At 67.7% G+C, this 55,118-nt stretch carries 61 protein-coding genes and 1 pseudogene (2 of these 62 only partly in view); 28 read left to right on the forward strand and 34 right to left on the reverse strand.

What is annotated here, in order from left to right:
* The 4 genes from RHA1_RS10060 to RHA1_RS10075 all read right to left on the reverse strand — a co-directional run.
* Positions 1-62: the 5' portion of a MerR family transcriptional regulator gene (locus RHA1_RS10060; protein WP_009474740.1), read on the reverse strand. It extends 574 nt beyond the left edge of the window; 62 of the gene's 636 nt are visible here — the first part of the coding sequence; it begins with the start codon at positions 60-62; its stop codon lies beyond the left edge, outside the window.
* Positions 63-170: 108 nt separating this feature from the next.
* Complete coding sequence (locus tag RHA1_RS10065; RefSeq protein ID WP_011594910.1) at positions 171-1,112, reverse strand: sugar phosphate isomerase/epimerase family protein; 942 nt, start codon at positions 1,110-1,112, stop codon at positions 171-173.
* A gap of 7 nt (positions 1,113-1,119) precedes the next feature.
* The gene (locus RHA1_RS10070) at positions 1,120-2,361 is read right to left on the reverse strand and encodes an Rv0497 family membrane protein (RefSeq protein ID WP_011594911.1); all 1,242 of its coding nucleotides are present in this window, start codon (positions 2,359-2,361) and stop codon (positions 1,120-1,122) included.
* Positions 2,358-3,311 (reverse strand): Ppx/GppA family phosphatase, encoded by a 954-nt coding sequence (locus RHA1_RS10075; RefSeq protein WP_009474743.1) that lies wholly within the window; start codon positions 3,309-3,311, stop codon positions 2,358-2,360. The genes RHA1_RS10070 and RHA1_RS10075 overlap by 4 nt, the downstream gene beginning before the upstream one ends.
* A gap of 66 nt (positions 3,312-3,377) precedes the next feature.
* Here RHA1_RS10075 and RHA1_RS10080 point away from each other — a divergent pair, with 66 nt between their 5' ends.
* Entirely contained in the window at positions 3,378-4,163 is a 786-nt protein-coding gene (locus tag RHA1_RS10080) for a DUF3109 family protein (RefSeq protein ID WP_009474744.1), read from the forward strand.
* Between the two features lie 69 nt (positions 4,164-4,232).
* On the forward strand, positions 4,233-4,568 hold the full coding sequence (locus RHA1_RS10085) for a hypothetical protein (RefSeq protein ID WP_011594912.1): 336 nt from the start codon (positions 4,233-4,235) through the stop codon (positions 4,566-4,568).
* 36 nt (positions 4,569-4,604) lie between these two features.
* Here the strand turns inward: RHA1_RS10085 and RHA1_RS10090 are convergent, their stop codons facing one another.
* The 8 genes from RHA1_RS10090 to RHA1_RS10125 form a co-directional block, all read right to left on the reverse strand.
* Positions 4,605-5,294, reverse strand: coding sequence for a winged helix-turn-helix domain-containing protein (locus RHA1_RS10090; protein ID WP_005251956.1), 690 nt, complete (start codon positions 5,292-5,294; stop codon positions 4,605-4,607).
* Positions 5,291-6,484 carry a sensor histidine kinase gene (locus RHA1_RS10095; RefSeq protein ID WP_009474746.1) on the reverse strand — a complete coding sequence of 398 codons (1,194 nt, stop codon included), beginning with the start codon at positions 6,482-6,484 and terminating at the stop codon, positions 5,291-5,293. The genes RHA1_RS10090 and RHA1_RS10095 overlap by 4 nt, the downstream gene beginning before the upstream one ends.
* 149 nt (positions 6,485-6,633) lie before the next feature.
* Positions 6,634-7,389, reverse strand: a complete 756-nt coding sequence (locus RHA1_RS10100; protein WP_009474747.1) for a phosphoglyceromutase — start codon at positions 7,387-7,389, stop codon at positions 6,634-6,636.
* A 43-nt stretch (positions 7,390-7,432) separates the two neighbouring features.
* On the reverse strand, positions 7,433-9,025 hold the full coding sequence (locus tag RHA1_RS10105) for an AMP-binding protein (protein ID WP_011594913.1): 1,593 nt from the start codon (positions 9,023-9,025) through the stop codon (positions 7,433-7,435).
* A gap of 150 nt (positions 9,026-9,175) precedes the next feature.
* Positions 9,176-9,667: a type III secretion system chaperone family protein gene (locus RHA1_RS10110; RefSeq protein ID WP_009474749.1), complete on the reverse strand. Its 492-nt coding sequence runs from the start codon at positions 9,665-9,667 to the stop codon at positions 9,176-9,178.
* Positions 9,664-11,022 carry a D-inositol-3-phosphate glycosyltransferase gene (mshA, locus tag RHA1_RS10115; protein ID WP_011594914.1) on the reverse strand — a complete coding sequence of 453 codons (1,359 nt, stop codon included), beginning with the start codon at positions 11,020-11,022 and terminating at the stop codon, positions 9,664-9,666. Before mshA ends, RHA1_RS10110 begins: the two co-directional genes overlap by 4 nt.
* A 12-nt stretch (positions 11,023-11,034) precedes the next feature.
* Positions 11,035-11,862, reverse strand: coding sequence for an alpha/beta fold hydrolase (locus RHA1_RS10120; protein WP_037197065.1), 828 nt, complete (start codon positions 11,860-11,862; stop codon positions 11,035-11,037).
* Positions 11,808-13,010: an MFS transporter gene (locus RHA1_RS10125; protein WP_011594916.1), complete on the reverse strand. Its 1,203-nt coding sequence runs from the start codon at positions 13,008-13,010 to the stop codon at positions 11,808-11,810. The genes RHA1_RS10120 and RHA1_RS10125 overlap by 55 nt, the downstream gene beginning before the upstream one ends.
* A gap of 56 nt (positions 13,011-13,066) precedes the next feature.
* Between RHA1_RS10125 and RHA1_RS10130 the strand changes: the two genes are divergently transcribed.
* Positions 13,067-13,840 carry a PIG-L family deacetylase gene (locus RHA1_RS10130; protein WP_011594917.1) on the forward strand — a complete coding sequence of 258 codons (774 nt, stop codon included), beginning with the start codon at positions 13,067-13,069 and terminating at the stop codon, positions 13,838-13,840.
* On the opposite strand, the gene RHA1_RS10135 is transcribed toward RHA1_RS10130, so the two are convergent.
* A complete protein-coding gene (locus RHA1_RS10135) occupies positions 13,777-14,421 on the reverse strand; it encodes a hypothetical protein (RefSeq protein ID WP_050787276.1) in 645 nt (214 codons plus the stop codon). The two genes, RHA1_RS10130 and RHA1_RS10135, sit on opposite strands and share 64 nt — an antisense overlap.
* A gap of 63 nt (positions 14,422-14,484) precedes the next feature.
* Between RHA1_RS10135 and RHA1_RS10140 the strand changes: the two genes are divergently transcribed.
* Together RHA1_RS10140 and RHA1_RS10145 are read left to right on the forward strand one after the other, a co-directional pair.
* Positions 14,485-14,889, forward strand: a complete 405-nt coding sequence (locus RHA1_RS10140; RefSeq protein WP_009474754.1) for a PaaI family thioesterase — start codon at positions 14,485-14,487, stop codon at positions 14,887-14,889.
* 3 nt (positions 14,890-14,892) lie between these two features.
* Positions 14,893-15,924 carry a tocopherol cyclase family protein gene (locus RHA1_RS10145; protein WP_011594919.1) on the forward strand — a complete coding sequence of 344 codons (1,032 nt, stop codon included), beginning with the start codon at positions 14,893-14,895 and terminating at the stop codon, positions 15,922-15,924.
* On the opposite strand, the gene RHA1_RS10150 is transcribed toward RHA1_RS10145, so the two are convergent.
* Positions 15,917-16,582, reverse strand: coding sequence for a cysteine hydrolase family protein (locus RHA1_RS10150; RefSeq protein WP_011594920.1), 666 nt, complete (start codon positions 16,580-16,582; stop codon positions 15,917-15,919). The genes RHA1_RS10145 and RHA1_RS10150 overlap by 8 nt on opposite strands.
* 120 nt (positions 16,583-16,702) lie before the next feature.
* On the opposite strand from RHA1_RS10150, the gene RHA1_RS10155 reads away from it, so the two are divergent.
* On the forward strand, positions 16,703-17,290 hold the full coding sequence (locus RHA1_RS10155; protein ID WP_011594921.1) for a DUF742 domain-containing protein: 588 nt from the start codon (positions 16,703-16,705) through the stop codon (positions 17,288-17,290).
* A gap of 91 nt (positions 17,291-17,381) precedes the next feature.
* On the opposite strand, the gene RHA1_RS10160 is transcribed toward RHA1_RS10155, so the two are convergent.
* Entirely contained in the window at positions 17,382-18,656 is a 1,275-nt protein-coding gene (locus RHA1_RS10160; protein WP_009474758.1) for an ROK family transcriptional regulator, read from the reverse strand.
* A 524-nt stretch (positions 18,657-19,180) separates the two neighbouring features.
* Between RHA1_RS10160 and RHA1_RS53965 the strand changes: the two are divergent.
* The 4 genes and pseudogenes from RHA1_RS53965 to RHA1_RS10175 all read left to right on the forward strand — a co-directional run.
* Positions 19,181-19,981 (forward strand): annotated as a pseudogene (locus RHA1_RS53965) (MFS transporter); the annotation flags it as partial.
* Positions 19,939-20,067 carry a hypothetical protein gene (locus RHA1_RS52875; RefSeq protein WP_272942754.1) on the forward strand — a complete coding sequence of 43 codons (129 nt, stop codon included), beginning with the start codon at positions 19,939-19,941 and terminating at the stop codon, positions 20,065-20,067. The pseudogene RHA1_RS53965 and the gene RHA1_RS52875, both read left to right, overlap by 43 nt.
* 80 nt (positions 20,068-20,147) lie before the next feature.
* Complete coding sequence (locus tag RHA1_RS10170) at positions 20,148-21,095, forward strand: TauD/TfdA dioxygenase family protein (RefSeq protein WP_009474761.1); 948 nt, start codon at positions 20,148-20,150, stop codon at positions 21,093-21,095.
* Positions 21,096-21,104: 9 nt separating this feature from the next.
* Complete coding sequence (locus RHA1_RS10175; RefSeq protein WP_009474762.1) at positions 21,105-21,851, forward strand: SDR family NAD(P)-dependent oxidoreductase; 747 nt, start codon at positions 21,105-21,107, stop codon at positions 21,849-21,851.
* 291 nt (positions 21,852-22,142) lie between these two features.
* Here RHA1_RS10175 and RHA1_RS10180 read toward each other — a convergent pair whose 3' ends face one another.
* Complete coding sequence (locus tag RHA1_RS10180; RefSeq protein ID WP_011594923.1) at positions 22,143-23,327, reverse strand: L,D-transpeptidase; 1,185 nt, start codon at positions 23,325-23,327, stop codon at positions 22,143-22,145.
* 32 nt (positions 23,328-23,359) lie between these two features.
* The gene (locus RHA1_RS10185; protein WP_041812365.1) at positions 23,360-24,451 is read right to left on the reverse strand and encodes a UDP-N-acetylmuramate dehydrogenase; all 1,092 of its coding nucleotides are present in this window, start codon (positions 24,449-24,451) and stop codon (positions 23,360-23,362) included.
* A gap of 25 nt (positions 24,452-24,476) precedes the next feature.
* Here RHA1_RS10185 and RHA1_RS10190 point away from each other — a divergent pair, with 25 nt between their 5' ends.
* The 4 genes from RHA1_RS10190 to RHA1_RS10205 all read left to right on the forward strand — a co-directional run bounded on the left by RHA1_RS10190 (position 24,477) and on the right by RHA1_RS10205 (position 28,230).
* The gene (locus RHA1_RS10190) at positions 24,477-24,974 is read left to right on the forward strand and encodes a DUF2505 domain-containing protein (RefSeq protein WP_009474766.1); all 498 of its coding nucleotides are present in this window, start codon (positions 24,477-24,479) and stop codon (positions 24,972-24,974) included.
* A 51-nt stretch (positions 24,975-25,025) separates the two neighbouring features.
* Positions 25,026-25,526, forward strand: coding sequence for a DUF2505 domain-containing protein (locus tag RHA1_RS10195; RefSeq protein ID WP_011594926.1), 501 nt, complete (start codon positions 25,026-25,028; stop codon positions 25,524-25,526).
* Positions 25,527-25,547: 21 nt separating this feature from the next.
* Positions 25,548-26,345 carry a hypothetical protein gene (locus RHA1_RS10200; RefSeq protein ID WP_009474768.1) on the forward strand — a complete coding sequence of 266 codons (798 nt, stop codon included), beginning with the start codon at positions 25,548-25,550 and terminating at the stop codon, positions 26,343-26,345.
* A gap of 337 nt (positions 26,346-26,682) precedes the next feature.
* On the forward strand, positions 26,683-28,230 hold the full coding sequence (locus tag RHA1_RS10205; protein WP_011594928.1) for a TROVE domain-containing protein: 1,548 nt from the start codon (positions 26,683-26,685) through the stop codon (positions 28,228-28,230).
* A gap of 18 nt (positions 28,231-28,248) precedes the next feature.
* Here RHA1_RS10205 and RHA1_RS10210 read toward each other — a convergent pair whose 3' ends face one another.
* Positions 28,249-28,866, reverse strand: coding sequence for a type IV toxin-antitoxin system AbiEi family antitoxin domain-containing protein (locus tag RHA1_RS10210; protein WP_016882744.1), 618 nt, complete (start codon positions 28,864-28,866; stop codon positions 28,249-28,251).
* A gap of 113 nt (positions 28,867-28,979) precedes the next feature.
* On the opposite strand from RHA1_RS10210, the gene RHA1_RS10215 reads away from it, so the two are divergent.
* Entirely contained in the window at positions 28,980-29,747 is a 768-nt protein-coding gene (locus tag RHA1_RS10215; protein ID WP_011594930.1) for an LmeA family phospholipid-binding protein, read from the forward strand.
* A 12-nt stretch (positions 29,748-29,759) separates the two neighbouring features.
* Here the strand turns inward: RHA1_RS10215 and deoC are convergent, their stop codons facing one another.
* Complete coding sequence (deoC, locus tag RHA1_RS10220; RefSeq protein WP_050787277.1) at positions 29,760-30,425, reverse strand: deoxyribose-phosphate aldolase; 666 nt, start codon at positions 30,423-30,425, stop codon at positions 29,760-29,762.
* 57 nt (positions 30,426-30,482) lie between these two features.
* Between deoC and RHA1_RS10225 the strand changes: the two genes are divergently transcribed.
* The gene (locus RHA1_RS10225; protein ID WP_009474773.1) at positions 30,483-31,316 is read left to right on the forward strand and encodes a class I SAM-dependent methyltransferase; all 834 of its coding nucleotides are present in this window, start codon (positions 30,483-30,485) and stop codon (positions 31,314-31,316) included.
* 13 nt (positions 31,317-31,329) lie between these two features.
* Complete coding sequence (gene purU, locus RHA1_RS10230) at positions 31,330-32,214, forward strand: formyltetrahydrofolate deformylase (protein WP_007301369.1); 885 nt, start codon at positions 31,330-31,332, stop codon at positions 32,212-32,214.
* Positions 32,215-32,227: 13 nt separating this feature from the next.
* On the opposite strand, the gene RHA1_RS10235 is transcribed toward purU, so the two are convergent.
* Positions 32,228-32,899, reverse strand: coding sequence for a GntR family transcriptional regulator (locus tag RHA1_RS10235; RefSeq protein WP_041812366.1), 672 nt, complete (start codon positions 32,897-32,899; stop codon positions 32,228-32,230).
* 193 nt (positions 32,900-33,092) lie between these two features.
* Here RHA1_RS10235 and RHA1_RS10240 point away from each other — a divergent pair, with 193 nt between their 5' ends.
* From RHA1_RS10240 to RHA1_RS10250, 3 genes are read left to right on the forward strand one after another with little or no spacing between them, the layout of a single operon-like run.
* The gene (locus RHA1_RS10240) at positions 33,093-33,845 is read left to right on the forward strand and encodes an HpcH/HpaI aldolase family protein (protein ID WP_009474776.1); all 753 of its coding nucleotides are present in this window, start codon (positions 33,093-33,095) and stop codon (positions 33,843-33,845) included.
* A complete protein-coding gene (locus tag RHA1_RS10245) occupies positions 33,842-35,194 on the forward strand; it encodes an MFS transporter (RefSeq protein WP_009474777.1) in 1,353 nt (450 codons plus the stop codon). The genes RHA1_RS10240 and RHA1_RS10245 overlap by 4 nt, the downstream gene beginning before the upstream one ends.
* 1 nt (position 35,195) lies before the next feature.
* Positions 35,196-35,996 (forward strand): carbon-nitrogen hydrolase family protein, encoded by an 801-nt coding sequence (locus RHA1_RS10250; protein ID WP_011594933.1) that lies wholly within the window; start codon positions 35,196-35,198, stop codon positions 35,994-35,996.
* Between the two features lie 135 nt (positions 35,997-36,131).
* Here the strand turns inward: RHA1_RS10250 and RHA1_RS10255 are convergent, their stop codons facing one another.
* The 6 genes from RHA1_RS10255 to RHA1_RS10280 all read right to left on the reverse strand — a co-directional run bounded on the left by RHA1_RS10255 (position 36,132) and on the right by RHA1_RS10280 (position 41,234).
* Positions 36,132-37,163: an alpha/beta fold hydrolase gene (locus RHA1_RS10255; protein WP_016882739.1), complete on the reverse strand. Its 1,032-nt coding sequence runs from the start codon at positions 37,161-37,163 to the stop codon at positions 36,132-36,134.
* A gap of 17 nt (positions 37,164-37,180) precedes the next feature.
* Entirely contained in the window at positions 37,181-37,951 is a 771-nt protein-coding gene (locus RHA1_RS10260; protein ID WP_009474780.1) for a MerR family transcriptional regulator, read from the reverse strand.
* 212 nt (positions 37,952-38,163) lie between these two features.
* A complete protein-coding gene (locus RHA1_RS10265; protein ID WP_005251878.1) occupies positions 38,164-38,457 on the reverse strand; it encodes a DUF2516 family protein in 294 nt (97 codons plus the stop codon).
* Positions 38,458-38,529: 72 nt separating this feature from the next.
* On the reverse strand, positions 38,530-39,360 hold the full coding sequence (gene tadA / locus RHA1_RS10270; protein ID WP_005261062.1) for a major lipid droplet protein TadA: 831 nt from the start codon (positions 39,358-39,360) through the stop codon (positions 38,530-38,532).
* Positions 39,353-39,859, reverse strand: a complete 507-nt coding sequence (locus tag RHA1_RS10275; protein WP_005261063.1) for a helix-turn-helix domain-containing protein — start codon at positions 39,857-39,859, stop codon at positions 39,353-39,355. The genes tadA and RHA1_RS10275 overlap by 8 nt, the downstream gene beginning before the upstream one ends.
* Positions 39,860-39,962: 103 nt before the next feature.
* Positions 39,963-41,234: a DUF445 domain-containing protein gene (locus RHA1_RS10280; protein WP_009474781.1), complete on the reverse strand. Its 1,272-nt coding sequence runs from the start codon at positions 41,232-41,234 to the stop codon at positions 39,963-39,965.
* A 190-nt stretch (positions 41,235-41,424) separates the two neighbouring features.
* On the opposite strand from RHA1_RS10280, the gene RHA1_RS10285 reads away from it, so the two are divergent.
* Both RHA1_RS10285 and RHA1_RS10290 read left to right on the forward strand, forming a co-directional pair.
* Entirely contained in the window at positions 41,425-42,120 is a 696-nt protein-coding gene (locus RHA1_RS10285; protein ID WP_011594936.1) for a TetR/AcrR family transcriptional regulator, read from the forward strand.
* A 48-nt stretch (positions 42,121-42,168) separates the two neighbouring features.
* Positions 42,169-42,474, forward strand: a complete 306-nt coding sequence (locus RHA1_RS10290; protein ID WP_009474783.1) for a DUF4873 domain-containing protein — start codon at positions 42,169-42,171, stop codon at positions 42,472-42,474.
* On the opposite strand, the gene RHA1_RS10295 is transcribed toward RHA1_RS10290, so the two are convergent.
* Positions 42,461-43,936: a flavin-containing monooxygenase gene (locus RHA1_RS10295; protein WP_011594937.1), complete on the reverse strand. Its 1,476-nt coding sequence runs from the start codon at positions 43,934-43,936 to the stop codon at positions 42,461-42,463. The two genes, RHA1_RS10290 and RHA1_RS10295, sit on opposite strands and share 14 nt — an antisense overlap.
* A gap of 35 nt (positions 43,937-43,971) precedes the next feature.
* Here RHA1_RS10295 and RHA1_RS10300 point away from each other — a divergent pair, with 35 nt between their 5' ends.
* The gene (locus RHA1_RS10300; protein WP_011594938.1) at positions 43,972-44,832 is read left to right on the forward strand and encodes a polyphosphate kinase 2 family protein; all 861 of its coding nucleotides are present in this window, start codon (positions 43,972-43,974) and stop codon (positions 44,830-44,832) included.
* A gap of 21 nt (positions 44,833-44,853) precedes the next feature.
* On the opposite strand, the gene RHA1_RS10305 is transcribed toward RHA1_RS10300, so the two are convergent.
* On the reverse strand, positions 44,854-45,084 hold the full coding sequence (locus tag RHA1_RS10305) for a hypothetical protein (protein WP_016882734.1): 231 nt from the start codon (positions 45,082-45,084) through the stop codon (positions 44,854-44,856).
* A 96-nt stretch (positions 45,085-45,180) separates the two neighbouring features.
* On the opposite strand from RHA1_RS10305, the gene RHA1_RS10310 reads away from it, so the two are divergent.
* The 3 genes from RHA1_RS10310 (at position 45,181) to RHA1_RS10315 (ending at position 47,299) form a co-directional block, all read left to right on the forward strand.
* Positions 45,181-45,738: a DUF2231 domain-containing protein gene (locus RHA1_RS10310; RefSeq protein ID WP_011594940.1), complete on the forward strand. Its 558-nt coding sequence runs from the start codon at positions 45,181-45,183 to the stop codon at positions 45,736-45,738.
* A gap of 16 nt (positions 45,739-45,754) precedes the next feature.
* The gene (locus RHA1_RS50395) at positions 45,755-45,910 is read left to right on the forward strand and encodes a DUF6131 family protein (RefSeq protein WP_005251863.1); all 156 of its coding nucleotides are present in this window, start codon (positions 45,755-45,757) and stop codon (positions 45,908-45,910) included.
* Positions 45,911-46,084: 174 nt separating this feature from the next.
* Entirely contained in the window at positions 46,085-47,299 is a 1,215-nt protein-coding gene (locus RHA1_RS10315) for a glycosyltransferase (RefSeq protein ID WP_043778824.1), read from the forward strand.
* Positions 47,300-47,321: 22 nt separating this feature from the next.
* Here RHA1_RS10315 and RHA1_RS10320 read toward each other — a convergent pair whose 3' ends face one another.
* Together RHA1_RS10320 and RHA1_RS10325 are read right to left on the reverse strand one after the other, a co-directional pair.
* A complete protein-coding gene (locus RHA1_RS10320) occupies positions 47,322-47,630 on the reverse strand; it encodes an STAS domain-containing protein (protein WP_005251861.1) in 309 nt (102 codons plus the stop codon).
* Between the two features lie 358 nt (positions 47,631-47,988).
* Positions 47,989-48,753 carry a GAF and ANTAR domain-containing protein gene (locus RHA1_RS10325; protein WP_009474790.1) on the reverse strand — a complete coding sequence of 255 codons (765 nt, stop codon included), beginning with the start codon at positions 48,751-48,753 and terminating at the stop codon, positions 47,989-47,991.
* A 221-nt stretch (positions 48,754-48,974) separates the two neighbouring features.
* On the opposite strand from RHA1_RS10325, the gene RHA1_RS10330 reads away from it, so the two are divergent.
* Positions 48,975-49,409: an ATP-binding protein gene (locus tag RHA1_RS10330; protein WP_011594942.1), complete on the forward strand. Its 435-nt coding sequence runs from the start codon at positions 48,975-48,977 to the stop codon at positions 49,407-49,409.
* Positions 49,406-50,203: an RNA polymerase sigma factor SigF gene (locus RHA1_RS10335; protein WP_005251853.1), complete on the forward strand. Its 798-nt coding sequence runs from the start codon at positions 49,406-49,408 to the stop codon at positions 50,201-50,203. Before RHA1_RS10330 ends, RHA1_RS10335 begins: the two co-directional genes overlap by 4 nt.
* 1 nt (position 50,204) lies before the next feature.
* Here the strand turns inward: RHA1_RS10335 and RHA1_RS10340 are convergent, their stop codons facing one another.
* From RHA1_RS10340 to aceA, 4 genes are all read right to left on the reverse strand, one after another.
* The gene (locus RHA1_RS10340) at positions 50,205-51,245 is read right to left on the reverse strand and encodes an NAD(P)-dependent alcohol dehydrogenase (RefSeq protein ID WP_009474794.1); all 1,041 of its coding nucleotides are present in this window, start codon (positions 51,243-51,245) and stop codon (positions 50,205-50,207) included.
* 82 nt (positions 51,246-51,327) lie between these two features.
* Positions 51,328-53,622: a 5-methyltetrahydropteroyltriglutamate--homocysteine S-methyltransferase gene (gene metE / locus RHA1_RS10345; protein ID WP_011594944.1), complete on the reverse strand. Its 2,295-nt coding sequence runs from the start codon at positions 53,620-53,622 to the stop codon at positions 51,328-51,330.
* A gap of 127 nt (positions 53,623-53,749) precedes the next feature.
* Positions 53,750-54,646, reverse strand: coding sequence for a 3-hydroxybutyryl-CoA dehydrogenase (locus RHA1_RS10350; protein ID WP_005261077.1), 897 nt, complete (start codon positions 54,644-54,646; stop codon positions 53,750-53,752).
* Between the two features lie 119 nt (positions 54,647-54,765).
* A protein-coding gene (gene aceA / locus RHA1_RS10355; protein ID WP_009474796.1) for an isocitrate lyase crosses the window boundary here: on the reverse strand, positions 54,766-55,118 show its final stretch. It continues 937 nt past the right edge of the window; 353 of the gene's 1,290 nt are visible here — the last part of the coding sequence; the start codon falls outside the window, past its right edge; it ends in the stop codon at positions 54,766-54,768.

The following is a 55,118-nucleotide window of genomic DNA, read 5'->3' on the forward strand; positions in this document are numbered from 1 at the left end:
AGGTAGTACTTCACCGTCGCGAGCGGAACGCCGGTACGGGCGACCAACTCGGAAACGCGCACGGCCCCTCCTTCGGCTCATCGACTCTCGACCTCGGATACCCCAGCACTAGATACTAAGACTATCCAATATGGCGACGAGCTTACCGCAGCAGGAAGGCGGCAGAGTTGTCAGGTGTCGTCGTGATCGCCACCGGAATGGCTGCGGGGCGACCCCGAGGCAGCGCGGCCCGGCTCGAGGTGCTCACGGGCGAAGGCCAGCGCCTGCGCCAGCATCGACGACCGTTCCCGCTGCGTCCGGGCGTTCTGAGTGTTGATCTCGATCACCGCCTGCCCGTCGAATCCGGTGTCGACGAGATGACGGCACAACTGCGCGCAGGGCTGGGCACCGTGACCGGGGATGAGGTGCTCGTCCATCGACGCGCCCCGGCCGTCGGCGAGGTGGAGATGCGCGAGGCCCTCCCCCATGCGCTCCGCCAGCTTCATGGCATCCATGCCGGCCGTGGCCGTGTGCGACAGATCGAGGGTGTAGTGGGCGTGTCCCGAATCGGTGGGGTCGTAGGACGGGCTGAACGCCGACAGCGCCGCCCCCGGTCCGCCCCGCCTCCGGAGCCGCTGTGCGGATCGCTCCTTGCTGCCGAAGAAGCCGTCCGCGCGCATGGGAAACATGTTCTCCACCGCGACGATCACGTCGCTGCGCTGCTCCAGGTCGGCCACCTGATCGGCGAAACCCTCCGCGTACCGGCGCTGCCAGCGGAACGGGGGATGCACCACGACACTCGTCGCCCCGAGCGACTCGGCGGTGCGGACGGAACGCTCCAGCTTCGCGACCGGATCGGCGCCCCACACCCGCTGCGAGATGAGCAGGCACGGCGCGTGGATCGCCTGAACCGGAATCGCGTACCTGCGCACCAGCCCGGCCACGGCCCCGACGTCCTGGCTGACCGATTCGGCCCACACCATCAGTTCGACGCCGTCGTATCCCAGATCGGCTGCGTACCGGAACGCCGCCTCCGTGTTCTCCGGGTACACCGAGGCCGTCGACAGGCCCACCAGTACCTTCCGCCCGCGCGGTGACCGTCGAACCTGCCCGTGCCCACTGTCCCCGACCATGAGCAACTCAGCCCGACGCAAGCATGAAGGCTAACGGCCCCAGAGTGACGATCATCCCGACCACGACGGCGATCACGAAACTGGTGATGTCGTCGGTGCGACGAAGGACGCGGACCATCGCGACCAGGCCCACGATGACGAGCAGGGCCAGGATCAGCGCGACCCACGGAAATACGTCCCACAGCTTCTCGAAGCCCTTGAAGAGCAGGGCCCCGGCGATGACGGCTACGACGCCCTGACCGATGAGGACGGCCCACTCCCGGGTGGAGTTCTCGCCTGCCTCGTCCTTCTTGCCTGCCTTCTCCGCTTTCGCGGCCTCGGCCTTCTCGGCCTTCGCCTCCTTGCGGGAACGGCGAGGGCTCTCGGGCTTCTGCGTGTCGCCCTCGTGCTTCTCCGTGTCCCCGGCGTCGGTGGCGGCCTCGATGAGTTCCGTCTCCTCGCCCGCGTTCGCCGCGTCTGCGTCCCGGGACTGCCGCATCAGGTCGCCGGCCAGCGTCGAGCCGGACAGCAGTGCGGGTTCCGGCTTCGCCGTGGCGGGAGCGCCGGGCTTCGGCGTCTTCACGAACGTCGACGCGGCGTTCGTCGGCGCGGCGGGACCCGCCTTCGCGGGGGTTCCGGTTTTCGCCGGTGCCTCGGTTTTCGCCGGTGCCTCGGTTTTCGCCGGTGCCTCGGGCTTGGCGGGCGCGTCGGACTTCGCCGCCGGTTCGGCCTTGGCCGGGGTGTCGGGCTTCGGCGCCGGCTTCACGCGGGGAACGGCGACGGTCGGGGCGGGCTCCGGCTTCTTCACGACCGGGGCGGCCACGGTGGGCGCCGGTGCGGGCGCGGCGGCCTCGGGCGCCTGCCGTTCCTTCTGGACGGATCGGCTGACCCAGGTTCCCTGGTGATCACGCGACGTCCCACCCGACACCACTCCGCGGCCGCGGCCGGCGGGGCGACTGGCGATGGGCTCGTCGTCATCGTCGTCGTCGACGGGAGCCTTGAACGCTGCGGTGCGCTCGTCGGCGCGCGCGGACGGCGCCGCCGGTGCGGACGCGCGGGGCGGCTCGGGCGCGGCAGGTTCCGGTTCGGGTTCGGGTTCGAGTGCCCGCGAATCGGATGGATCCCGGACCACCGGAATTTCACCGGTCAACTCGGCAACGGAGATTCCCCCCTTGACGCCGCGACGACGCCGCCCGCCCCGGGACTCCACCTGCTGCCCGTTGCGTTTGAGCAGCTCTGACACAGAGATCTGCTGACTGTCCTCGGTCATCGAGCACCCACCATCAATTCACCGCCCATTTCCGTATCGAGCTTGCGGAGGATCAAACCCTCACGCAGAGCCCAGGGGCAGATTTCCAGTTCCTCCACGCCCAGTGCTCTCATGCTGGCCTCCGCAACGAGTGCTCCGGCCACGATCTGCTGCGACCTGTCGGAGCTCACCCCTTCCAATTCTGCACGGTCCGAGGCCGTCATCCGCGAAATGAAAGCTATGAGTTGCCTGAGACCGCTGGCGGTGAGGGTGCGCTTGACCCGCGGGCCGGCGCCGGACGGCGCCGCGCCCGTCAGCCGGGCCAGCGAGCGGAAAGTCTTGGACGTGCCGACGGCCCGATCCCACTGCCCCGCCGCGCGCAGTTCCTTCGACGGGACGGTCAGTTCGGCGTCCAGCCAATCCCTCAGCACCGCCACGCGGCGCTTGCCCGGCGGGTCGGCCTCGAGCCAGTCCCGGGTGAGCCGTCCCGCGCCGAGTTGCAGCGACAGCGCCACGTCCGGGTCCTCGTCGCCGCCCGTCGTCAGCTCGAGGGATCCGCCGCCGATGTCGAGGTTCAGGATGCGGCCCGCGCTCCACCCGAACCAGCGGCGCACGGCGAGGAAAGTCAGCCGGGCCTCGTCGACACCCGACAGAACCTCGAGCGTCACCCCGGTCTCGGCGTGTACCCGCTCGAGCACGGCGTCCGAATTGTTGGCGTCGCGCACGGCGGACGTGGCGAAGGCCATCAGCTCACCGCACCCCGACGTCTTCGCGATGCTGGCGAAGTCTGCCACCGTCGAGACCAGGCGATCCGCACCCTGGGAGGTGATGTCGCCCCGGTCGTCGGTGTTCTCCGCCAACCGCAGAGTCGACTTGGTCGAACTCATCGGTGTGGGGTGGCCGCCCCTGTGGGCGTCCACTACGAGAAGATGGACGGTGTTGCTTCCGACGTCGAGTACCCCTAGTCGCACATTGACACGGTACTGGGTCTACCGTCGGGCTTTGTGACAGCACGTAAAGCAGGGCGTTCACACAAGATGACACCCAGCCCGGAAGTACCCCTCGACTTCGCTCGCGAATGGGTCGAATTTCCCGATCCCGACAACAGCGAGCACATCATCGCCGCGGACATGACATGGTTGCTCTCCCACTGGACCTGCGTGTTCGGCACCCCCGCCTGCCAGGGCATCATCGGCGACCGGCCGGACGACGGCTGCTGCTCCCACGGCGCGTTCCTCTCCGACGAGGAGGACCTGGAGAAGCTGAACACGTCAGTGAAGATGCTCACACCCGAGGACTGGCAGTTCATGGAGAAGGGTCTCGGCAAGAAGGGTTACGTCGAGGAGGACGACCTCGAGGACGAGCCCGCGCTGCGCACCCGCCGCTACCACGGCGCCTGCATCTTCCTGAACCGTCCCGGCTTCGAGGGCGGCGTCGGGTGTGCGCTCCACTCGATGGCCCTCAAACGCGGGATCGAGCCTCTCGAGGTCAAGCCCGACGTGTGCTGGCAGCTCCCGATCCGCCGCACCCAGGAGTGGGTGGAACGCCCGGACGGCGAGCAGATCCTCAAGACCACCATCAGCGAGTACGACCGGCGCGGCTGGGGCGAGGGCGGCTCCGACCTGGACTGGTACTGCTCCGGCTCCCCCGACGCCCACGTCGGCGTCAAGGCCGTCTGGCAGTCGTACGCACCCGAGCTGACGGAACTGCTCGGCAAGGCGGCGTACTCGGAGTTGGCGAAGATGTGCAAGCGCAGGGCCGGTCTCGGCCTCGTCGCCGTGCACCCCGCCACCGCGGCCGCTCAGCGGAAGGCCGCCGAGTAACGCACCAGACCCATCGGTCGATTTACCCGTCACGGCCCCATTCCGGGCACAGCCATGACGGGAGAGATCATGTTCGCTCGAATTCTGACAGGTGCCCTGTTGACCGCCGCCGCGACGCTCGCCCTCGCGCCGGCCGCGTCCGCCCAGCCGACCCCGGATTGGAACACCTTCTACGACAAGACGGCGAACTTCGTCGCACCGTTCGATCCGGGTGCCTTTGGTGACAAGGGTGACCGGGCGCTCGTGCTGAGCCCGTACGGCACCGGCCGGGTCATCGAGTGCAAGGGCGACGGACACTATGTCGCGGTCTACTGCAGGCAGTTCGACGACCAGGGTCGCGAGCACGCCCTCACGCAGGTGATCTCGGCGCCGTTCCGCGGTGTGTACGTGTACAACCCGTTCTGACGAATTCGTCTGCAACTGTGGCGGATCGGCGTCCGCTCACGCCTCCAGTTTGTAGCCGAGGCCGCGGACGGTGACGAGGTGTTCCGGCTTGGCGGGGTCGGTCTCGATCTTCGAGCGCAGACGCTTGACGTGCACGTCGAGGGTCTTGGTGTCGCCGACGTAGTCCGCCCCCCACACCCGGTCGATCAGCTGCCCGCGGGTGAGCACCCGTCCCGAGTTCCGAAGCAGGTACTCGAGGAGGTCGAACTCCTTGAGCGGCAGCGTGACGGCCTCGCCGTTCACCTGGACCACGTGCCGTTCGACGTCCATCCGGACCGGTCCCGCCTCGAGGACGGCCGAGTCCTGCGCGACGTCGAGTTCGCTGTCGACGCCGCGGCGCAGCACCGCGCGGATGCGGGCGATCAGTTCCCGCGCCGAGTACGGCTTGGTCACGTAGTCGTCGGCGCCGAGTTCGAGTCCCACCACCTTGTCGATCTCGCTGTCCCGTGCCGTCACCATGATGACGGGGACACCGGAGCGGCTGCGGAGTTGCTTGCAGACGTCCGTGCCGCTCATGCCGGGCAGCATGAGGTCGAGGAGGACGATGTCGGCACCGGCCCGGTCGAACTCGGCGAGCGCGGACGGTCCGTCGCCGACGATCGTCGTCTCGAACCCTTCCTTACGTAACAGGAATGCCAATGGGTCGGCCAGTGACTCCTCGTCTTCCACGATCAGCACACTTGTCATCGCTTGGCCTCCATACCGGTTTCTCTCTTCCCGACGTTTCCGCTCTCGGCGTCCACTGTCTCGATGTGTGCAGGAATCTGCAGGGTAAACGTCGAACCTGTTCCGGGCTTGCTCCACAGGTCGATGGATCCGTTGTGGTTGGCGGCCACGTGTTTGACGATCGCGAGACCGAGTCCCGTTCCGCCGGTCGCGCGGGCGCGCGCCTTGTCGACGCGGAAGAAACGTTCGAACACGCGCTCCTGGTCGGCCTTGGCGATGCCTTCGCCGCGGTCGGTCACCGAGATCGCCACGTTGTCGCCGCGGATCGACCGGCTCACCGACACCGGGGCGCCCTTCGGGGAATAGGCGATCGCATTCTGGACCAGATTGGACAGGGCGGTGACGAGCAGGGCGCGGTCGCCGAGCACCTCGTAGCCGCTGCTGTGGTCCGTGGTGACGGCGATCCCGGCGGCTTCCGCGGAGATCTTGCAGCGCTGCAGCGCCTCGTCCACCACCTCGTCGACGGAGACGGCCTCGAGGTCGGGCAGTTTCTCGGCGCCCTGCAGCCGCGACAGGGCGATCAGTTCGGTGACCATCTTGCCGAGCCGGACGGATTCACTGAGCACGCGTTCGCCGAAGTGCCGGACCGACTCGGGGTCGTCCGCCGATTCGAGGAGCGCCTCCGCCAGCAGACCCATCGCGCCGACCGGGGTCTTGAGTTCGTGGCTGACGTTGGCGACGAAGTCGCGGCGGGTCGCCTCCATCCGCACCTGCTCGGAGTCGTCGTCGGCGAACAGGACCACGAAGTTGTGGTCTTCCTTGCTGAGCAGACGTGCGGTGCCGCGCACCGCGATCCGATCCCGTCCCCGCTGCGGGTTCTTGGTACTCAGGTCGACCTCGACGGGTTCGCCGGTTTCGAGGACCCGGAGTGCCGCCACCCACGCACGGTCGTCGACGAGCCGGTTCCGCACCAGGCCCAGCTCCTCCGCCCGGGGGTTGAACAGGACGACGTCGTGGAACTGGTCGACCACGGCGATGCCGCTCTCGGATGCCAGGACGATCAGGTCGAGCACCTGCGACATCGTGAGCCCGGACTTCTCTTCCATCCGCTGCGCCTGCCGGGTGGACAGCATGGGGATCAGCACGCCACCGACGAGGTAACCGACGAAGCCGCCCACGATGGCAAGCAAGACGGCTTGAACAACACTCACGCCTGAATCGTACGTTCGCGCGGCGGTCCGGTTACGCAGGGTCCAGGCATTTCCGCGCACGTCACACGCGGGAACCGGAGTCTTCGTCCGCAGTTAACCTGCCGTTGGCCGGACGTCCCGCGAACGGGACGTCCGGCCGGACGCACGAGTTACTTCCCGCCCTGGTTCGCGACCGCGGCGGCACCCGCGGCGGCGGCCTCGGGGTCGAGGTACGTGCCACCGGGGTTGAGCGGCTTCAGGTTCTCGTCCAGGTCGTAGCGCAGCGGGATGCCCGTCGGGATGTTCAGGCCCGCGATGTCCTCGTCGGAGATTCCGTCGAGGTGCTTGACGAGGGCGCGCAACGAGTTGCCGTGCGCGGTGATCAGCACGGTCTTGCCGGCCTTCAGGTCGGCGGAGATCGTGTCCTCCCAGTACGGGATCAGGCGGACGACGACGTCCTTCAGGCACTCCGTCAGCGGGACCTTGTCGAGGTTCGCGTAGCGGGGATCGGTGTCCTGGCTGTATTCGCTGCCTGCCTCGATCGGCGGCGGCGGGGTGTCGTAGCTGCGGCGCCACAGCATGAACTGCTCGTCGCCGTACTTCTCCTTGACCTGCGCCTTGTTGCGCCCCTGCAGGGCGCCGTAGTGACGCTCGTTGAGACGCCAGTCGCGGATGACGGGAATCCAGTGCCGGTCGGCGGTGTCGAGCGCGATGTTGGCGGTGCTGATCGCGCGGCGCAGCAGCGACGTGTACAGCACGTCGGGGAGCAGATTGTGCTCGAGCAGCAATTCGCCGGCGCGCTTGCCCTCGGCGATGCCCTTATCGGTCAGGTGGACGTCCACCCAGCCGGTGAACAAGTTGAGCGCATTCCATTCGCTCTCGCCGTGGCGGAGCAGCACAAGGGTTCCGGTACTCATGCCGTTCATCCTGGCATGCCTCCCGGAACCCTCGCGCCGTGAACCCCTGCCGTCAGCTTCGGCCGGCCTCGCTGGCCCGCAGATCCTTGCGGAGGATCTTGCCCGCGGCGGACTTCGGCACCAGGTCGATGAACTCGACCTTGCGGACCTTCTTGTGCGGCGACACCCGCTCGGCGACGAACGCGATGACCGCGGCCTCGTCCAAATCGGCACCGGGCTGGCGGACGACGAACGCCTTCGGCACCTCCTCACCCTCGTCGTCGAGAACCCCGATGACGGCGGCGTCGGCGATCTGCGGGTGCGTCAACAACAATGCCTCCAGCTCGGCGGGCGGCACCTGGTAGCCCTTGTACTTGATCAGCTCCTTCATCCGGTCCACGATCGTCACCACCCCCTCGGAGTCGACGGTCGCGATGTCGCCGGTGTGCAGGTACCCGTCCGCATCCAGGGTCTCTGCGGTGGCCTCGTCGTTGCCGAGGTACCCGGCCATGATGTTCGGGCCCTTGCACCACAACTCACCCGGTGCGCTGACCCCGTCGGCCGGGTAGGCGACCTCCTCGCCGGTGCCCGGGTCGACCAGCTTGCATTCCATGTTCGCGATCGACGGACCCACCGAGTCCAGGGCGATGTCGTCACGGTCGAACGGAATCGCGTGCGAGACCGGGCTCATCTCCGACATCCCGTAGCCCTGCCGCACCCGGCAACCCAGCCGGTTCGCGACGGCCTTGCCCAGCTCCTGATCCAGCGGGGCGGCGCCGGAGAAGATCGAATGCACGCTCGACAGGTCGTACTCGTCGACCAGCGGGTGCTTGGCCAACGCCACCGCGACCGGCGGGGCGATGAACACATACGTGCACTTCTGGCCGGAGACGATCGACAGGAATTCGACCAGGTCGAACTTCGGCATCGTCACCAAACTCGCCCGGTTGAACAGGGCCGCATTGAGCAGCACCGTCATCCCGTAGATGTGGAAGAACGGCAGCACCGCCAGCAGTTTGTCGTCGGCACCGATGCCCATCCGCGGGTTGATCTGACACACATTCGCCACCAGGTTGCGGTGCGTGAGCATCACCCCCTTCGGCCGGCCGGTGGTCCCGGATGAATACGGCAGCACCGCCAGCTGGGTGGCCGGATCGAACGACACCTCCGGGGCGGGGGCGCCCTCGGCCAGCAGATCTTTCAGCGACGGGTGCCCGTCGGCGCCGTCGAGGACGATCACGTTCGCTACCGGAATCCCGACCTTCGCGGCCGCATCCTTGGCCTGCGGCAGCAGCGGGGAGACGGTGAACAGGAACTTCGCCTTCGAGTCGGTGAGCTGCTTGGCGATGTCCTCCGCGGTGTAGAGGGCGTTGATGGTGGTCGCGACACCACCGGCCCGCAGGATCCCGTGGAACACCGACGCGAACGCGGGAACGTTCGGCGAGTGCAGACCCACCACCTCGCCGACGGCGAGACCGCGCGCGGCCAGCGCCCCTGCCACCCCGTCGATCTGGGCGACCAGCGACTGGTAGGTGGTGACCGCGCCGGAGGCACCGTCGATCAGCGCAGGCCGGTCCAGGTCGGCCGGGTCGACCTGGCCGAAGAGGAAATCGTAGACACTGAGGTTCGGAATCTCGACGTCCGGAAACGGGCTCTTGAAGCTCACTGGGGCCTCTCCCTCGAAGTGTTGCAGCAGCAGTTGTCGGTACAAGTTTCTGTGAACATCAGACACATGTACCTAACCTGTGACAACAGTCACAAGCTCGCCGCAACTCTACCCGCGCGTATTTCCCGTCCGCGGGCGGTCGACCAGCAGTCAGGGCTGCGAGTCCTCAATGAGATGCTCGAACGGTTTCAGGTTCGCCAGCGACTCCCCGCGTGAGACGCGCCACTCCCACTCACGCTTGATGGACTCGGCGAATCCGAGCTCGAGGAGGGTGTTGAAGTCGCCGTCGGCCGCCTCGAGCACCTGCCCGAGAATCCGGTCCAGTTCGTCCGCGGTCACCGCGTGCTCGGCGATCTGACCGACCAGGTAGATGTCGCCGATCTTGTCGATCGTGTACGCCACCGAGTACAGCCGGCGATTGCGCCGCAGCAGGTACTTGTAGACGCCTTCGAAGTTCTCGTCGGGTTTGCGGCAGACGAACGCCTCGACGCGCAGACCGTGCTTGCCGACGGTCAGGAGCGTGGTGGTCTTGAGCTTGCGCTCGCCGGGCAACTCCACGATGAAATGCGTCGAGTCCTTCCTGGTGAAGTCCATCTCACGTTCGGTCAGGGCGGACTCGATCACGTCGGCCAGCTCGCTCATGCGCGCACTCCCCCGGCCCTGCGCAGCTTCCACAATCCGCCTGCACGTCGCGGGGCGAATTCGCTGGGGCCGTGTCCGTAGTTGTAGTTGACGGTCGCCATCCGATAGCTCTCGAGGAGACCGTCGGCGGTGTGTTCCCAGGAGAAATTCTCGGCATGACGCGGAGCCTCGGCGGCCAGCGCGGCGAGCCTGCCGGGCTCGGACACCAGCGACTGCAGCGCCGTCGCCCAGTCCTCGGTGCGGTGCCCGTCCACGAGAAGCCCGGTTTCGCCGTTCCGGACGGCGACACCGAGACCCCCCACGTTCGCGGCGATCACCGGCGTGCCGCAGGCTTGCGCCTCGATGGCCACCAGCCCGAACGACTCCGAATAACTCGGCACCGCAACGAGATCTGAAGCCCGGTACACGTCGACGAGCCGGTCGGGCGCCTGCGGCGGGAGGAACGTCACCCGCGCGGCGATGCCGAGCGAGGACGCGAGTTCGATCAAGGCGTCCGGCCGGGCCAGCCCGGAGCCGGACGGGCCGCCGACCACGAGCACCCGCAGTGTCGATTCGGGATCTCGGGCGATCAGTTCGGCGGCGGCGCGGAGCAGGACGTCGGGCGCCTTGAGCGGCTGGATTCGTCCGACGAACGTCACGACGGTCTCGCGCGGGTCGAGCCCCAGCTTCGCCCGGGCGGCGGCCCGGTCGCCCGGCCGGTACCGCGTCAGATCGGCGCCCGGCGCCACCACGTCGATCCGGTTCGGGTCGGCGCCGTAGTGGCGGACCAGCTGATCGGATTCCTCGGTGGTGTTGGCCACGAGCCGGTCGGACTCGGCCACCACCTGCTGCTCGCCGATCTGGCGGGCGGCCGGTTCGGGAGTGTCACCGTCGGCCAGCGACAGATTCTTGACCGCAGCGAGCGTGTGCGCGGTGTGCACGAGCGGCACACCCCAGCGGTCGCGGGCGAGCCAGCCGACCTGCCCCGACAACCAGTAGTGCGAGTGCACCAGGTTGTAGTAACCCGGTTCGTGGCGGGCCTCCTCGCGGAGCACCCCCGCGACGAACGCACAGAGCTGCGTGGGCAGATCCTGCTTGTCCAGCCCCTCGAACGGGCCGGCCACCACGTTGCGGACGAGGACCCCCGGCGCCGCTTCCTGGACCGGTGCGTCGGCGGACGACGTGGCCCGGGTGAAGATTTCCACCTCGACGCCGCGCCGCGCCATCTGGATGGCGGACTGCAGCACGTAGACGTTCATGCCGCCCGCATCGCCGGTACCGGGCTGCGCCAGCGGTGAGGTGTGGACCGAGAGGACGGCCACCCTGCGGGGGCGCGAGTTGTGCATGGGCGTCACCACTCCATAGTGCTCCCTCACCGATCGGCCCCTTTAACCGAGGTTGTCGACGAACTCGCCGACCTCCTTCACGAACCTGTCGGGATCCTCCACGAACGGCCCGTGATCGCAGCCTTCCCAGAACGACGCCCGCGCCTGCGGGATCAGTTCTGCAGCGTGCCTACCAGCCGAGACGTCGACGACGGAGTCCTCGGTGCCGTGCAGGACGAGCACCGGCACGTCGAGCGACCGGAGCAGGTCGTCGTGACTCGCGGAGCGGTTGAAGAGGGCGGCCCGCACCCGGGGCGGGGTGGCGAGGCTGGCTCCGAACAGCGCCTGCGACTGTGCGCCCTTGCCTTCCGGCGGTCCGGTGAGCGCGTTGCCGAAGGCGCCCAGCGCGCGGATCGCCTCGCGCGGCTCCTCGGACATCGCGCCGGGGATCGCCGCGCGCATCGCCGCGCCGACCTTGCCGCCTGCCTCCCCGCGACCGATGCTGGTGATGGCTCCCACGAGGACAACGCCGTCGACGGCGGACGTGCCGTGCGACGCCAGGTAGTCGCAGATCACGAGGCCGCCGTAGGACCAGCCGAGAAGCACGGCGCCGGACGTGACGCCTTCGGCCGTGAGCACCGCGTCGACGTCCCCGGCCCAGATCGCGGAATCGTCGTAGCCGGCGTCGGGCGCACCCGAGTAGCCGTGTCCGCGCAGGTCGACGGCGATGACGCGGTGGCGGGCCGCGAGTTCGTCGAGTACCCCGGGGCCCCAGCACTTCGAGGATTGCGCCCAACCGTGCAGGAGGACCAGGGTCCGCGCGTCGGGGGCACCGGTCACCGAGTAGACGAGGGGCGTTCCGTCGACGCCGACTGTTTCACGAATAGCCATGGGGTCACCATAGAGGCCAGCAGCGCGGCGACCGCCGCCACCGCGTAACCCGCGGTCGTGCCGAATTCGTCGATCATCCGGCCCGCGAGCGCCGACCCCACCGCGACGCCGACACCCAGCCCGGTGACGATCCAGGTGATGCCCTCGGTCAGCGCGGCCGCGGGCACGATCTGCTCGACGAGACCGGTCGTGACGATCATGATCGGCGCCACCGTCATCCCCGCCACCGCGTAGGCGACGGCGAGCGCCGGAATGCTGTCGGCGAGAAGCAGCGGAACCGTCAGAACCGCCACCGCGAGGACTGCGACCATCAGCTGTTTCCGGAGCGACGCCGACACCCGGATCGCGCCGAACACGATGCCCGCCACCGCGGAACCGGCCGCGAACAGGGCCAGCACCACGGTCGCGGAGGCGGGTGCGTCGTGGCTTCGGGTGAAGGCGATGGCACCGACGTCGATGACGCCGAAGATCGTGCCCATCGACACCATGACCGCCACGAGGATCCACACGGCGGGCGTCCGGACGACGGACGGGCGTCCGTCGTGCGTTGCCGAATGCACGGGCGGTTCGGTGCCGCGCTGCGCCACGAGCGCGAGGGTGCCGACCACCAGCAGGACGAGGCCCGCGAGCGGTCCCGCCTCGGGGAACACCGTGACGGACAATCCGACGGAGACCACGGGTCCCGCGATGAAGCACAGTTCGTCCACCACCGCCTCGAACGCGAACGCCGTCCGCAGCAGTGGCGTGCCGCGGTACAGCTCGGTCCAGCGGGCGCGCACCATCGCACCGATCGTGGGCATGCAGCCGGCGGGGACGGCCCACACGAACAGCACCCAGTCGGGCGTCCCGAACCGGACACACAGCAGCATCGCAGCGATGGACGTCGCGCTGATCCCCGACGCTACGGGAAGGACTCGCGACTGCCCGTACCGGTCGACCGCCCGGGACACGACCGGGGTGATGAACGCGTAGGTCAGCGCGAACACCGCGGCGAGGGCACCGGCGAGTGCGTAGTCGCCGCGCAGTTCGGACAGCATCGTGACGATGCCGATGCCGACCATGGCGATCGGTACGCGCGCAACGAATCCTGCGGCCGAGAACGCTGCGGAGCCGGGGGCGGCGAAGATCTGACGATAGGTACCGAGCACGCGTCGAGCCTCACAGATCGTGGCCGCGACTTCCAGCACGTGCAAGTATTGCGCTCATGAGTGTCCTGGTGTGTTTCCACGCCCATCCCGACGACGAAGTGTTCACGACGGGCGGCGTGATGCGTCAGGCCGCCGACGCCGGTCATCGCGTCGTCGTGGTCACCGCGACGGACGGGGCGCTCGGCGAGGCCCCCGACGGGATCCTGACCGACGGCGAATCACTCGCCGAGCGCCGGCGCCGCGAGCTGGAGGAGTCGACGTCGCTGCTCGGCGCCCAGCGTGTGGTGTTGCTGCACTACGCGGATTCCGGGATGGCGGGAACGCCGGAGAACGAGAACCCTGCGGCGTTCTGCAACGTCGACGTCGAGGAGGCCGCCGCCAGGCTGGCCGCGATCCTCGTCGAGGAATCCGCCGACGTGATCACCATCTACGACCCCAACGGTGGCTACGGCCATCCCGATCATGTGCAGGTCCACCACGTGGGCATCCGGGCCGCCGAACTGGCCGGTGTGCCGCACGTCTACGAGGCCGCCGTCAGCCGCGACCACATCCGGCGACTCATGGCCGCGAATCCGGAGTGGTCCGAGAACACCAAGCCACCGGACCTCGACACGTTCGGTCTGCCGGACTCCGAGATCACCACGGTCGTGGACGTCACGTCGGCCATGGACGCCAAGCGCGCCGCGATGCACGCGCACGCCACCCAGATCGGGGACTTCGGCCCGTTCCTGCAGATGCCCGAGGAGCAGTTGCGCGCGGCGTTCGGTCAGGAATGGTTCCGCCGTCGCGGGGCACCGGCCGGGCTTGCGGAGTCTTCGCTGCCCCTCTGATCGACCGGCCCGGGTGTCCTCCTGCCGGAGAACCTCTTCCCCGCCAAGGTGAGGACGGCTGCGGCGAGGAGGCATCCGCCCGCCCCGATCCCGGTCACCGTGCCGGGTGCCACGGTGGTCGTCAGACCCACGACGAGCCCGGCCGCGGCGACCACGACGAGCAGCGCACCGAGCACGGTCAGCGACGACTCGCCGAGTACGCCGGCCAACGGCACGAAGTGGACGCCGACGGTGAAGCACACCCAGACCGGTATCCACGCCGACAGACTCGTGTTTCCGAGAACGGCGGCGCCCGCCCAGATCACCGCGAACTCGACCACCACCACGAGGGTGTACCGCCGCCGGACCGCCCGGTCCGCCAACGCGGAACTCTCGGCGGGACTACGCACGGCGAGTACCGCTCCCAGCATGGCGACGACGAGCGCCACCACGATGGCGGCGTCGAGGAGCACGGTGAGGGGGCGGGGAAGGTTGACGGCCATGGCCCAGCCGAACCAGGCTGCGGCGAAGAATCCGACCACTGCGGCGGCGCTCCCCCGCGCCCGGCCCGACCGGCGGGCAGCTTCCGACAGACTGGACATCCCGCCAATCCAGCCCCGCGAACCGCCTGCGCGGGTTTGGTTCCGCGCCTAGCATCCACGGGTATGAATCCCCCTGATCTCGTCGCGACCATGCCGTTCGCCGTGCACACCGGGGTTCGCCTCACCAAGGCCGCGCCCGAGGAGGTCGTCGGGCACCTCGAGTGGGAACAGCACCGCACGACCGCGGGAAACGGCATGCACGGCGGGGCGCTGATGACGCTTGCCGACAGCGTCGGAGCCGTCTGCGCGTTTCTCAATCTCCCGGCGGGAGCGTCCACCTCGACCACGAGTTCGAGCACGGTGTTCACCCGCGGCGTCCGCAAGGGCACCGTCACCGCGACCGCGCGTCCGCTGCACGCCGGACGAACCACGGTCGCCGTCGTCACCGAACTGCGGGACGACGAGGACCATCTCGTGGCGCAGGTGACGCAGTCGCAGGCGGTGCTGCACCCCCAGCCGGGAAGCTGACCGATGTCGCGACTGCTGCGGACGTACCGCGCCACGGGAGCGGATCTGCCGTTCGGCAACCTCCTCGCCGCGCACGACGTCGCGATGGAAGGCTATTTCTGGCGGTTCACCCAGCCCGCGACGGGACAGGTCGTCATCGCGCTGGCGGGTATCAACCGGGCCGCGGACGGGCACTGGGCGACGCTCGGTCTCGCCGGTCATCCCACCCGGTTCCTGCGGACCGCCGCGCATCCGGAGGGCTACGCCAACCCGGCCGGACTCGGCGCGTTCGCAGGCGACGCGTTCCGCGGGTCCGTCGACCGCGTGTGGGTGGATCTCGGGCGGGACGCCCGCCTCGACGTCCGGGTCGGCGCCCAGGTTCCGTGGCTGCGGCGCAGGCTCGGCGGGTCGAGTGTGTTCCAGACCGTGCCCGCACTGAACCAGTACTGGCACCCGTGGCTACTCGGCGGCCGGGCCGAGGGAACGGCCGTGCTGGGCGGCACCGAGATCGACCTCGACGGTGCCCAGGTCTACGGCGAAAAGAATTGGGGCAAGGGCGGATTCCCCGAATCCTGGTGGTGGGGCCAGGCTCAGGGTTTCGCCGACCGGCAGGCATGTGTCGCGTTCGCGGGCGGCGAGATCACCGCGGGCGGGCTGCACACCGAGGTCACGGCCGTCGTCGTCGCGCTGCCCGACGGCACCGTGTTCCGCCTCGGCAACCCGGTCACCTCCCCCGTCCGGGCGCACGTCACGGACGATCGGTGGTCGCTGCGGGGCCGCAATCGCACGTGGAGCGTCGAAATCGAGGGCGGTTCCCCGCTGAGCTCGGCACACGTGCTGCCGGTTCCACTTCCCGCCGAGCGTCGCAACATCCCCGGCGCCCTCGAGCACCTCGCCGGCTCGATGAGTGTGACGGTCCGCCGTCGCGGTGAGCTCGTCTGGGCCGACGAATCACCACTCGCCGCGTTGGAACACGGCGGTATCGAGCGGGCCCGCGCGGAGCTGCGCAGGCGGGGTGCGCCACCGGATGCGACATCGGCGCCGCCGCTCAGCTGATCACCTCGAGCTCGGGTGGCTGCAATGCCTCGACGATCTCGTCGGTCTCCGCGTGGAGAACCCCTATTCGCCCAGCCTCCTCCAGGTGACGCGCGTCGACGCCCGAGATCGCATCGGCGGCGACGAGCACCTTGTAGTCGCGTTCGCTGGCGTCGAAGATCGTGGCGCGCGGGCAGTTGGGATAGTTGCATCCCGCGATCACCACGGTGTCGACCCGCCACTGGCGCAGGCGGTCGTCGAGTTCAGTGCGGTAGAACGAACTCCACCGGGGTTTGAACAGGATGTGCTCGGTGGGCGATACGGTCTGGAGCCTGCCGCCGAGGAGCGACTCGGGGTCGAGCGGTGGCACCCCCAGCTCCGGCGCCACCTGGGAGCCCGCGGTGCCCGGTCTGGCGATGACGAGTCCGGCCGCGATCACGCGGCGCCGGCACAGGTCCACGTCGTCGCCCTCGTACAACCGGACGACGTGCACGATCGGGGCCGAGGCCTCCCGGTAGGCGTCCACGAGACGCGCGATCGCGGGCAACACCGCCGACGTGCCGGGAATCGGCGCCGTCCCGCCGTCCACGAAGTCCACCTGCGTGTCGACGACGAGCAGCGCGGACCGGCCGAGATCGGGAGCGAGGAACGGATCCGAGTTCTGCCGCCAGTGGGTCACGCAGCAAATCTAACGCTCGCGCACACCCTGTAGCGGGAATCACAGGGACCGGTTCGTTCACACGAAACGCGAGTTTGGGACCATGGAGTGGGTGGGGTAGTGCGAGAAGGGTCCCAACCGATGACTGTGAGCGATGAGAACTGGCCGTTGATCGGCGCGACAGGGGCGCGCTTCGGATCAGCCGGCCGGCGCCGCAGCGCCAGGAAAGAGCAGGACCCGAGCCCGCCGCAGTCGGCCGAATGGGTGGAACCCGCCCCGGCCGAGGACGCTCCCGAGCAGGTCGGACCCGTGTCCGAACCCGCGGATCGGACTCCCGAGGTGGCCGACAGTCCTGCTGTCGAGTCCACCGAGTGGGTGGCGCCCGAGGGCACCGTCTCCATCGTCCGGCCGTTCATTCTCACGGGCGGGCGGACCGAGTCCGGGGTCGATCTGCCACTGGAGGCGGTCATCGTCGCCCGCGCGGACGGCGACACCGTGGTGGACGGAATGCTTGCACCGGACGAACTGCGCCGCGTCTTCGCGCTGTGCGCCGAACCGCGGTCGGTGGCCGAGATCGCGTCGCTCGCGTCGATCCCGCTCGGGGTCGCGCGCGTACTTGTCGGCGACCTCGCAGCGGTCGGGGCGGTCACCGTGAACGAGACGGCCCGGTCCACCGGCCCGGACCGGAAACTGATGGAACGCGTCCTCGACGGGCTGCGCAAACTCTGAGACCTGCCGGGGAGCGAGCACCCGGACGGACGCACACGAATTCGTCAGCCGCACAGGCTATTACCTGTGCGGCTGACGAAGTGCTGTGACGCTAGATCGACGTCCGGCGCATCGCTCCGACCGGATCGGAGTAGATGGTGCTCAGCGACACCACCGTCGAGGCGTACTCCTGCACCCGGTTGCCGAATCCGGAAATGCGAATGTCCCTGCGCTCCAGCGACGATGCCTGCGCGAAGGCCTCGGCGACGTGCGGGATACCGGCCGGGTACTCGGTGAACGCCTGGCCTCCGAGGATCACCCGGTCCGGGTTGAACAGGTCCCGCAGCATGGCGACCGTCTTCCCGAGCACCTGAGCACGTTCCACCAGAAGTTCGTGCGCGGGAACGGAACCCGACGACGCCGCCTTGTAGAGCGCACTCATCGTCGGCCGCTGGTTCGACTCAGCCAGGATGCCCGCATCGAGGGCGGCGGAGATGACCGCGCGATCGCTGATCGTCGCCTCGAGGCACCCGCGTGAACCGCACGAGCACTGCGCCGACGAGCCCGTCGGCAAGTGCGCGATCGATCCGGGACCGCTCGACGGAGTGTGAACGCGGCCGTCGATGGTGATCGCGATGCCTGCCGTCTCGCGGGCGTAGAAGTACAGGCCCGTTTCGCCTTGCGCGACACCGTCTTCGCTGTCCGGGCTCAGCAGCAGTTCGGATGCGGCCATCGCCTCGACGTGCGCCGCGACGGAGACGGGCAACCCGAGTCCGGTTGCGATGATGGCGCCGACCTGGGCGGACTTCCATCCCAGCCGGGGATGGTCGACGACACCGGTCTGCGGATCGACGCGACCGCCGAGTGCGACACCCGCCCACAGCGGGCGACGCCGATGCCAGCGGGAGGCGAAGGCCCGCGCGCTGCGTGCGATGCCGGCGAGTGCGTCGGCGGACGCTCCCTGCGGGGTGGGTACCTCGACCGCGCCGAGGACCTTCCCGCGCAGGTCACTGGCGATGATGCTGGTCACGACCGCGCCGATGTGGATGCCCACTGTCAGGTAGGGCTCGTGGTTGACCTCGAACGGAACCCGCGGACGACCGATGGCGCCGGACGGCGTGAGGTCGCCACGTTCGCGCAGCAGCCCGAGGTCGAGGAGCGCCGACACCTGACGGTTGACGGTGGCGATGCTCAGGCCGGTCGCTTTCGCGGCGACGTCCCTGGACAGCGGCCCGCGAGACCGGGCCACCCGCAGAACACCGGCGGCCGGGCCGTCGCTGATCCGCAGCTCAGGGGGAACGATGTGGAGACGGGGACGGGACACGGGCCGCTGGAATCGAGATGCGGAGCCGGTCCGGGTGGGGCTGGAAAGAGTGGGGGTAGACACGTGGCAGTCCTTGCAAGCGGAGGCGGTGCGCACCTTCGTCCGAACGCTGCATCCGTCCCGGGCCGAGAGTGGGACGACCGAGGACGATCGATCAGGAGAAGACTGCGCGAATTAGCTGCAGATGCTGAGACAGCGACAACACAGTTCCCGCGCCAAGGGCAGCCGCGAGCCCAGCGCGGACGTCACATAGGTGACCCGCGGAGCGGTCGACTGGCCTGAAGACATGACACGAAACTAGCAGCTTCGGTCGGTTTCACCAATCGGAGGGCGCGTCGGCGTGTGGCTCCGCGCCGCGCCACTTCCGCAGTTCCCGCCATTGCGAGGCGCCGCCTGCGGCGCACATCGGAGAGCATCACCACTCTTGATGGCAACAGTGTTTCACGACACAATACGCCGAGATACCAACCGAACGTACGGTTATAGGAGCGGGATGCCGATGTGGTCGGCTCCGCGATGACGCTGATCAGACGGCAGAGACCGCCATCCTGACCGAACAGTCGTTCGCACCATCGGAGGAAATCGACATGACCTCCACCCAGATCTCCGTGACACCCCGGGCCACCGTCCGGCCACTGAAGGTGGCCGGCGCCAGCCTCATCGGGACCGCCTTCGAGTGGTACGACTACTTCATCTACGGCATGGCCGCGGCAATCGTGTTCGGCCCGTTGTTCTTCCCGTCCTTCTCCTCCATCGCCGGGACGCTGGCCGCGTTCGCGACGTTCTCCGTCGGCTTCATCGCACGGCCGATCGGCGGCGTCGTGGTGGGCCACTTCGGTGACCGCATCGGACGCAAATCCATGCTCGTGCTGTCCCTGATGCTGATGGGCGGCGCGGTACTGATGGCCGTCGAGCACGCCCCCGCCGACAAGAAAGGCTTCTACGGGAGCTTCCCGCAGATGGGCGTGCCCGGCGGCCTGATCCTGGCCAACCTCGTGTTCCTGGGGGTCTCGACGAGCCTCAGCGAGGACGCATTCCTCTCCTGGGGCTGGCGGGTCCCGTTCCTGGCCAGCGCCGCGATGGTGCTGATGGGGCTCGTCATCCGGTTCACCGTCACCGAGAGCCCCCACTTCGAGAAGGTCAAGAGCACCCACCGCGATCAACGACTGCCGATCGTCACCGTCCTGCGGGAGAACCTGCGCGAAGTGCTGCTCGCCGCGGGCGCGTTCATCGGCATCAACACCGTCGGATACATCTTCATGGCGTACCTGCTGTCCTACTCGACGAAGGTCCTGGGCATGAGCAAGACACTCGTGCTCGTCTTCACCCTGATCGCCTCGTTCGTATGGCTGATCGTCATCCCCGTCGCGTCGATGCTGTCGGACCGGTCTACCTCACCGCGGTCACACTGCTCAGCCTGCTCTGCGTCGTCGCGATCACGCGGAAGGTCCGCGGCCCGTTGCGATCAGGGTGACGCAAAGCCTTCCGGCGACACACCGCCCGATGGTTCGGTTACGGGACTCCACACCGTCTCCGGTATCCGAAAGGCTCACCATGTCCATCGATTTCGCGCCCGAGCACGTGACAGACGCCGAGGGTTCCCCGAACGCGGCGAGCGTCGTCAAGCTCGGTGCCCACATCGGCGCCCGGATCGACGGCGTCCGGCTCGGCGGCAACCTCGACCCCGCCACCGTGTCGCTCATCCGCCAGGCCCTGCTCGAGCACAAGGTGATCTTCTTCCGTGGCCAGGAACATCTGACCGACGACTCGCAGTACGAGTTCGCGGAGCTTCTGGGTTCCCCCACCACGGCGCATCCGACCGTCACGTCGCGCGGCACCAAGGTGCTGCCCATCGACTCCGACTACGGCAAGGCCAACAGCTGGCACACCGACGTCACGTTCGTCGATCGCATCCCGAAGGCGTCGATCCTGCGCGCCGTGCAACTCCCCACGTACGGCGGATCCACCACCTGGGCGTCGGGTGTCGCCGCCTACAACGCGCTGCCCGAGCCGCTGAAGGTCCTCGCCGACAACCTGTGGGCGACGCACACCAACGTCTACGACTACGCGGCGACCAGCGCGGAACGCACGCAGGACGAGAAGTCGAAGGAGTACCGCGCCGAGTTCCAGTCCACGTACTTCGAGACGGAGCATCCGGTGGTGCGGGTGCACCCCGAGACCGGCGAGCGCACGCTGCTGCTCGGTCACTTCGTCAAGAGCCTGGTCGGTCTGAGCAGCACCCAGTCGCAGGCGCTCTTCCGGGTTCTGCAGGATCACGCGATCTCGCTCGAGTTCACGACCCGGTGGAACTGGCAGTCGGGCGACGTGGCGATCTGGGACAACCGTGCCACTCAGCACTACGCCGTCGCCGACTACGACGATCAGTACCGGCGACTCAACCGCATCACCCTGGCCGGCGACGTCCCCGTCAACATCCGGGGCGAGCGCAGCCGCAGCGTCGCCGGCGACGCAAGTGGCTACTCCGTCATCGACGAGCCCTAACATGTCGGCATGACCTTTTCACCTGACACCCGCATCGCCGTCGTCACCGGGGCGAGCTCCGGAATCGGAGAAGCCACCGCCCGCACCCTGGCCGCGCAGGGATTTCATGTGGTCATCGGGGCCCGGCGACTGGATCGTCTGGAGAAGATCGCCGAAGACATCGGCGGTACCGCGCTCGAACTCGACGTCACGGACCAGGATTCCGTGGACGCGTTCAGCGCGGTACTGCCGAGGGTCGACGTGCTCGTGAACAATGCGGGCGGCGCCAAGGGACTGGCCACCGTCGCCGAGGCCGATCTCGACGACTGGCGGTGGATGTGGGAGACCAATGTCCTGGGCACCCTTCGGATCACCAAGGCGCTGCTGCCGAAGTTGATCGAGTCGGGTGACGGTCTGATCGTCACCATCACGTCGCTGGCCGCGCTCGAGGCGTACGACAACGGTTCCGGATACACGACCGCCAAGCACGCGGAGGCCGTCCTGCACCGCACGCTGCGCGGAGAACTGCTCGGCAAGCCGGTCCGTCTCACCGAAATTGCGCCGGGCGCAGTGGAAACCGAATTCTCGCTGGTGCGTTTCGAAGGCGACCAGGAGCGTGCCGACAAGGTCTACGAGGGCATCACCCCGCTCGTCGCCGCGGATGTCGCGGACGTCGTCGGGTTCGTCGCGTCGCGGCCCTCCCACGTGAATATCGACCAGATCGTCGTCAAGCCACGAGATCAGGCTTCGTCCGGGCGTTTTCACCGCACGACGTAGGCGCGTTCGCGGCGGTCCGCCGGTCCTGGTGCTCGAGCACCAGGACCACGGTCCACAGCCCCGCCACGATCGTCACGACCCCCAGCAACATCCATCCCATCCCACAGCCCCCCTGCCGATCAGCGACTTTCGATCGAAACGGACTGTCGGGGTCGTCCGTCGACCCCTCGACAGCGGACGACTCCCCACAGTTGTGTGAACCGAGAACACGGCGCCGTCGACGCGTCCTCATTCAGGTAGACGCAGCGGCCCCGGTTTCGGTTCCACCGGCTGTGAAGAAAGTTCGCTCGCCTATGCGAGGGCCGACATGGACTGCCATTCGGGCCAGCTGAGGGCCCAGTCGTAGATGTCGCCGTCAGCGGCCGAGAGGTCGATGGACGTTCCGGTCACCTCGACGGGATCGCCGTACATCGCGGTGCCGAAGTACTGCTGGGCGTCCCCGAGGGACAGGTTGATGCAGCCGTTGGTGACGTTCGACGAACCCTGGACGCCGATGGTCTCGGGATTCGCGTGGATGAACTCGCCGTTGTTGGAGATGCGGACCGCCCAGCGCTCGCGCACGTTCTCGTAGAACGGCGGGTTGGACATGAGGAAGTCCTCGTGCTTCTCGGTCACCATATGGATGCCGCTGCGAGTGACGTTGCGGGCCTCGTTGCCTTCGCCGTAGCTGACGGGGATGTCCATGATGGTCTCGCCGCCGCGCACCACCTGCATGCGGTGGCTGGGCGCGTTCGCGATGACGATCTGGCTGCGACCGACGGTGAAGTTCAGCGACAGATCCTCCGCGCCGTACGCGCCGCCGCCGAAGTCCAGTCCGTACAGCCGGGCGTCCAGGCTCACGGTGGTGCCGGGTGCCCAGTAGTTCTGCGGACGCCAGTGCGCGCGCGACCCGTTGTCGTCGGGCAGCCACGCCCACGAGCCGGGTGTTGGCGGGTTGGTCGTGACGGTCATCGCCTTCTCGACCGCCGCCTTGTCCTCGACGGACTCGTGGAACTGGACGATGATCGGGGCGGCGATGCCGACTTCCTGACCGTCGGCGATGTTGAGTGTGGCGCCGATCGTCTCGTCGGGCTCGACCGTGGTGAAGCTGCCGTCGACGGCGACGGACTTGCCGTCCGTGCCGAGCGCCGTGCCCTTCCACGTGTACGTGGCGCCGTAGCCCAGCGCCTCCCCGACGGTGAACGTGGTCCGGTCGGGTGACAGCACACCCTGCACGGCACGCCCCTCGGCGTTGACGAGGGAGATGTCGGTGAACGTGCCCTGCGACGCGGTCGCGGAGATCGGCGCCACCGGATTGACGTCCTCGGTGCCCGACGCCGGATTCTGGGTGACCTCGACTGCCGGTTCGGGCGGCGCGGTGGCGGTTCCCGACTCGGAGCCGACCGTGCATCCGGTCAGCACAACGAGAAACGCGATCAGCGCCGTCGCGATCAACGCGACGCGCGACCGACTTGTCCGAGAACCCAGTTCATGCACAGCTAACAGGTTACCTGCGCTACGGACCTGTCTCAGATCGCGCAGCCCACCGTCACCGGTTCGGGTTCGAGCCGGACACCGAACGCCGACTGGACGCCGTCCCGTACATCGCGAGCCAATGCCAGCAGGTCCTCGCTCTTCGCAGCACCTCGATTGGTCAACGCAAGGGTGTGCTTGGTCGACAGCCGCGCGACAGCGTTCTCGCCGGGGTACCCCTTCGAGAAGCCGGCCCGCTCGATCAGCCACCCCGCAGACAACTTGGTTCCGCCGTCGGCCGGGTACCGGGGAACGGCGACGTCGCCGAGGCGGGTCTCGATTGCTGCGAGAACATTCACCAACTCGCCGTCGGGCACGACGGGGTTGGTGAAGAAGGAGCCCGCGCTCCAGGTGTCGTGATCGTCGGGATCCAGGACCATGCCCTTGCCCCGCCGCAGGTCCAGCACGGCGTCGCGGACCTGCGTCGACGGCAACCTGTCGCCCTCGGCACTATCGAGCGCGGAGACCAGTTCGCGGTAGCGCAGCGGCTCGCCGAGTCCGTCGGGGTGCACGGTCAGTTCCACGGCCAGCACCAGGGCGGCGTCGGAGTGCTTGAGGACGCTCGTGCGGTAACCGAGACCGAGGGCGTCGGGTTCGACCCAGCGCGCCTCACCGGTGCGTCGATCGAGGAGGTGGACCCGCCGCAGCATCGACCCCACCTCGACGCCGTACGCGCCCACGTTCTGCACCGGGGTGGCACCGGTCGACCCGGGAATCCCCGACAGGCATTCGAGCCCGCCCAGCTCGGCGGCGACGGTCTGCGCGACCACCCGATCCCACTCGGCGCCCGCCTCGGCAGTGACGAATCCCTCCTCCAGTCCGACGGTGGTGTTGCACACACGCACGACCACACCGTCGAATCCGTCGTCCCCGACCACCAGATTGGAGCCGCCGGCGAGGATCAGTGTCGGGATGTGCGCGGCGTCGAGGAGACGCACCACGTCGACGAGGACCTGCGTGGTCGGGCACTCCGCCACGATCCGCGCCGGCCCGCCCACGCGCAGCGTGGTCATCCCCGACAGTTCGAGGTTCTCGGTCGCGTGTGCGCCCGAATCGACGAGTTGACTGACAATGCTCACGTCCCACACAACCGCAAACGGTAGCCTGCGGATCGTGAGTCGCCGCATCGAGCATTCGTCGTCCTATGCGTTTCCCGTCGCCCAGGTCCATGCGGGCCTGATCACCGCGCAGTACTGGCGCGACCGTCTCGACCGGGTGGGAGGACCGGGGGCAACCCTGGACGAGGTCACGACCGGCCCCGGCACCATCTCGGTGGCCATGTCGCAGTCGATCCCCGCCGAGCACCTGCCCAGCATCGTCTCGAAAGTCCGTTCCGGCGATCTCGTGATCAAGCGCACGGAGACGTGGGGCACGCTCGACGGCGATCACGCCGAGGGCACGTTCACGGCCGAGGTCGTGGGTGCGCCTGCGACGATCTCCGGGACCCAGACGCTGACAGAGGACGGTTCCCGGTCGAAAGTGCAGGTCGAAGGCAAGGCCGACGTCAGGATCCCCCTGATCGGCGGCAAGATCGAGAGCGCGATCGCGGACGAGGTCCTCCGGCTGATCGCGAAGGAGCAGGAGTTCACGGAGCAGTGGCTCCAGGGCTGACCTGGGGCGGGTGTCCATTGCGTTCCGTCACAGCCGGTAACCTTGGCGATCATGGCTCGCCGCATCGACTACTCAGCCCGCTACAAGCACACCCCGAAAGAGGTGTACAACGCGTTCACCAACCGTGACTACTGGGATGCGCGCATCGAGGAGATGCGGAAGTACTCCGAGAATCACATCGAGCACTTCGAGGTGAACGACGACGGGATCGACATCGTCCTGCACCACATCCTGCCGCGGTCGGAACTTCCCGAGATCGCGCAGACCGTGATGAAGAAGGACATGGTCATCACGCGCAAGGAGTCGTACACGCCCTTCGGTGAGCCGACCACGGGCACGTACGAGGCGTCGATCCCCGCAGGCCCGGGCAGCCTCACGGGCACCATGAAACTGTTCGCCACCGAGACGGGCTGCACGTTCCGCACCTCGTCCGAGGCCAAGGTGTATCTGCCGTTCATCGGCGGGAAGCTCGAACAGCTGATGCTCGTCAACCTGATCGACCTCTTCCGCGCCGAGGCCGAGATCACCGAAACGTGGTTGTCGCAGCACTAGCAACCACCGCACGGATTTCCCATGACTTCAGCGACGCTGAAGCGGCCTCACGGTGTCATCACCCGGGGTACGACAGGCATCAATCGGCTGCGACGCAGCGACCGCTGGCTCGTCCACGACGCGCTGGTGCGCCGCACGCTGCACGCGTCCGCCGACCCGCTCGTCGTCGACCTCGGGTACGGCGCACGGCCGCACACCACGTTCGAGCTCGCCGACCGGTTGACCGCCGTGCGCGGCGACCGCCGGGTGGTCGGGCTCGAGATCGATCCCGAGCGTGTGGTCGAGAGCAGGAACGGAGTGAGTTTCGCCCGCGGCGGGTTCGAGCTCTCCGGACTGCGACCCGTCCTGGTCCGCGCGTTCAACGTGCTGCGGCAGTATCCCGAGGATGCGGTCGGGCCTGCCTGGGCGCGGATGCAGTCCGGGCTCGCACCGGGCGGGCTGATCGTCGACGGCACATGTGACGAGTTGGGCCGCCGCTGCGCGTGGGTGCTGCTCGACGCCACCCGCCCGCTGTCGCTGACGCTGGCGTGGGATCCGTTCGCCGTGGAGAAGCCGTCGGACATCGCCGAACGGCTACCCAAGGCGCTGATCCATCGCAACGTCCCGGGTGAACCGGTCCACGCCCTCCTCGCGGCAGCGGATCGTGCGTGGGCCACCGCGGCGCCGCACGGCTCGTTCGGACCGCGGGTGCGGTGGCGGGCCGCCCTCGAACTGCTGCGCGCGCAGGGACTTCCCGTGCAACCCCAGCGCCGCCGGCTCCGCGACAACATCCTCACCGTTCCGTGGCACCTGGTGGCGCCCGGTTCCGGCACGAATTAATTCACGCGACATCCCCCACAGCGCGCCGTAGAGTCACGTCACGAAACATGTTGTGCCGGTGCGCAGGCGAGGGCTACTTCGACTATGGATCGCGTGGTCGCCGGTTCGAATCCGGTCAGGGACGCAGGTCCCTGTAGCTCAGTGGTAGAGCGCGTCCGTGCCTCCGCCGACTCCGAACTCGGCACGACATGCGTGCGCGCCACCCGGTGCGTAGACGACGGATACTTCTCTGGCGAAGTGCGCAAGCACGCGGTTCGACTCCGCACCCCGTCGTCGCCTCGATCTCGGGTGGCGCGCACTCCACGAGCACCGACACCTCCCGGAAGGAGGAACACTCATGAGCAAGTTCAACCTGAAGACGCTGCGCCGCACCAAGGTACAGAGCCCCGTCACGTCGGAAACGCAACCGGCCGGCCGCACGTTCGAGGGCGGCAGCGGCTACGCCCGCGACGCGAAGAGCGAGCTGTTCCTCCTCGCCGTCACCAACATGGTGGGTGAGCACACGTTCTACGAGTCGGCTCCGGACCGCGACGGCCGGTTCGTCCAGCTCGTCCACGAGGTCACGCTGTCGGACCCGGAGTGGACCGCCCGACTGATCGGGTGGCTGCGCCGCGACGCACATCTGCGTTCGGCGTCGCTGGTGGCCGCGGCCGAGTTCGTCCGGGCCCGGCTGGGCGCCGGTCTGCACGGCGGCAACCGCGCCGTGATCTCGTCGGCGCTGGAGCGGGCCGACGAGCCGGGTGAGATCCTCGCCTACTGGATTGCGCACCACGGTCGTTCGATCCCGAAGCCGGTCAAGCGCGGTGTCGCCGACGCCGCTGTCCGCCTCTACTCGGAACGCTCACTGCTGAAGTGGGATTCCGACTCGAGGGACGTCCGCTTCGGCGACGTCCTCGAGCTCACCCACGCGTCGCCGTCGGCGACGTGGCAGGGCGAGCTGTTCCGGCACGCGATCGACCGCCGGCAGGGACGCGAGAACACGATCCCCACCGGCTTGCGGATGCTCACGGAACGGGCGGCGCTGGCGGCACTCCCGCCGGAGGACCGGCGTGCCGTCCTCCGGACTCCGGAGCGGCTGTCCGCGGCCGGCATGACGTGGGAGTCGCTCGCCGGCTGGCTGCAGGGACCGATGGATGCGGCGGCGTGGCAGGCGGTGATCCCGTCCATGGGATACATGGCGCTTCTTCGCAACCTGAGGAACTTCGACGAGGCCGGAATCCCCGACCACGTCGCGGAACAGGTAGCGGCCCGGATCGCTGATCCGGGGGAAGTCGCGAAGTCGCGGCAGCTCCCGATGCGGTTCCTCGCGGCCTACCGGAACTCGCCGAGCCTGCGGTGGGGACATGCACTCGAGCGTGCACTCGGGGCTTCGCTGTCGGCGGTCCCCTCGTTGCCCGGCCGCACCCTGATGCTCGTCGACCGGTCCGGATCGATGTTCTACAGCCGCGTCTCGGCGCGGTCGGAACTGACGCGGGCGGACGCGGCCGCGGTGTTCGGCACCGTACTGGCGGCGCGCGCCGAGCGGGCCAACCTGGTCGAGTTCGGCTCGGACAGCCGGTTCGTGCCGTTCAAGCACCAGCCGGTGCTGCGGGTCGTCGACAGTTTCGGGGATCTGGGCGGCACGGACACGGCGTCGGCGGTGCGCAAGCACTACCGCGACCACGATCGCGTCGTCATCGTCACCGACGAGCAGGCGGCGTGGGGCGATCCGACGCGGCACGTCCCGGCCGACGTCCCCGTGTACACGTGGAACGTGGCGGGCTACCGCCACGGACACGGGCCGACGGGGTCCGCGAACCGCCACACGTTCGGCGGACTGTCGGACGCGGGATTCTCGATGATCCCGCTCCTGGAGGGCACCCGGAACGGCGAGTGGCCATTCTGATCCCGGAGCGGTGATCCGTCAGGTGCAGGTGGCCAGTGCGTGTTCGACGCGCTGCGCCACCTGCGCCGGCAGGGATCCGCACTCCCCGTGCAATGCGCGCGCATTCAGCCGCCCGATCGCAACGCCGTCGGCGACCACCTCGTCGAGCAGTTCCTGCGAGATGCCGCTCGCCGCGAGGTCGAGTGCCGTGCACAGCGGCGTGGTGATGCGCAGGGGGCCGACCTGCTCGCAGTCCTCCGGGCGGAGCGAACGCCGGTGCAGCGCCAGCTGCTGCGTCGGCGAAGGCGGTGACAGCACCGTCGAGAGGTGGATGAACCGCGGGTACAGGTGCCCGAGGCCGTGAAGTTCGGCGGCACTCTGGTGGGAGACCGCGGCGGCGGCACCGAACCAGGTGCACCACTTCGCGAACTCCTCGAGATCGGAGTGCGGGCAATCGTTCAAGCGGAACAGATCTCGCTCGACCTTGACCCACGAGCCGTCGGCGACGCGCTCATCGATCTCGTCGGAGGCGAAACCGAGGCGCAGCACTTGCGCAGTGGTGAAGAAACCCGCCTGAGCCGTCGCGACGCGTGTCAGCTCTTCACCGACACCTTCGCGCTCCGGGTCACCGGGACGTGGAGCCAACCATCCGGACATTCCCCTAGATTACTGGGCGTTTGTGGCACGCATCACAATTTCTGCGGATCTCGGCGACCCGCCGCGGGCGCATTCACAGAATTTGTTCAGAGTTGTCGGGAAGAATCGCTGCAATGGCAGCCCGAACGAACTCCGCACCCCGAAGTAACCGTGTGCTCGTCATCTCTCTTGTCGTCATCGCCGCGCTCGTGGCCGTCCTCGTCGGCGGCGAACTCTACGTGCGCAACAGAGTGAAGACCTGCATGGCAGACCAGTTCGAGAGCCAACTCGGCTCGCAGGTGGACGTGGGCCTGAGCTGGAAGCCGGTCCTGCTCCAGTCGGTCGACAAGAACGTCCCGTACATCACCATCGACAGCGACGACACCAAGTTCGGCCCCGCCCAGGGAATGCAGGTCCACGCTCAGGTCAACGACATCCGGATCGAGAACACCGCGGACAGCAGCGGCACCATCGGCAGTTCCGACGCGGACATCACCTGGTCCACCGCGGGAATCCTCGCGACGCTGCAGCAGCAGGCGTTCGGCTCGCTCATCAGCGGTGTCACCGCCGATTCGAGCGCGGGAACCTTGAGGTTCTCCGTCGGCCCGGCCGGGCTCGCGGACCTGACCGTCAAACCGGGGGTCGTGAACGGGACCGTGAAGGTGGAGACGGTGGGTGCGGAGATCCTCGGTTTCGGTCTTCCCACCGACCTGGTGGACGGGGTCGTCCAGACCCTGACCTCGAGCCTGCAGACCTACCCGCTGGGCATGCAGCCGACGTCGCTGAAGGTCACCGACGACGCCATCGAGATCACCCTCGAGGGTGGCGCCTATACGATGCCTGCCGCCGGCAGCCAGCAACAGCAGCAGGAACAGCAGAGCAGCTGCGGCCTCCTGGTCTGATCGACCGTCGGGTCAGTCGGGCAGCCCGTCCAGGACGGCACGGGTACCCGACAGTCCCAGCCGCGTCGCACCGGCCGCGATCATGTCGAGCGCGGCCTGTGCGGTGCGGATCCCGCCGCTCGCCTTCACGCCGATCCGCCCGCCGACGGTGTGCGCCATCAGCCGCACCGCCTCCACGGTCGCTCCGCCGGCAGGATGGAATCCGGTGGACGTCTTCACGAAGTTCGCCCCGGCCCGCTCGGCGGCCCGGCACGCTTCCACGATCGCCTCGTCGCTGAGCGCGGCGGTCTCGAGGATCACCTTCAGGACCGTGTGGTCGCCGACTGCCTCGCGGACGGTGAGGACGTCGGCCAGCACCGCGTTGAAGTCGCCGGCCACGGCGGCCCCGATGTCGATCACCATGTCGATCTCCTGCGCGCCCTGGTCCACGGCGAGCCGGGCCTCGGCCCCCTTGACCAGCGAGTGGTGCTTGCCCGACGGGAACCCGACCACCGCCGCAGTCACCAGACCCGGCGCCTTGACCGGCAGCATCGACGGCGACACGCAGACGGCGAGCACACCGAGCGAGCGCGCCTCGGCAATCAGCGCCGTCACGTCGTCGGTGGTGGCCTCGGGCTTGAGGAGCGTGTGGTCGACGAGGTCGGCCACCTGGGAGCGGGTCAGTGCAACGTCGGACATACCTGTGAGCTTCGCACAATGGCTTCCAGGGCTTGCGGCACGGCCTAGCATCGCCGTATGAGTGATCCGGGATCGATCTTCGACGAGGCGCGGCTGGAGTTCGACCGGCTGACGACGGCCGTGTGGACACCGGCCGGGCAGTCACTCGCCTTCCAGCTCGGGCTGCGTCCCGGCGACGCCGTCCTCGACGTGTGCTGCGGCGCAGGGTCTTCGGCGCTCCCCGCAGCCACCGCCGTGGGTCCGTCGGGCCTCGTCCACGGCGTCGACCTGGCCGACGAACTGCTCGAGCAGGGGCGGGTGAAGGCGTCGGAGCGCGGATTGCAGAACATCGAGTTCGTCTGCGCGGACGCCACCACCTGGGAGCCGCCGAGCACCGTCCCGGAGGCGGGTTACGACGCGCTCGCCTGCTCGTACGGCGTGTTCTTCCTGCCCCACATGGATGCCGCGTTCACCCGGCTCGCCGGCCTCGTCCGGCCGGGCGGCAAGGTCGGGATCACGGTGTGGCGGCGGGGCGCGTTGCGCGACTTCGCGAGCGCGTTCCAGGACGCCGTGGCCCGGCACCGGGAACCCGAGCCCGAACCGGCCGGGTCGCCGTTCGATCCACTCGAACGCATCGACACCCCGGACGCGCTCCACCAGTGGCTGGGCGAGCTGGGCGCGCACTCGACCGAGGTCCGGGAGCTGTCCAACATCATTCCCGCCACCCCCGAGTTCGCCTGGGACCTCGTCCTGGGTGGGAACTTCCGTCGCGCGCTCGCCCCGTTCGATGCCGGGACGGTCGAGCAGATTCGTCTCGATCTCCTGCAGCTGCTCACCGAACGCGCGATTCACGACATCGACGCCGGCACCCTCGTCGGCACCGCCGTGGTGAACGGCCGGAGCCCGACCTGAAAGACTGTTGCCCATGAGCGCTGCTTCGACCGAGGACCACCGGTACGTTCTTTCTCTCGGCTGCCCCGACCGCACCGGCATCGTCGCCCGGATCTCGACGTTCCTCGCCGAGGTCGGCGGCTGGATCGTCGAGGCGGCGTACCACGCCGACGCCGACACCGGCTGGTTCTTCACCCGGCAGGCTGTGCGCGCATCCTCGGTCGACATGTCGATCGAGGAACTCCGGGAGCGCTTCGCGGCCGTCGCCGCCGAACTCGGCCCCGAGACCGAATGGACCGTGTCCGACACCGGTGAGCGCAAGCGGGTGGTGCTGTTGGTGAGCAAGGAGGCGCACTGCCTCCACGACCTGCTCGGGCGCGCGGCCGGAGGCGAGTTGCCCGCCGACATCTGTGCAGTGATCGGCAACCACCGCGACCTGGAAACCGTCACCAGGCAGCACGGCATCGACTTCCATCACGTCCCGTTCCCGAAGGATCCCGCCGAACGCGGACCCGCGTTCGAGCAGGTGCGTGAACTGGTCGACGCCCACGACCCCGATGCCGTCGTGCTGGCGCGTTTCATGCAGGTGCTGCCCTCGGCACTGTGCGAGCACTGGGCCGGCCGGGCGATCAACATCCACCACAGCTTCCTGCCGTCCTTCGTCGGCGCCCGCCCGTACCACCAGGCATTCGCCCGCGGTGTGAAGCTGATCGGCGCCACCTGCCACTATGTGACGGCCGAACTCGACGCGGGCCCCATCATCGAGCAGGACGTGATCCGCGTCGACCACGCCGACGAGGTCGCGGACATGGTCCGGCAGGGTCGCGACATCGAAAAGCTCGTGCTGTCCCGCGGTCTGCGCTGGCATCTCGAGGACCGCGTCCTCGTCCACGGCCGTAAGACGGTGGTGTTCAGCTAGATTCGTCGTCCCGCTACTGGGACGGCAGCAACGCCAGCACCTCCGGGACTGGCCGCAGGTGGGCGGTGAGAATCTCCAGCGCCTGGTCGGCGTCGACGGCGTCGAGTGCGGCGACGAGCGCCCGGTGCTGCGCGTTGATGGTGTCGAGCCGCTGGGGTCCGACGTTCAGCGCGCGGACGGCGACGCGTTGCTGCCGCGACCGCAGCGAATCGTAGAGTTCGGTGAGCACCGAGTTCTGCGCTGCGCTGACCATGGTCAGGTGGAATTCGCGGTCGAGGCCGGACACCGCGAACCAGTCCTGTTCGCGGCCCGCGGCTTCCATCGGCTCGATCAGATCGACCATGTGCGCGGGTGCGCCGACTCCCCGCGCGCACAGGGTGGACACCGCATGGCCTTCGATCAGCAGCCGGGTCTGGTAGACCTCTTCGAGTTCGCGACCGGTGACCGTGCGCACCTGTGCACCCTTGCGCGGAAGCAGCGTGATGAACCGTTCGGCGGCGAGCCGGTGAAACGCTTCTCGCACCGGGGTGCGTGAGACTCCCATCGTCCCGGAGACCCAGAGCTCGTCGAGGAATCGGCCGCCTTCGATGGACCCGCGGATGATCTCGTCCCGCAGCCAGACGTAGACCCGATCTCGTGCCGGTCCGGATTCACCGGCGGGCCCGGCGAGCGTCGATGCCGACATCTCGATCCCTTCGTCGAACGGTCCATCGGATTGACGGACTCGTAACAAATTGATCATACAAGCTATGGACACACCAAGTATTCTCTGTGTATACATGACATATACAGAGCGGATGTGGGAGCGGTCACAGCGCAGTGACCGCCGAGAGCCACCCGCTTCCGGCAAGTGACCCCCGAAAAAGGAGACCACCAGCATGTACAGCACCCCCGCCGATCGGCGTTACGCGATCTGGCTGTCCGACCCGAGCTTCGCCGCAGCGGAGATCGCGCGCGGCATCGGCTACGGCGCCGTGGTCCTCGACATCGAGCACGGATCCTTCGACCTCGCAGATCTCGAACGGTTCATCCCGTTCCTGCGCAGCCTCGGCATGGAGGTCCTGGCCAAGGTGCTCGGACCCGAACGCGGGCCCATCCAGCAGGCGCTGGACTTCGGCGCGACGGCTGTCGTCATCCCCCACATCGAGAATGCCGCTCACGCAAAGGAAGTCACGGCATTCGCGAAATTCCCGCCACTCGGCGACCGGAGTTTCGCGGGCGGCCGCACCACCAACTACGGCGGTTTCACCGACGAGTGGGTCACGGAGCAGGACACGTTCACCCGGTGCTACCCGATGATCGAGGACGCCGGAGCGATCGAGAACATCGCCGAGATCCTGGCACTCGACACCGTCGACGGCGTGTTCGTCGGACCGTCCGACCTCTCCCTCCGCCGCGAACGCGGGGCATACTCACGCGAAGAGGGTGACTTCACCGACCTCGCCGCGGTGGCCACGGCCGCCGCCGAGGCGGGCAAGCCCTGGGTGCTCCCGGCATGGAGCGTCGAAGAGAAGGAGTTCGCGGTGCAGCACGGGGCCGACCAGATGGCGCTGATCATGCAGCACGGCGCACTCGCCGCAGGATTTGCGGCACCGTTCGAGCAGATCAAGCAGATCAGGGAGTCACGATGACGACCCAGACGTCGGGACCGGTATCCCCCGACAGCGCAGAAGCGGCGGCCCACCCCAAGGTGGGCCGTGCCCGGTGGACCATCGCCGGCGTTCTCGGCGTCGGAATGTTCGTCAACTACATCGACCGCGTCAACCTCTCGATCGCCGCCCCGGAGATCATGCGCGACTTCGAGATCAGTGCGTCGCAGATGGGCATGGTGTCCTCGGCATTCCTCTGGACGTACGCGATGCTCCAGATGCCGATCGGATCGTTCATCGACAAGATCGGCGTCCGGTGGGTCAACCGGGCGGCGGCGTTCCTGTGGGCGGTCGCCTCGTTCGCGTCCGCCGCCGCGGGTGGTCTCGGCATGCTGCTCGTCGCCCGTCTGGTCCTCGGCGTCGGCGAGGCGCCGACCGTGCCCGCGGGCTGGAAGGCCATCGGTCAGTGGTTCCCCCGGCAGGAGCGTGGCACCGCCACGGCCATCTTCGACGGGTGCGCGAAGATCTCCAACGTGATCGGCATCCCGATCATGGCATTCCTCGTCACCACGTTCAGCTGGCACGCGGCGTTCATCTTCACCGGCATCCTGTCCGTCGGTTACCTGGCCGTGTGGTGGCTGCTCTACCTCACCCCGAAACAGGCTCTCGCCAAGGGCCGCCTCAGCCAGGCGGAGTTCGACTTCATCCGGGCCGGCGGCGCGGAGGACGAAGACGCCGAGACGGCCGGGTCGCTCAACGGACTGGGTTACCTGCTGCGCCGGCGCAAGACATGGGGCCTGGCGCTCGGCTACGCGTCGTACACCTACGCCTATTACGTCCTGCTCACCTGGCTGCCGGCCTATCTGGAGAAGCAGTTCGGGGTGAACCTGCTCAAGGGCGGCATCTACACGATGATTCCGTGGCTCGTCGCCGTCATCGCGCAGTTCCTCATCGCGGGCATCCTGATGGACCGATGGCTGGCTCGGACCGGCGACGTCACCAAGGTACGCCGAACCGTGCTGGTGGTCAGCCTGCTCGCGTCCCTCGCGGTGACGGGCGCAGCGTACGCGGGATCGATCGCCGTCGCGCTGATCTTCCTGTCGATCGGCGCAGCCGGACTGGCCGTGTCCGTTCCCGCCGGTTCCAGCATCGTCGCCCTGATCGCCCCGCAGGGGTACACCGGATCGCTCGGCGGAATAGTCAACTTCGTCGCCAATCTCCTCGGGATCGCGGCGCCCATCGTGACCGGCATGGTGGTCGACTCCACGGGCTCGTTCGCGGGGGCCTTCCTCGCGACCGGAGCGGTCTTGATCGGCGGAATCTTCTGTTACACCGTGGTGCTCGGCAAGATCGAACGGATGCCCGCACCCGTCACTTCGGAAAGGCACTGACATGGTCGACATCGCAATCGCACAATTCGCACCGGGTTCGGACAAGCAGGACAACCTCGGCCGGATCGCGAAGTTCGCCGAGGAGGCGGCGGCAGGCGGCGCCCGGGTACTTGCAGCACCCGAATACGCGATGTTCACGGTCCCGACGATGGACGAGCGGTTCGTGGACTCCGCGGAATCCCTCGACGGCGAGTTCGTCACCGGGCTCCGCGAGATCGCCGCCCGGCACCGGCTGACCCTCGTCGCGGGGATCAACGAAGCGATCCCGGGCGAGCGCCGCATCTTCAACACCCTCGTCGCGGTCGCCCCCGACGGCAGTATCGCCGCCGCGTATCGGAAGCTGCACCTGTACGACGCATTCGGTTACAAGGAGTCGGACTTCGTGCAGGCCGGCTCGATCGGCGAACCCGAGACGTTCACCGTCGACGGTGTCACCTTCGGCATGCAGACGTGTTACGACCTGCGGTTCCCGGAGGTCACCCGGCGCATCGTCGACACGGGCGCGGACGTCCTGGTCCTGCCCGCCGAGTGGGTGCCCGGCCCGCTCAAGGAAGACCACTGGACCACGCTCATCCGCGCCCGGGCCATCGAGAACACCATCTACGTCGCCGCGGCCGATCAGAGCGCCCCGGCCGGTTCGGGTGCGTCGATGATCGTGGATCCCATGGGGGTGGTGATCGCGTCCCTCGGTGAACGGGTCGGGATCGCGATCGGCACCGTCTCCCCCGAGCGCATCGCAGAGGTCCGCGCCAAGAACCCGGCGCTGTCGCTGCGCCGCTTCGGTGTGGTCGGCAACCAGTAGATTGCGACGAATTGTTCAGGCTCACAGGCTATTCGCGTTCGTTGCCAGGATGGTCGTGAGACACCTGGCAACGAACGCGGAAGTTGTCAACCTGTATTGCGTGTGAGCCTGAACAATCCGTATGAAACTGTCGGATCAGAGATTGCGGAGCCGGACGATCTCCTTGTCGAACTCGTCGATGCTCTCGACGGAACTCATGTGGCCGACGCCGGGCAGGACGATGAGCCGCTCGAGGTGACCGGCCTCGTCCAGGACGCGAGCGAGCTTGCGGGCGTGGACCGGCGGGGTCAGTCGGTCCATGGAGCCGACGAGCACCGTGGTCGGGACGTCGAGGTTGTCGAGAGCCTCGTGGATGTCGAGGCCGCTGAGCGCGGCGCCCCAGCCGCCGCGGATGCGCGGCTTGCAGTCCCGGACGATGTTCTCGCAGAACTGGACTTCGGCGCGGGAGGCGTTCGGTGACATCGACACGTACTGGAGTGCGCGCGTCATCACCGGCGACGACACCAACGGAACCGGGGTGCTCAGGACGGCACGGCCGACTGGAACCGGCACGCGCGGAAAACGGTTCGGCAGCGGGATGACGGTGGTCTCGGCGATGAGCCGATCGCAGGCGGTGCTGGCGAGCAGAACTGCCGACGCGTACTTCTTCACCTCGTCGGGGTGCCGGCCTGCCCACGCCATGATGCTCATGCCACCCATGCTGTGACCGACGAGCACGGCCTTCTTGTCGTCGCGCACCGTCGCCTTCAACACCTCCGACAGGTCGTCGGCGAGGACGTCCGGGCCGAGCGGGAGCGAGCCGACCGTGCTGCGGCCGTGCCCACGCTGGTCGTAGGTGATGACCCGGTACTCGTCCGCCAGCGCGTTCACCTGCGGGTACCAGTATTCGGTGGAACAGGTCCAGCCATGGCTCAGCACGATGGGATCGCCGTCCACCGGACCGTAGGCGCGGACGTACAGCGTCGCTCCGTCGTCGGTGAGGATCTCCGTCACGTCCGGGCGCAGGTTCGGGGTGCGCAGCAGCTCGTTCGGCGCGACCTCGGTCGACAACGTCAACCCGCGGGTGGCGCGCTTGTGGCGGATCGCCGTTGCCGCGGCGACGACGGCGCCCACTCCGGCTGCGCCGGCGAGTGCCCGGAAGGCGATGGTGCGCGAACTGCTGGTCATTCCTGCCCCTGTCCTGTCTAACTTGCTCTGTTGGTGTCTGTGCTCGTCGCCGGGCCCGGTGTCTCACCGAGTTGCCGGGCCGCCCGTTCGAGTGCCTTGGAGATCTGTTCCTCCATCGCCTCTTCGAACAGCGACTGGACGGCGTCGTGTGCGAGGGGACGCATCTGGTCGACGAGCCGCGCGATCTCCGAGACCTTCGCCTCGTCGAGTTCGAGCGGCTCGCCCTCGGCGGCGAGGTAGCGGTCCGCGACGACGGCGACGAACCGCGCGGCGACGTCCGAGAGGTCTCGTCGCACCGCCGCGGTCTGTTCGAGGACGGCCTCGAGCGGGATGCCGGCGTCGACGAGGACCTGCGCCGCCTCGACCAGTCGCGGATCGTTCACCGAGTAGTCGTCCCCGGCGGGAACGAGCACACCGAGTTCGGTGCCCTTGGCGATGTTGGCCTCGGTGGTCTGCGCACCGAACATGCGTTTCAGCTCGGCGATCGTGAGGCGGGCCGCTCGCCTGCGCTTCTTCCACCGGCTGCCCGGGTCGTCGGTCTCCAGAACGTCCTTGACCTGGAGTCCGTAGTGCGCAGCCGTGAGGAGTTCGCTGATGGTGGCGAACGTGTAGCCGCGATCGAGCATGCGCCCGATCAGGTGCAGGCGGGCGAGGTGCGATTCGTTGTACCACCCGGTGCGCCCCTGCTTCCGTGGCGGCGGGAGCAGTCCGCGGTCCTGGTAGACGCGCACGTTCCGCACGCTCACCCGCGCCTCGCGTGCGAGGTCGTCGATCCGGTATTCCTTCATCAGACGATGTGCGCCCGTCGGAGCAGCAGCCGGGACGGGCCGCCGACGAGTCCCGCGGCCGGGTGGGCATCGCTCGCTGAGTCACGTGTGTGGACGACGGACATGTCAGCTCCTCGGTAGCCGTGTAACCACAATAGCATTGTCACAATGCCCATTGTCATCGTTTGGCCGCGAGAGGTCCACGTCTTCACATACCCATGGGGTGGGAGCGGCTACCAGCGAGGCCCGCGCTGCACGTCGTCGACGCGCGGGCGTACGTCCACGAGATAAACGCACACCGCGACGACCGCGACGATGCCGAACAACTGGACGGCAGGGAACAGCAGGAGGACGAGGAATGCGACGGCGAGAATGCTCAGCCAGATCGGCTTGCTCAACTTGTCCACGGCGGTGAACGCGTCTTTGCGCTGGCGAGCCGCGTGGAACAGTGCGTATGCAGCACCGCCCAGGGCGACGATACGAATCACCAACAAGATCACCGAGACGACGCCGTCAACTTGAATCACAGCCCCATCCTACGAGGTCGACACGCAAACGGCCCCCGCACCGAACGTGCGGGGGCCGAAAAGCGTGAAGGATCAAGCCTTCTTGGCCGGAGCAGCCTTCTTGGCCGGAGCGGCGGCCTTCTTGGCCGGGGCCGGGGCCGGGGTTGCCGCAGCCTTGGCCGGAGCAGCCTTCTTCGCGGGAGCGGCGTGCTTGGCCGGGGCAGCCTTGTCGGCGCGAGCCTGGACGTCGGCCGCGGTGGCGGTGACGCGATCGGCAGCGTCCTTCGACGCTTCCTCGGCCTGGTCGCCCAGGTCGAGAACCTTCAGGGCAGCCTCGTCGCCGGCGTCGGCGATGGCCTCGCCGAGTCCCTCGGCGGTGTCGGAGATGCGACCCGAAGCGCGGCCCGCGAGCTTTGCGGCCTGCTCGCCGACGGCGCGCGTCTGGCGTGCAACGGTGCCGAGAGCTTCCTCGGTCAGCTCGACGGCGTCACCGAAGGCGGTCTCGGCGCGGCCGATGCCCTCCTCGACGACCGGCTGCTTGCGGATGCGCTCGACGGTGTCCTCGCCGCGCTCGGCGAGCGACGTGTACAGGTCGGAGGCGACCTTCAGGTAGGCCTCGGCAACCTTGCGCAGCTCGTCGGCGGTGAACTTCTCACGCAGCTCGGCAAGCTCCTCGGGCAGCTCGGACGGCAGTCCGGCGAGGCGGTCGCGAAGGTTCTCGACACCCTCGGTGACCTCTTCCTGGAGTCCGGCGATGCGCTCCTTGGCGCCGCCGACACGCTCTTCGACGTCACCCTGGGTGGACTCGGCGCGCGAGCGGACCTGGGCGACGACGTCGGCCACGGCCTGCACGACGACGTCTCCGGCGCCTACGGCCGCGTACAGCGAGGTCTTGACGCTGTCGATGGTCTTCTGGTCAGTCATCGGCTTTCTCCTGTTCAACGGTGGGGGGTTCTGGTTCCGGCGTCTGGGAATCAGAACGCTGGTGTTCTTCTGTCCGAAGCTCGGACGTCCGGGATTCGGCCGCTTCCGCCGATTCGTTCTCACGACAGAACGACTCGTAGATCTCGAGCAGCACTTGCTTCTGCCGCTCGGTAATGGCCGTATCCGCGAGCAGAGCGTCACGGAGGGGACCGTGTGGCCGCTGCTCGAGGTAACCCGCCTGGACGTACAGGACCTCCGAAGACACCCGGAGACCCTTGGCTATCTGCCCAAGCACCTCGGCCGAGGGCTTGCGCAACCCACGCTCGATCTGACTCAGATACGGATTACTGACACCGGCCAGCTGCGCCAGCTGCCGCATCGACACCTGAGCTGCTTCGCGCTGGGCACGAATGAAACCTCCGATGTCGTGAGCGGCGTTGCTGACTACGCGAGCTGCCAGATCTCCTGCACCGGCTGCGTCGCGATCATCGCTTGCCATCAGTCCTCCGTGTTGCTGGGCAGAACCAAGGCTAAAGCAGGGTGCTAGCAATTGCAAGCACTCTGTTAGCACCCAGCTAGCGGACCCTCCGTCGAGGCGATTGTCAGCCGAACAGCAACGTCGAGAACGTGTAGATCAGCAGACCCGCGATCGACCCGACGACGGTGCCGTTGATGCGGATGAACTGGAGGTCCCGTCCCACCTGCAGCTCGATCTTCTTGGACGCCTCCTCGGCGTCCCAGCGCTCGACGGTGTCGGAGATGATCGCGGTGATCTCGTCGGTGTAATGGACCACGACGTAGCGCGTGCCGGCGAGCACCCACCCGTCGACCTTGACTCTCAGCTCGTGGTCGTCGCGCAGCCGCTCGCCGAAGCGCACGACGTTCTCCGCGACCTTCGTGCGCAGCGTGCTGTTCGGGTCGTCGACGGATTCCATGATCAGGCGCTTGGCGACGGTCCACGTCGCCGCGGCGAGACCGGTCACCTCCTCGCGCCCCATGATCTCGGCCTTGATCTTCTCGGCCTTCTCCATGGTCGCGGGGTCGTTCTGCAGGTCGTCGGCGAAGTCGACGAGGAAGCGGTTGGCCGCCTGCCGCACCTCGTGCTCCGGGTTGGATCGCACCTTCCAGGTGAATTCGACGAGCTCGCGGTGGATCTTCTCGCCGAGCATGGCGTCGACGAACTTGGGCGACCAGGCGGGCGAATCGCGGCTGACGATCCGGTCGATGGTCTCCTGACTCCCGAGCGCCCACTGGTGCGCCCGCTCGGCGAGCAGATCCAGGATCGGCAGCTGCCGGTTCTCGCGCAGGAGTTCGCCGAGCACGCGCCCGATCGGCGGCCCCCACTGGGGCTCGGCCAGCCTGCGCACCAGCGTGCTGTCGATGATCTGCTGCACGTCCTCGTCGCGCAGGATCTCGACGAAGCCGCGCAGGATGGTGGCCGTCTCGGCAGCGACGCGCGCGGCGTGCTTGGGCTGCGCCATCCACCTGCCCAGCCGCAGCGGGATCTCCGCGGCCTCGACCTTGGCGGACACCACCTCGGGGGCGAGGAAGTTCTGGCCGACGAAGTTGCCGAGGCTCGCCCCCAGCTGGTCCTTCTTGCGCTTGATGATCGCGGTGTGCGGGATCGGCAACCCCAGCGGATGCCGGAACAGGGCCGTCACCGCGAACCAGTCGGCCAGCGCACCGACCATGCCTGCCTCCGACGCGGCCCGCACGTAGCCGACCCACGCCCCCGCGCCCCGCGATTCCTGCCACCTGCACACGAGGTAGACCACGGTGGCGAACACGAGGAAGCCCGTCGCGACAGCCTTCATCTTGCGGAGATCGCGGCGCTTCGCGTCGTCGTCGAAGGCGGAAAGGCTCAATTGGTCCACAGACGCCATTGTGCCCAAGGTCGGCACGGAGGCGGCAGCCCAGCCGCCGGAGCCGCGCCCGCACAGGCGGCGTTGTGCCGGGCGACAAGACCCGAGCACTAAGCTGACAGGAGATCGTGACACGAAACGGATGTGAAGAGAGTCAGTGGCGAACGACGGCGTGAAGGATCCTGAGCAGGTGACCGAGTCGATGACGAAGCTGGACAAGGCAGCAAAGCCCGATGGGCGCAAGCGCCGCTGGCGTGAGCACAAGATCGCACGCCGAGAAGAACTCGTCGACGGAACGATCGCCGCCATCCGCCTGCGTGGACGGGACATCGGCATGGACGAGATCGCCTCCGAGATCGGTGTCTCCAAGACGGTGCTGTACCGGTATTTCGCGGACAAGAGCGATCTGACGAACGCGACCATGGCGCGCTACGTGGAAACCACGCTCGCCCCGCGGATCTACGAGGCGATCGGCGGAGACCTCGACGACTTCGAGCTCACCCGCGCCACCATCACGGCGTACGTCGAGACGGTGGCGTCGGATCCCGACGTCTACCTGTACATCATGGCCAACGGCTCCGGCCCGGGCCGCGAAACGGTCGCGGACTCGGAACGGATGATCGCGGAGGTGCTCTCCACCGTTCTCGGCGAGCGGCTGCGGCAGATGGAGATGGACTCCGGCGGCGCCGTCCCCTGGGCGTACGGAATCGTCGGCGGTGTGCAGTTGGCGACGCACTGGTGGATCTCCAACCGGTCCATGTCGGTCGAGGATCTGATCAACTACCTGACGATGATGACTTGGGGTGGCGTCACCGGTATCGCCGCCGTCAACGGCTCGCCCGCGCGATTCAACGCGATCCCGCACCCGCTGCGCCCGCCTGCGGCCGAGGCCGACTAGCGCCGAACGTTTCTTGTGTAACTAGCAGTTACAGGTAAACTTGCCTGTGTGAACGAACACGAGGAAGAAGAGGGCTACCGCGGCCCCGCCGACGTCGTCGTCGGCGACCGTCCCGCCGTGACCGTGCAGGTCCAGTTGGCGGGAAACTTCGAACCCATCAGCGGTCGGTACGTCTGGCACGGCCGCGTCCGCACCCTGACCGACGTCCTCGGCGCCGATGCCGACCTGTCCGCGGGCACCGAGCTGCAGATCACGGGCCCGGATGGCACGGCCACCGCCCGGATCACCGGGGTGGACCTCTGGGGAAGCCATCTCGTCGACGGAGTGACGCCCCCGCCGTTCAGCCGGGTGTGAACTCGAAGTCCGCCGGTTCGACCGACCGCGTCCGTTGCCAGTAGCGCACGGTCGAACCCGGCCAGATAGTGCGGTTGACGCCGTGCGAGTCCAGGTACCAGCTCACGCACCCGCCGGTGGACCACACGCCCCTTGCCAGTTTCCGTTGGATGTCGGCGTTGAAGCCGCTCTGCACCGCGGGCCGGACGGCCGCGGAATCGGCGCCGCGCCGGTCGACGAGATCCATCAGTTCCAGTGCATAACGAATCTGCGACTCGATCATGAAGACCACCGAATTGTGACCGAGCCCGGTGTTGGGGCCGAAGAGGAAGAACGCGTTGGGGTAACCCGCGACGGTGATACCGAGGTGGGTGCGGATCCCGTGTTCCTCCCATTCGTCGGCGAGGCGCCGGCCCCCGACCCCGGTGAGCTCGACATTGTCGAAACCGTCGGTGACGTGGAATCCGGTGGCGTAGATGATCGCGTCCACCACCCGCTCCGCCCCGTCGCCCGCGACGATGCTGTGCGGGCGCACCTCCGCGATGCCCTCGGTGATCACGACCGTCTTCGGTGAGATCAGCGCCGGGTAGTACACGTCCGACCCCAGGATCCGCTTGCAACCGATGCGATAGGACGGGGTCAGCTTCCTGCGGAGTTCGGGGTCGGCGACGGTCCTGTTCAGGTTCTTGCGCGCCATGCTCTCGATCGGCCGCATCAGGCGGGAGTGCCCGTTGAACCCGAGCGCGAGCGATTCGTAGGTCCAGTAGACCGCGGCACGCACCATTCGACGGGCCAGCGGGACCCGGCCGAAGAGGCGCCGCGCCTCCGGCGGAATGCCGAAGTTCAGGCCGGGTATCACCCAGGGCGGCGTCCGCTGATACAGGTGCAGCTCGGCGACGTCGCCCACGATCTCGGGAACGAACTGGACGGCGCTGGCGCCCGTACCGATCACCGCGACTTTCTTGCCCCGCAGGTCGTAGTCGTGGTTCCACCGCGCCGAGTGGAACTCCGTTCCATCGAAGGTGTCGGCGCCGGGCAGATCCGGGACGTTCGGGATGTGGAGGGCGCCGATCCCGGACACGACGAACTGGGCGACGTACTCGTCGCCCGACTCGGTGTGGACGTGCCACCGTCGCCGTTCGGCGTCCCAGTGCCCGCCCGTCATCGTGCGGCCGAAATGAATGTTGCGCCGCAGATCGTACTTGTCGGCCAGGCCGCGCAGATAGTCGAAGATCTCCTCCTGTCCCGACCACATCCGCGTCCAGTCCGGGTTCGGCTCGAACGAGAACGAGTACAGGTGCGAGGGGACGTCACACGCACAACCCGGGTACGTGTTCTCCCGCCAGGTGCCGCCGACCTCCCGCGCCTTCTCCAGCAGGATGAAGTCGTCGCGTCCCCGCCGGCGGAGCTGGATGGCCGTGCCCAGACCGGAGAATCCCGTCCCGATCACCAGGACACGACACCGGTGCACCTCGCCGCCCACGACTCCATGTAACGCTCCTGTGGCACTGTTTGTACATGGCAGACAAGGCACGCGGAGTGTGGAAGGCGCCGGCGATCGAGGCCCTGCGATCGCGCCCGGGTCAGCGGATCGCCGAACTCGATTGTGGGAGCACACCGGGGTTCGTCGGCGACAAGTCGGACGGGGTCGCGCTGCTCGAGGAACGCGGTGCGGTGCTGTCGCCCCTCCAGGAGAAGCTCTACGCCAACGGACGATCCGGCGACGGCCGGTCGGTGCTCCTCGTGCTGCAGGGCATGGACACCGCGGGTAAAGGCGGAATGGTCCGCCACGTCATCGGGCACGTGGATCCGCAGGGCGTGGATCACGCGTCGTTCGGCGTGCCCACACCCGAGGAGAAGCGCCACCACTTCCTGTGGCGGATCGAGAACGCCCTGCCCCGCGGCGGGCAACTCGGCGTGTTCGACCGGTCGCACTACGAGGACGTGCTGGTGGTCCGGGTTCACGATCTCGTGCCCGCGGAAATCTGGAGCGGCCGCTACGACGAGATCAACCAATTCGAGAAGGAACTCGTCGCCGGCGGCACGACGCTGGTGAAGGTCGCGATGTTCGTCTCACTCGACGAACAGAAGTCGCGGCTGCGCGAACGGTTGGAACGCCGGGACAAGTACTGGAAGTACAACCCCTCGGACGTCGACGAGCGCAAGCTCTGGCCCGCGTACCAGGACGCGTATCAGGCGATGCTCGACGAGACGTCGACCGATTACGCGCCGTGGTACGTGGTTCCGTGCGACCGCAAGTGGTACAGCCGCATCGCGGTCACCGAGCTGCTGATCGATGCCCTGGAGAAGCTGGACCTCGACTGGCCGCCCGCCACTTTCGACATCGACGCGGAGAAGCGGAGGCTCGCGGACTCCTGAGCCCTTCCGGAAATGCCGCCGTCAGAAGAGGTGCGGCGTTTCGTGGTGCAGCCTGTGATCGTGACGCACGGCTCCTCCGTACAGCGCCATCGCTCCGGCCAGCGCGACGACGCACAGAGATCCGGAGATCACCGCCCAGCCGCCCTGCCCCGAGCCTGCGGCGACGAGGAACCCGCCGAGACAGACCACCGACAACAACACGAGAGCGAAGCTGACCCAAGCAGCGAAGAGATTGAGTTTCACGGCACTCACCTCACCTTCGAGAACGTGGTCCCGACGCTACGCCCGACCTGCATCGACGACAAGGCAGGCCGGTTTTCTTCGCGCCGCCCTGGGTAACCGGGAGTCATGAACCTCGAGAGCCTGTTCCGGAAGGCGGAATCCGCCGGGTTCCTCGACGGCGGCAGCCGGTTCCTGCAACAGCGGATCCAGGGGGCGCTCGGTTCGTCCGGCGCGGGTGCGGTGTTGCGCGGATCCTGGCTCGGGCACCCCGTGCATCCCGTTCTCGTCAGCCTCCCCATCGGTGCGTGGGTCGGCGCGACCGTCTTCGATCTGGCGTTCCGCGATCACGTCGGCGCACGCAGGCTGATCGGCCTGGGACTGCTCGCCACTCCCCCGACGTTGGTGACCGGCTGGGCGGACTGGTCCGACCGCGATACGCGTCAGCGCCGCGTCGGCCTGATCCACGCCGAGGCCAACGCCATCGGCATCACGGCCATGCTCGCGTCCTACCTTCGCCGCAGGCACGGAACGGACGCACGCGCTGTCGTCACGAGCACCGCGGGACTACTCGCGATCGGCGTCGGCGGCGCGCTCGGCGGGCATCTGACCTACGCAATGGGCGCAGGAGTCGACGGGGTGCGGGAGGGTCCGGGATCGGACGCTCCCCTCGCCCCGGTGGGATGAAGAATCGAGGAACGTCATGATCGTGCTCGGACTGATCTTGCTCCTGATCGGATGGCTCACCGGCCTCACCTGGCTGTGGACCATCGGCATCATCCTCCTGGTGATCGGCGCGATCCTGTGGATTCTCGGCGCCACCGGGCGTGCGGTCGGCGGCAGGCGGCGCTGGTATTAGAACGCAACACCGGCACGCCTGTGCAACCTGTCCTGTGACAGAGTGCTAGCCGGTCGGTTTACAAACCCGAAGTTCGGGAATCCCCGTGGCATGACGGCCATTCATCGCGAACCCAGACCTCCCGTGTGCGGCGGGCAACCGATGAGAACGGCAGCCGTCGGCACCTCGAGACGATTGAGGATTTCGATGGTCTCGGCCAACGCCAGTCCCCTCGAGGTCTCGGACGGCGCCGATGTCGGGGGGCAGAGCATTCACCTCGCCGAACTGTCGGCAGCCCTCACGCGGGAGGGTCACGACGTCACCGTCTACACCAGGGCGGAGAGCGAGGACGCCCCGGAGCGGGTCACGACGCCGGGCGGGTACACCGTGGTGCACGTGCCTGTCGGGCCCGCGCGGCGGATGTCCGAGGCCGAGATCCTGCCGCTGATGGGGGCGTTCGGCAGCGTCCTGAAGGCCGAATGGGAAGCCGAACGGCCCGACATCGTCCACGCCCACTACTGGATGTCCGGGATCGCGACGCAACTCGCCGCCCGCACTCTCGGCATTCCGGTGGTCCAGACGTTCCATGCGCTGGGGGTGGTCGAGCAGCGGTTCGAGCGTGCGGATTCGTCGAGCACCCACAACCGAATTCACTTGGAACAGTTGATCGCCCGCGGAGCCACCCGGGTGGTGGCGACGTGCACGGACGAGGTCTTCGAACTCTCCCACCTCGGCCTGCCGCGCTCGCGCACGTCCGTGGTTCCGTCCGGCGTCGACGTCGCCGAGTTCACGCCCGACGGCCGCGCCGACGAGAAGGGCAAACGCCATCGCCTCGTCATGGTGGGCCGGCTGGCGCCGAGCAAGGGGTTCGACACCGCGATCGAGGCGCTCTCCCACTTCCCCGACACCGAACTCGTCATCGCGGGTGGGCCGGCCGCCGACGAGGTCGCCGACGACCCCGAAGCATCGCGACTGCTGACCCTGGCCCGGGAGACGAAGGTGCGTAACCGGGTACGGATCGTCGGGCGCGTGCCGAGAAACGCCATGCCCTCGCTGCTGCGGTCGGCGGACGCCGTGGTGTGCACCCCCTGGTACGAGCCGTTCGGCATGGTTCCGCTCGAGGCGATGGCCTGTGGCACACCGGTTGTGGCGTCCGCCGTCGGTGGCATGCGGGACACGGTGGTCGACGGCATCACCGGACGCCTCATCTCACCGCGCAACCCGGTCCGCCTGGCCGAGGCCCTGCGACAGATCTTCGACGACGACGCCCTGCGCACGGGATACGGCATGGCGGGCTGCGATCGCGCCCGCGCCCGCTACTCGTGGGACCGGGTCGCCACCGACACCCTCCGCGCCTACGGCCGCTGCGTGTCGGCCCCTCCGCGCACGAGTCGAACCGGCGCCCACTGACGTCGGGCGCCGGTTCGGACGCTCAGGCCGTTCGGCCGTGCCAGGCCCCGAGGGCACTGTCCACGGAAGCGAAGCACGGGTAGCTCGACTCCTGGCCCGCGGCCCTGAGCAGTCGATACACCGGCCGGCCGCAGATCATCGCCCACGTCCGGCCGTCCCGGACGTTCGTCGCGTGGACGGTGTCGAGCACCGACAGACCCGCGGTTCCGATGAAATCCACCTTCGACATGTCGAGGATGAACTGACCCTCGGGCGAGATCCGCGTGCACACGTAGTCGCGGAACCCCGGCGCACTGAACAGGTCGATCTCGCCTCGCACCCCTACCAACATCACCCCGGACCCGACTCGCTCGGAAGTGAATTCCGCGCTCGCACAGCGTGTCGGAGCGGAACCGACGGCCGAGAGCGTTACCCTCGGCCTGTACGTGGTACCGAACTCCGTGCCCGAACACGCCATTTCAGGTTCTGGGACCCCTGGACCAACAGACATGGCTCACCCCATCTCGAACATTGAGAGGGGAAGCGGAGCACCTGCAGACAGACCCGACCTCGGACACATGACACCGTCTGCTACGGCAGCGCTTCCCGACATCGGCTGTGTGTTCAACCTCGGTTCGAGACTACTCCCGCCTGTGATGTGTCACAAGGAAATAACAGATACTCGAGCTCTCATTTGCCCTGGTGAGCGATTACAAACCGTTACGCATGGTTGTACGCGCCGAAACAGCCGCGACGACACGTTCTGCGACCACGCGCAGTTTGACGTTCTCCCGCTGCGAACGCGTGACGAGGACCTCGAATGCGGTCTCGGCGTCGAGACCCCGCAACGCCATCACGATTCCCTTCGCCTGGTCGATGACGGCGCGGGAACGGAGGGCGATACGAAGTTGCTCGATCAGATTTCTCGCCTCGCCGTACCGCCGCGCATTGCGCACCGCGACCGCTGCCGCCTCGACGTAGAGCTCGAGCACCGACTCGTCCATGCGGTGGAAGGCGTGCGGCAACAGTCCGTACAGATTCAGGGCGGCAGACTGCTCCGCGACGGGAAGGGGCACGGACAGATAGCTGTGGACGCCTGCCGGTTCGGAACTCGCGGCGTACGCCGGCCACCTCTCGTACGCGGCGGCGCGGTCGGCTCGCACGGTCTCGCGGGAGCGCACGACGTCGAGCGCAGGCCCCTCACCGAAGCGGTACTGCAACTCCTCGAGCGCCGCGAGCTCGTCCGACGTCGCGGCCACCGTGACGGGACCCGTCGGCCCGAGAACGGTGATCCCGGCCATCGCCGCACCCGGGAACACCTCGACCATCCGACGGCACAGCGTGTGCAGCACGACGTCGGTCTCGTCCTCGGGCTCAAGCAACTCGAGCACAGCGTCGAGCGACACGGTGACCGCGTCGGCGTCTGCGGTCTCGACGTCACTCGTCAACGTGTGCAGATGAATCTCGTCAGGCATCCCACTCGTCTCCCGTGACCACCATGACCCTGCCGAGGGCCTCAGGAACGCTGATCGTGCCGCCAACATTACTCGGGCAAACGTACTGATCGGACTGGTTTGATCGGTCCTGTTCTGCGGTATTCCACCTGCGGTGTCGCCGGATCGCTACCCTGACTTCTCAGCAGCGCGAGCCGACCCACCGCCCGCCGACAGCACGGTACGCCCGACCCGGAGGTCTCATGGCCATCGCCAAGACAATCGAACCCGACCAGGATCACACACATCCCGTCGTCGAACTGCGCGTGCGAGCAACGCCCGATCAGCTCTCCGTACTGCGCGCCCTTGCAGCAACCGTTGCCATTCACGAAGATTTCGACCTCGACTCCATCGCCGACATCAAACTGGCCATGGACGAGATCTGTACCCAGCTGATCGTCCGCGCGACACCGGATGCGGTCCTGGTGTGCCGGCTGCAGTATCTCGACAACACCCTGCGAGTCGACGTATCGAGCACCACCACCTCGGTCGACTCCCTCGGCGAGCGTTCGTTCGCCTGGCACGTACTCAACGCCCTCACCGATTCGGTCGATCTGAAACAGGAGCCCGACTCAGCCAGCGCGGGTTTCGTGACCACCATGGAATTCACCAAGGTGAAGAACGGCCTGAGTCTGTGACGTCCCATACTCACAGTGGGGGGCACACGGCCCGTTGGCCGGACGAGTATCAGGACGTCACAGCACTCTTCGAACAGATGGCAGCCCTCGACGAGGACGATCCCCGGCGCAGCAGACTGCGTGACGCCGTCGTGACGCGCTGCCTCCCGCTCGCCGAGCACATCGCTCGCCGTTTCGACGGCCGCGGCGAGGCGCACGACGATCTGGTTCAGGTCGCGCGCCTCGGCCTGGTCAACTCGGTCGACCGGTTCGACGTGGAGCGGGGATCCGACTTCGTGTCGTTCGCGGTCCCCACCATCATGGGCGAGGTACGACGGCACTTCCGCGACACCGGGTGGGCCGTGCGGGTGCCCCGCCGGATGAAGGAACTGCACCTCGCGCTGAGCCAGGCCGTCGCCGAACTGTCCCAGAGTCTCGGCCACGCGCCCACCGTCAGCGAACTCGCCGAACATCTGGACCTCGAACAGGAGGAGGTGGCGCAGGGGCTCCTCGCCGGCAACGCGTACCAGACGGTCTCCGTCGACAACACGTCGTCGGACCGGACAGGCGAGCTGTCCATGGTGGAGACACTCGGCGACTACGACGCCGCGATGGACGACGTCGAGAACCACGAAACCCTGCGCCCCCTGCTCCAATCGCTGCCCGAACGGGAGCGGACCGTCCTCATGCTGCGATTCTTCGGCAACATGACACAGACTCAGATCGCCGACCGGGTCGGTATCTCGCAGATGCACGTGTCCCGGTTGCTGGCGAAGACACTGGCATCACTGCGAGATCAACTCGGTGACGCGTAGGTCAGATCGTTGCCGTGTCGATCACGAATCGGTACCGCACGTCGCTGCCGACCACGCGGTCGTAGGCGCCGTCGATCTCGTCCGCCGAGATCACCTCGATCTCGGCGCCGATACCGTGCTGGGCGCAGAAGTCCAGCATCTCCTGCGTCTGCGCGATCCCGCCCACCATCGAACCGGCGAGACTGCGACGGTTGGCTGCGAGACTGAACGCGCGCACCTCGATCGGCTTCTCCGGCAGCCCCAGTTCGACCAGGGTTCCGTTGATCGCGAGCATCGACATGTAGGCGTCGATGTCGAGATTCACCGAGACGGTGTTGACGATGAGGTCGAATTGTCCGCGCAACTGCGTGAACGTGATCGGATCCGCGGTGGCGTAGTAGTGGTCGGCACCGAACTTCAGGCCGTCGTCCTTCTTGCCGAGGGACTGGCTGAGCACGGTGACCTCGGCACCCATCGCATGCGCGATCTTCACACCGACGTGTCCGAGACCGCCCATCCCGACGACGGCGACCTTCTTGCCCGGTCCGGCTCCCCAGTGTGCGAGCGGTGAGTACAGCGTGATCCCGGCGCAGAGCAGCGGCGCCGCGACGTCCAGTGCCAGGCCGTCGGGTATGGACAGGACGAATCGTTCCGTCACGACGATGTGCGTCGAGTAGCCGCCCTGCGTCCACTCGCCGTCGCGCCCCTTGGCGTTGTACGTGCCGGTCACCCGGTTGACGCAGTACTGCTCCTCGTCGGCCCGGCAGGCGTCGCATTCGCCGCAGGAGTCGACGAAGCAGCCGACACCGACCCGGTCGCCGACCCGGTGCTTCGTGACGCCGGAACCGACCGCGCTCACGACGCCCGCGATCTCGTGACCGGGGACGACGGGATAGTGCGTGCTGCCCCACTCGTTGCGGGCGGTATGAATGTCGGAGTGGCAGATGCCGGCGAACTTGATCTCGATGAGCACGTCGAGCGGTCCGAGCTCGCGGCGTTCGATGGTGGTCTTCTCGAAGGGTCCTGCGCTGGACGTGACTGCGTATGCGGCTGCGGTAACCATGCTTACATGCCTACATGTTTGCGCGACCGAACGCACGTTCGGAGCCACCGCTGACGCGGTGACCCCGAACACGCCTCAGAAATCAGGCCTCGGATTCTTCCTTCTCGGCCCGCCTGCGGAGACGCTTCGCCGCCGCCACCATATTGCGCAGCGAAGGCTCGAGCTGCCAGTAGTGACGCGTCTTCAGTCCGCCGTCCGGGTTGGCCCACAACCGCTCGAGTGAGATCGACTCGCTCGCCTCCGTGAGCAGTTCGTCCAACTCGTCGATGTCCGGAATCCGGGCCGACCGGCTCTCGTACACACCCGGACCGACACCGTGGGTCAGCGCCCGCTCCTTGATGGCATCGAGGACCCACGTGATGGAGCGCGTCGCCACGATCGCCGTCACGTCCGCATCGAGCCGTTCGATGGCGTCGACCACCGACGCCCGGCTCGTGTACGTGATATGCGTGTGGATCTGCGTCTCCGGCTTCGCCCCGCCCGTCGCGAGACGGAAGGCGTCGACCGCCCACTCGAGATACGCCTCGCGGCCGTTCTCGCGCAACGGCAGCAATTCCCGGATCGCCGGCTCGTCGACCTGGATGATCGCGATACCCGCCGCCTCGAGGTCGGCGATCTCGTCACGGATCACCAGCGCCAACTGGTCAGCCGTCTCGTACAGCGGCTGATCCTGGCGGACGAACGACCGCGCGATCATCGTCACCGGACCCGTGAGCATGCCCTTGACCGGCTTGTCCGTCAGCGACTGCGCGTACGAGATCCACTCGACGGTCATCGGCTTCGGCCGCGACACGTCCCCGTAGAGGATCGGCGGACGAGTACACCGCGAGCCGTAAGCCTGCACCCACCCGTTGTGGGTGAAGGCATACCCCTCGAGAAGCTCCGCGAAGTACTGCACCATGTCGTTGCGCTCGTGCTCACCGTGCACGAAGACGTCGAGCCCGATGTCTTCCTGCAACCGGATCGTGCTTTCGATCTCGGCCTGGATCCGCTTGTAGTACTCCTCCCACTCGAGGCGTCCCTCACCCAGCTCGTACCGCGCCTGCCGGATCGCGTCCGTCTGCGGGAACGAGCCCAGCGTCGTCGCCGGAACCAGCGGCAGGTTCAGTCGCTCCTGCTGGGCGAGCCGCCGCTCCTCGTACGGAACCCGGAGGCGGTCGCCCGGCTTGATCGCATTGACCCGTGCCCGCACCGCGTGCTTGAGCTTGAAGTGCACCGACGTGGGACGCTTGCGCCACTTGTCGGACGGACCTTCGGTGAGCGCCTTGGCCAGCGAAACCACCTCGCCGACCTTCTGCTTCGCGAACGCGAGCCGATCCGCGACATCACCCGGGATGTCGTACTCGGACAACACGTCGTACGGCACGTGCAGCAACGACGTCGACGTCGAGACCACGAGATCCGGCACGACGTCCTTCAGCGTGTTCAGGTACGTCAGCGTGTTGTACCGGTCGACGCGCCACACGTTGCGGCCGTCGACCACACCGGCGTAGATGCGCTTGCGCTTCATGCCCGGGATCTTCGCCAGCTCGTCGGCGCTCAGCCGGTGACTGACGAGGTCGAGGCCCAGAGCCTCCACCTTGGTGGAGGCAAGGATGGCGAGCGCCTCCCCGAGATGCCCGTACGGACCGGTGACGAGGATGCGGGGCCGCAGCGGTGCGTGCGACAGCTTCTCGTACGCCTTTGCCAGCGCGGCCAGTTCTTCGGGTGTGCGGTCCTCGGTGAACGACGGCTCGTCCAGCTGGACGCACGTGGCGCCCGCCTTCGCGAGCTGCTCGAACAGCCGCTCGTACTCCGGCAGCACCTTGTCCAGCAGGTCCAGGGTGGAGAAGCCGTGCCGCTTCGACGTCGGACCGACCTTCGACAGCAGCAGCAGCGACACGGGCCCCAACACGACGGGACGCAGTTCGATCCCGCGCGCCTTCGCCCGCTCGAACTCGTCCATCACGGTCTCGGACCGCAGCGCGAACTCGGTGTTCTCGTCCAGTTCGGGCTGACGGTAGTGGTAGTTGGTACCGAAGAACCGCACCAGCTCGAGCGGCGGGAAGTCCGGCCGGCCACGCGCCAGCGTGAAGTAGAAGTCCAGCGGATCGAGCTGACTCTCGAGCGGCTTGAACCGCTCGGGCACGGCACCGAACAGCAGCGCGTTGTCGAGTACGTGGTCGTAGTAGGAGAACGTGTTGCCCGGGACCTGGGTCAGACCGGTCGCGGCGAGCTCACTCCACGTCTCCTCCTGCAGATCCCGGGCGACGGTCACGAGTTCTTCCTTCGTGCTCGTGCCGTGCCAGTAGGACTCGAGGGCACGCTTGAGTTCGCGGCGAGGTCCGATGCGGGGATACCCCAGGATGCTGGATCCGTATGCTGCGGTGCTGGACATGCGGTCGACCTTTCTGGGCTCAGTCCAGTGGCTGAGAATGCCTCTGGGCTCGATGCACCTGTGCGCCTCTCACAACCGCCAGTGGTCGTGAAAGGCGCACAGGTGTAGTCGCCTACCTACCTACCTACTAGCTGGCCTTCTTGCTGGCACGGCCGTTGTCGCCGTACTCGTAGAAGCCCGCGCCGGACTTCTTGCCGACCAACCCGGCCTCGACCATGCGGAGCAGCAGCGGCGGCGCCGAGTACAGGGGCTCCTTGAACTCTTCGTACATGGAGTCGGCGATCGACTTGACCGTGTCCAGGCCCACCAGGTCGGTCAGCGCGAGCGGACCCATCGGGTGTGCGAGGCCGAGAACCGTTGCCTTGTCGATGTCTTCCTTGGTGGCGAACCCGGACTCCACCATGCGGATCGCGGAGAGCAGGTACGGCACCAGGAGGGCGTTGACGACGAATCCGGAACGGTCCGCGGAACGGACGACCTGCTTGCCCAGCACATCACTCGCGAAGGCCTCGGCCCGCTCGGACACCGACTTGCTCGTCTTGAGCGTGGTCACCAACTCGACGAGGGGAAGCACCGGAACGGGGTTGAAGAAGTGCATCCCGATGACCCGTTCCGGGGACTTCGTGGCGATACCCAGCTTCATGATCGGGATCGACGACGTGTTGGACGCCAGCACGGCGTTCGGATCCGTCACGACCTGGTCGAGTTCGGTGAAGATCTCGCTCTTCACCTTCTCGTCCTCGACGACGGCCTCCACGACGAGCTGCCGATCCGCGAAATCACCGAGATCGGAGGTGAACCGCAGCCGCCAGGCGGCCTGCTCACGTTCCCGCTCGGTGATCTTGCCGCTGCTCACTCCGCGGTCGAGCGACCGCAGGATGCGCGAACGCCCCGCCGCCGCAAGCTCGCGGGTCTGCTCGAACACCAGAACGTCGACGTGCGCGCGAGCACACACCTCTGCGATTCCGGCACCCATGATCCCGGCGCCGATCACGCCGACGCGCTGAATCTTTTCGCTGGTCACGTCAGCTCCTTTTCGTCTAGTGGAGTCGTCGCCCGGGGAGGGGCCCGGTTACAGGCCCCTCCCCGGGGTCGGGTTGATCAGGTGAAACCTTGATCGGTCGAAACCTTGGAGGCCAAGGCTCAGTGGAACTGACCCTCTTCGGTGGAGCCCTTCAGGGCAGCCGTCGAGGTGTTGGGGTCGACCGTGGTGGCGATGCTGTCGAAGTAGCCGGCACCGACCTCACGCTGATGCTTGATGGCGGTGAAGCCACGCTCCTCGGCGGCCTTGAACTCGCGCTCCTGCAGGTCGACGAAGGCGGTCATGCCCTCGCGGGCGTAGCCGTGCGCCAGGTCGAACATGCCGTAGTTGAGCGAGTGGAAGCCGGCCAGGGTGATGAACTGGAACTTGAAGCCCATCGCGCCGAGCTCCTTCTGGAACTTCGCGATGGTGGCGTCGTCCAGGTGCGCCTTCCAGTTGAAGGACGGCGAGCAGT

It is taken from the genome of Rhodococcus jostii RHA1 (assembly GCF_000014565.1).
In the GTDB taxonomy this organism is placed as follows: Bacteria; Actinomycetota; Actinomycetes; order Mycobacteriales; family Mycobacteriaceae; genus Rhodococcus_F; species Rhodococcus_F jostii_A.

Excerpts from the sequence above, each read along its gene's own strand:
- RHA1_RS10205 (WP_011594928.1), top strand. The coding sequence starts at position 26,683 with ATGAGCAAGTTCAACCTGAAGACGCTGCGCCGCACCAAGGTACAGAGC.
- RHA1_RS10170 (WP_009474761.1), top strand. The coding sequence starts at position 20,148 with ATGTCCATCGATTTCGCGCCCGAGCACGTGACAGACGCCGAGGGTTCC.
- RHA1_RS10135 (WP_050787276.1), bottom strand. The coding sequence starts at position 14,421 with ATGTCCAGTCTGTCGGAAGCTGCCCGCCGGTCGGGCCGGGCGCGGGGG.
- RHA1_RS50395 (WP_005251863.1), top strand. The coding sequence starts at position 45,755 with ATGATCGTGCTCGGACTGATCTTGCTCCTGATCGGATGGCTCACCGGC.
- deoC (WP_050787277.1), bottom strand. The coding sequence starts at position 30,425 with ATGTCCGACGTTGCACTGACCCGCTCCCAGGTGGCCGACCTCGTCGAC.
- RHA1_RS10155 (WP_011594921.1), top strand. The coding sequence starts at position 16,703 with ATGACTGTGAGCGATGAGAACTGGCCGTTGATCGGCGCGACAGGGGCG.
- RHA1_RS10310 (WP_011594940.1), top strand. The coding sequence starts at position 45,181 with ATGAACCTCGAGAGCCTGTTCCGGAAGGCGGAATCCGCCGGGTTCCTC.
- RHA1_RS52875 (WP_272942754.1), top strand. The coding sequence starts at position 19,939 with ATGGCTGATCGTCATCCCCGTCGCGTCGATGCTGTCGGACCGGTCTAC.
- RHA1_RS10195 (WP_011594926.1), top strand. The coding sequence starts at position 25,026 with ATGGCTCGCCGCATCGACTACTCAGCCCGCTACAAGCACACCCCGAAA.
- RHA1_RS10300 (WP_011594938.1), top strand. The coding sequence starts at position 43,972 with ATGGCAGACAAGGCACGCGGAGTGTGGAAGGCGCCGGCGATCGAGGCC.
- RHA1_RS10080 (WP_009474744.1), top strand. The coding sequence starts at position 3,378 with ATGACACCCAGCCCGGAAGTACCCCTCGACTTCGCTCGCGAATGGGTC.
- RHA1_RS10235 (WP_041812366.1), bottom strand. The coding sequence starts at position 32,899 with ATGTCGGCATCGACGCTCGCCGGGCCCGCCGGTGAATCCGGACCGGCA.
- RHA1_RS10200 (WP_009474768.1), top strand. The coding sequence starts at position 25,548 with ATGACTTCAGCGACGCTGAAGCGGCCTCACGGTGTCATCACCCGGGGT.
- RHA1_RS10260 (WP_009474780.1), bottom strand. The coding sequence starts at position 37,951 with ATGAAGGAATACCGGATCGACGACCTCGCACGCGAGGCGCGGGTGAGC.
- RHA1_RS10320 (WP_005251861.1), bottom strand. The coding sequence starts at position 47,630 with ATGTTGGTAGGGGTGCGAGGCGAGATCGACCTGTTCAGTGCGCCGGGG.
- RHA1_RS10255 (WP_016882739.1), bottom strand. The coding sequence starts at position 37,163 with ATGACCAGCAGTTCGCGCACCATCGCCTTCCGGGCACTCGCCGGCGCA.
- RHA1_RS10250 (WP_011594933.1), top strand. The coding sequence starts at position 35,196 with ATGGTCGACATCGCAATCGCACAATTCGCACCGGGTTCGGACAAGCAG.
- RHA1_RS10175 (WP_009474762.1), top strand. The coding sequence starts at position 21,105 with ATGACCTTTTCACCTGACACCCGCATCGCCGTCGTCACCGGGGCGAGC.
- RHA1_RS10240 (WP_009474776.1), top strand. The coding sequence starts at position 33,093 with ATGTACAGCACCCCCGCCGATCGGCGTTACGCGATCTGGCTGTCCGAC.
- purU (WP_007301369.1), top strand. The coding sequence starts at position 31,330 with ATGAGCGCTGCTTCGACCGAGGACCACCGGTACGTTCTTTCTCTCGGC.
- RHA1_RS10070 (WP_011594911.1), bottom strand. The coding sequence starts at position 2,361 with ATGACCGAGGACAGTCAGCAGATCTCTGTGTCAGAGCTGCTCAAACGC.
- RHA1_RS10330 (WP_011594942.1), top strand. The coding sequence starts at position 48,975 with ATGGCCATCGCCAAGACAATCGAACCCGACCAGGATCACACACATCCC.
- RHA1_RS10210 (WP_016882744.1), bottom strand. The coding sequence starts at position 28,866 with ATGTCCGGATGGTTGGCTCCACGTCCCGGTGACCCGGAGCGCGAAGGT.
- tadA (WP_005261062.1), bottom strand. The coding sequence starts at position 39,360 with ATGACTGACCAGAAGACCATCGACAGCGTCAAGACCTCGCTGTACGCG.
- RHA1_RS10065 (WP_011594910.1), bottom strand. The coding sequence starts at position 1,112 with ATGGTCGGGGACAGTGGGCACGGGCAGGTTCGACGGTCACCGCGCGGG.
- RHA1_RS10275 (WP_005261063.1), bottom strand. The coding sequence starts at position 39,859 with ATGGCAAGCGATGATCGCGACGCAGCCGGTGCAGGAGATCTGGCAGCT.
- RHA1_RS10245 (WP_009474777.1), top strand. The coding sequence starts at position 33,842 with ATGACGACCCAGACGTCGGGACCGGTATCCCCCGACAGCGCAGAAGCG.
- RHA1_RS10090 (WP_005251956.1), bottom strand. The coding sequence starts at position 5,294 with ATGACAAGTGTGCTGATCGTGGAAGACGAGGAGTCACTGGCCGACCCA.
- RHA1_RS10140 (WP_009474754.1), top strand. The coding sequence starts at position 14,485 with ATGAATCCCCCTGATCTCGTCGCGACCATGCCGTTCGCCGTGCACACC.
- RHA1_RS10325 (WP_009474790.1), bottom strand. The coding sequence starts at position 48,753 with ATGCCTGACGAGATTCATCTGCACACGTTGACGAGTGACGTCGAGACC.
- RHA1_RS10215 (WP_011594930.1), top strand. The coding sequence starts at position 28,980 with ATGGCAGCCCGAACGAACTCCGCACCCCGAAGTAACCGTGTGCTCGTC.
- RHA1_RS10130 (WP_011594917.1), top strand. The coding sequence starts at position 13,067 with ATGAGTGTCCTGGTGTGTTTCCACGCCCATCCCGACGACGAAGTGTTC.
- RHA1_RS10110 (WP_009474749.1), bottom strand. The coding sequence starts at position 9,667 with ATGAGCGAGCTGGCCGACGTGATCGAGTCCGCCCTGACCGAACGTGAG.
- RHA1_RS10085 (WP_011594912.1), top strand. The coding sequence starts at position 4,233 with ATGTTCGCTCGAATTCTGACAGGTGCCCTGTTGACCGCCGCCGCGACG.
- RHA1_RS10100 (WP_009474747.1), bottom strand. The coding sequence starts at position 7,389 with ATGAACGGCATGAGTACCGGAACCCTTGTGCTGCTCCGCCACGGCGAG.
- RHA1_RS10120 (WP_037197065.1), bottom strand. The coding sequence starts at position 11,862 with ATGGCTATTCGTGAAACAGTCGGCGTCGACGGAACGCCCCTCGTCTAC.
- metE (WP_011594944.1), bottom strand. The coding sequence starts at position 53,622 with ATGTCCAGCACCGCAGCATACGGATCCAGCATCCTGGGGTATCCCCGC.
- RHA1_RS10285 (WP_011594936.1), top strand. The coding sequence starts at position 41,425 with ATGACGAAGCTGGACAAGGCAGCAAAGCCCGATGGGCGCAAGCGCCGC.
- RHA1_RS10340 (WP_009474794.1), bottom strand. The coding sequence starts at position 51,245 with ATGGTTACCGCAGCCGCATACGCAGTCACGTCCAGCGCAGGACCCTTC.
- RHA1_RS10145 (WP_011594919.1), top strand. The coding sequence starts at position 14,893 with ATGTCGCGACTGCTGCGGACGTACCGCGCCACGGGAGCGGATCTGCCG.
- RHA1_RS10225 (WP_009474773.1), top strand. The coding sequence starts at position 30,483 with ATGAGTGATCCGGGATCGATCTTCGACGAGGCGCGGCTGGAGTTCGAC.